Here is a 55248-nt window from a genome sequence, read left to right as displayed (position 1 = left end):
GGTGCTCAGCTACTACAGCAGCGACGACCCGGCACACGGCTACACCGGGCTGCTGCCCTATCTCGCCCGCCGGCAGAAGCTCGCCGACGTCGTCTACCTGGCGGTCAACATGCCGGTCGACGACGGAAAGGTCAGCAGTCGCTTCGTCACCGCCCAATACCCGGACGGCCGCAAGAACCCGCGATGGGCGACCAGCCAGCCACCGTACGCGGATCGCCTGCTCGCCGGCCTGCGCGCCGTGACCGGCTGCACCAAGCTGTACCTCAGCGTCTTCTACGGCTGGGACCAGTCCTACCCGACGCCCTCCTACGCCGGCATCGCGCACCCCGCGGACGGCTACTTCCTGAACAACTACTCGTACCCGATCTCCGGCACGCCCCCCGACGAGAACGCCTCCACCGCGGACCGGCTCAACGAGCCGCGCCTGCGCAGCGCCCTGGACCGGATGATCGGCCAGTACGGCACCGCGCCCAAGGTGATCGAGTACGGCTTCCACACGCTCGACTTCAACAACGGGGTGCTGCCGAACCAGACCGCCGGCCTGGTGAGCACGGTCGCCGCGAAGCGGAAGGCGCTCACCGAGACCACGGCCTACTACAAGGACCCGGCCTTCGGCGTACGCGGCACGCTCTACTTCGCCGAGAACCTGTTCAAGCCGGAGGGCAACCCACCGGCCACCATGGACTGGGCGCTCGGCACGCCGGTCGCCGAGGCGCAGGCCGAGGACACCACCGACGTGCAGTACTACGCCGGCGGCAGCCCCGCCGACACGACGACGGTCGCCGACCCGACCGCCTGGGGCGGCGAGGCCGTCACGCTGAGCTCCCCGGGGGCGGCCCTGGTCTTCTACAACCTCACCGCCGCCTCCGTGGTGCAGCTGCGGTACCGCGCCGCGCAGGCCACCGACCTGCTGATGTCGATGAACGGCGCCACGCCGCGCACGCTGCACCTGCCGGCCGCCACCGACTGGAGCACCTACACCGCCGATTTGGCCGTGCCGCTGCAAGGTGGGGTGACCCTGCAACGGCCCGCGTCCGGGGCCGCGGTCACCATCGACTGGCTCGGCGGCAAGGCCGACAACGAGGCCGAGCTGGCCGAGCGCACCGACGCCACGCTGGTTCCCGCGTCCGGCGCGTCCCGGGGCGAGGCCCTGAGCATGCCGGCCGGCCGGCCGGGTGCGTTCACCGTCGACCCGGCGCCCGGCGGCACCCGCATCCAGATCCGGTACGCGGCGACCGAGGCGGCGACCGTCCGGCTCACCGGCGCGGCGACGGCCACGGTCGGCCTGCCCGCAACCGGCGGCGCCTTCACGACCGTCACCGTCGAGACCACGGTCACCAGCGGTGCGGCCCTGGTCGTCACCCGGGACAGCGCGGGCGGCGACCTGCTGCTCGACTATCTGCGGATCGACGGGCAGTACGAGGCCGAGTCGTCCGGCGGGCTCTACAACGGAGCGCACGCGGTGCCCAAGCCGGACGCGTCCGAGGGTGCGATGGCCACCTCGTTCGACGTGGTCGGGGCGTCGGTGGTCTTCTCCGGGGTGCGCGCCGGGAGCAAGCTCACCTTCCGCTACCGGGCCGCCCAGGCCGCCAGCATGACCGTCATCCTCAACGACGTGAACCACCGGATCGCGTTCCCCGGCAGCCAGGGCAGTCCCGCCACGGCCACGATGGCCCTGTCCGTCCCGGCGAACGCCGTGGTGATCGTGCAACGCAACGCGGACAACGCCGCGACCGGCCTGTCCATCGACTGGATGTCGGTGAGCTGAGTTCGGGGGGCTCCTCCCGCGCGAGGGGGAGCCCCTCCCGGTCCGGTGTCGGTGGACGGTACCGTACCGGGTCGTGAACGCCCTGCTACGACAGTTCGTCGAGCCCGTCGAGGCCGACCTGAGAGCCGCCGGGTTCGTCCGCCGGGGGCCGGTCTTCCGGTATTTCGACGCCGACGGCAACGGCATCGCGATCGCCGTCCAGCGCACCACCGCGCTGTGGGGGCAGGTCGAGTTCTTCGTCAACGTCGGCGTACTGATCGCCCCGTACCTGCGCCACCACCTCGGCAACGGCGATCCGCGCCGCGACGCCATGCCGTACCACGGCGTCTGGGACCACCGCCTGGTCGCGACCGACGACACCGCCGAGCTGCCCGACCACACGTTCTCGCTGTCCACGGACGCCGATGCCGATCGTGCCGCCACGATGGTGCGGACCTGGCTCGCGCGGAACCTGCCCCGCATGAAGAGCTGGCTCGGCAACTACGACGCGATGCTTGCCACCATCGAATCCGACCGCGAGCAGTCGGAGCGGGCGAGTGCCGAGCAACTCGCCTCCGGCCGGTGGAAGGCCGGCGCCTGGCCGGACGGCGGCTGGGCCGAAAGCATCATCCGGGCGTACGCGTACGCCGACCGCGGCGACGTCGACGCCCTCACCGCCGAGATCGCCGACCGGGGCGACCCGGACCCCGACGACTGGACTGCCGATGTCCTGGCCATCGCCGCCCGGCGCCGCACCGAACAGCAGGGATGATCGTGGGTTACAGCGGATTCGTCATCATCGCGCGCACCGGCGACACCCGGCTCGACGACCTGGCCTGCGTCGACGACCTGTTCGTAGCGGTCACCGACACCGTGTACGCCGCGGGCTGGCGCATCGGGTCCCTCGGCCCGGTCGACGACACCACACCCGGCCGGCTCGCCCGCACCCTCGCCCAGGAGACCGGCGCGTCGGCCATCGCCCTGGACGTCTTCGACAGCGACTGCGCCTTCGCCGTCGCCGCCGACCCCGGCGGCGGCACCGTGAGGTTCCACCTCAACGAGCAACTCATCCGCGCCATGTCCGACGACACCTTCGAACCACTCAACACCCACGCCACCCCGGGCCTGCTGGCCTGGGCCGGCACGGCCGGTCTCACCGCCGGTCCGGACCGGCTCGCGGCCGCGCTCGACGAGCGGCCCGGCCCGTTCGGCGAGGGCATCCACCACCTCGCCCGGGCCCTCGGCATCACCGAGCTCACCGAGTAGCGCCTGCTTGCGGCTTGAGCGGGTTCAGCCGACGTTACGGTCGCGGTAGAAACGGGGTCGCTGTTCCGGCGGCGTACCCGCGACGACGCGGTCGCGTCCGCCGTGCTTCGCGGCGTAGAGGTTGCGGTCGGCGATGGCCAGCGCGGTGACCTGGTTGGGCGGCGCCGCCTCGCCGACTCCGGCCACTCCGATGCTGATCGTGACGGGCAGGTCGCCGGTGAGGTCGTGCCAGTGGTGTGTGCCGATGGCCTGCCGGATGCGATCGAGCACGGCGGCCGCGTCGGCAACCGGCGTCGCGGGCAACGCGAGCAGGAACTCCTCGCCGCCGAGGCGGGCGACGAAACCCCGCGGTACCGCGGCGGCCAGGCCGGTCTCCAGCAGTCTCGCGACCTGTACGAGCACCTGGTCGCCGGTCTCGTGGGAGAGCCGGTCGTTGATCCGCTTGAAGTGGTCGATGTCGGCGATCGCCAGGCACAGGCCGGGATCGTCGGCGACGAGGGCAGGCATCTCCTCGTCGACGAAGCGGCGATTGCGCAGCCCGGTCAGCGGGTCGCGGCGGGCCTGCTCGCGGAACCGCTCGGCCTGCTCGCGGGCCTCGGCGGTCTCGAACGTCGCCTGCCGGGCCTGGGCCTGGGCCTCCCGTTCCTGCGACCGCCGGCGCTCGCGTGCGGCGATGAACACCTTCAGCTCGGCGAACGCGGCGGCGTGGTCACCGCGAGCGGCGTGCAGTTCGGCCTGCTCCTCGTGCAACTCCGCGAGGATGGCGTCCAGTCCGAGCTCGGCGCAGAGCGCACGGCAGGCGTCCAGGCTTTCCTGCGCTCGGACGACGTCGCCGAGGCCACGCCGGGCGCGGGCCAGGGTGAGCCGGTAGTAGACCAGATCGGCGACCGCCTCGAACTGGCCGGCCTCGTACCGGGCGATGCAGGTCAGCATCGTCCGTTCGGCCTCGGCATAGTCGCCGCCGGCGGCCTGGACCTCACCGACCGTGTGCAGGGTGGGAGGATCCAGCTCCAGGCCGTGGGCCTCGGCGTGCTCGATCATCCGGCCGATGACCTCGACGGCCTGGACGACGTGGCCGTTCTCGTACTCGTAGTGCGCCCAGTTGTTGTGCACGATGTTCAGCAGGTCCCACCGCTGCGCCTGCTGGGCCAGGGTTTCGGCATGCCGATATTGCAGTCGTGCGGCCTCCATCGCGCCGGTGTCGGCCAGCGCGTCGGCCAGGCGGGTGCGGTGCCCGATCTGCAGGAACGCGGTGGCGGTCTCGTCCAGCAGCTCGACCGCGCTCAGCGAGTGCTCCAGGCGTTGAGCCGCGTCCCCGGAGAGCCTCTGGACCAGCGCGCACAGCGCGTGGGCGCGAGACTCCAGCAGGCGGTCGCCGTGCCGGGCGGCCCACTGCTGGATGCCGTAGCTCTCCCGGGCGGCCGCCGCGATCTCGCCGGTCCGCACGCCCAAGCTTGCCCGGCAGAGACGGGCACGCATGCGGAGACCCTCGTCGCCCAGCTCGGCGGCCCGCCGTTCCAGCACGGCCGCGGCGGCAAGGCCGGCCGCGGGGTCCGGGACGAACTGGTCCTCGATCGCCAGCAGGGCAGCCGACAACTCTTCCGCACCCAGCACGCTACCGTCCATCGGCCCACCCCCCCTTTCCCTGCCACCTCACATCGGCTCGGCGGGCAGCACGTTTAGGGCCAGCGGTTCCCGCCTCGGGCAAGCGGGCGAAAGGGGTCGGACGCGAAGGATTGGACGATAAGCGCGGCCCGCGCCGACTTGGTGGTCGGCGGGCGCACCATCGTCGCGCAGGTGCCGGTGACCTACCTGCTGTTCCTGGAGAAGCAGCTCTGCCCAGGCCTCGCCAGCTCTTGACCGCCGATTCCCTCGACGTCTACGGCTGATCGGCGACCTCGGCGACCTCGGCGACCTCGGCGACCTCGGCGACCTCGGCGACCTCGGCGACCTCGGCGACCTCGGCGCGGAGCGCGGACAGGAACGCCTCCGTCGGCGCTGACCTGGTCCGCCCGGCCGGTGTCGCGGCGTAGATCTTGCGTGGGGGCATCTCGTCGAGGTCCACGCGGAGCAGCGCAAGATCTCCAGGTGCCGCGCGGGCGGCCAGCGCGGGCAACAGGGTGATACCGAAGCCCGCCGCGACGAGGCCGAGTTTGCCCAGCCATTCATGGGCCACGAAGTCGATCCGCGGGGCGAAGCCGTGCCGCATGCCGACGGCGAGCAGGGACTCCTGCGGCCGGATGCCACCGGCGATCCAGGACTGGTCGGCGAGCGCGGCGAGCCCCACGGTCCCGGTGCCGCCGGCGAGTGGGTGTCCGCGCGGGACCGCGACGAGCATCGGCTCGTCGAGCAGGTGGTGCAGTTCCAGGCGGGAGTCGTCGATGGGTTGGTCGGCCGCGCAGCTGATCACGGCGACGTCAGCTTCGTCGGCCACCAACTGCTCGATCAGCCGTGGGCTCAGGCCCTCGACCAGGGTCAGCTCGACGCCCGGGAACGCGGTCCTGATCCGGGCGAGAGCTCGCGGCACGAGTGTCACCACGGCAGTCGCGAACGCCGCCACCCGAAGCCGGCCGATCTCGGCGTCGCCGATGGCCCGCACGTCCCGGTGCGCGTCGTCGATCCGGGTGAGGATCGCCTCGGCGTGACCGAGCAGCACGCGTCCCTGCTCGGTCACCACGATGCCGCGGGGCATCCGGTCGAGCAGCCGTGCGCCGAACTCCGCCTCGAGCGCGGCTATCTGCCGCGACACGGCCGATTGGGTGTACCTCAGGGCCTGGGCGGCCGCGGTGATCGACTGGCGGCAGGCGACCTCGCGGAAGACGCGGAGCAGCTCGGTTTGCACGGCTGCGATATTCGCACGAGGAATGGTCACCATGCGAGACATTCGTTGGTGACATGAGTCCTGGCCTGCCTAGCCTCGTCGCATGGCGAATATCGCGGTGCTCGGGCTCGGGCAGATGGGGGCCGCCGTGGCCGGGCGGCTGGTGGAGCGGGGTCATGCGGTGCGGACGTGGAACCGCAGCCCCGGCAGACAGGTGCCGGGTGCGGTGCGTGCGGTGTCGCCGTCGCAGGCGTGCGCGGGCGCTCCGGTGGTGATCACCATGCTCACCGACGTGGACGCGGTGCTGTCGGTCGTCGCCGCGGCGAACCTGGGCCCGGGCACGACGCTGGTCGACATGTCCACGATCGGCCCGGAAGGGACCGGGAAGGTCGCTGACTCGCTGCCCGCGGGGGTGGCCATGGTCGACGCGCCGGTGGCGGGAAGCATCGGTGCCGCGGCCTCGGGCACGCTCGGCATCCTGGCCGGCGGGGACCCGGCCGTGGTCGACGGGGTGGAACCGGTCCTCGCCGCGCTGGGCACGGTGCGCCGATGCGGTCCGCTCGGGCGGGGAGCGGCGGTCAAGCTGGTCCTCAACACCGCAGTGATCACCGGCTTGGCGGCGCTGGCGGACGCGGTCGCCGTGGGCGAGGCGGTGGGAGTGTCGCGGGCGGACACCATCGACATGCTCCGATCGGGCCCGCTCGCCGGACTTGCCGGCCGGGCCGCCGGCGGCCCCGGCGCATCATTCGCCGTGCGGATGGCGGCCAAGGACCTCGACCTGGCACGCGCCGCCACGACGACGTCGCTGCCGGCCGCCGACGGAGCCGCCGAACTGCTCCGCCGGGCGGTGGCCTCCGGTCAGGGTGCCGCCGACGTCTCCGTCCTCACCGCGGGCGCCTACCCCCCTCCACCGGCCTCGACGCCCGGACAAGCGCCGACATCGGCCGGGTAGTCTCGCCACGTGAGTCTGAAGGTGATCGAGGGCCGGCTGACCGAGACCCAGGTCGGAGCGGGTGTGGAGCGGCGCGCTTTCGGCGAGTTCGTCTCGCCGCGTGGCGAGCTCGCGTCGTATGCGTTCGGCTGGACGACCAGGTCCGAGCAGCACGTCGCCCGGCTCACCGTGGGGATCGGGGCGGGGAATCCGGGCGGCGCCAGCTTCCATGCGATCGTCTTCGAGAACGAGGGCAGCTATGCCTGCTCGCTCGTCGACGAGCCGTTCGAGCGCGTACCCGAAGGCGGCCCCGACCTCACCGCGCTCGAGGCCCGCGCGCACGAGTGTCTGCCGTTCATCTGGTGGGTGTTCGACTGCGTCATGGAGCGTGACCGCCGCGCGCGGTGGATGAAGCACTGGCTGCTCGGCACCACCAGCATCCAGACCGGCGAGGTCTTCGATCGTAAAGAGCCGATTCTGTACGTCAGCCACGAAGCCGACGACGGGCTCTGGCAACTCATCGGCGCGAGCGACGCGGACCCTGCGACGGGCAAGCTCAGCCACCTTCACCACGCCGTGGAACACGATCTCACCCTGCTCGACGTGCTCGATCTCGAACCCGGCGAGCGCGCCTACCGGACCGGCCCGGACGCTCCCTGGACCGGTGAGCCGTCCTGACGCGCGGCGGACGGGCGGGACTCGTTATTGTCGGCCCATGTCGGGCCCTGGAGACGTGCCACCGGAGATCCTCGACCAGCTGCGACCGATCTGCCGGCGGCTGCCCGAGGCGTACGAGGAACCGGCCTGGATCGGCGTCCGGTGGCGGATCCGCAAGCGGACATTCGCCCATGTGTGCGAGCCGCGCCCGGAACGGTACTCGGCGTACCCCCGGCATCTGATCGCCGACGAGGCGCTGGTCGTGATGACGTTTCGGGTGCCCGCCGACGACCTGGCCGGCCTGACCGCCGACGGGTTCCCGTTCTTCCGCGCCGAGTGGGGCCACAACGTTGCCGGCGCCGTCCTCGGTGACCACACCGACTGGACCGAGATCGCCGAACTGATCACCGACAGCTACGGCGAGATGGCCCCGAAGTTTCTTGTCGCTCGGGTTGCAGACAGCGGCCCGGGCGGGCGGGGACCCGGCAGAGCCCCGTACGGTAAATGAATCAATACGAACCGTGGCCGGCGGCGAAGAGCGGGTCGGCCGAATCGCCCGGGATGTCCTCGCGGGACGCCTCCACCGCTGCCATCGAGGACGGTAGCTCCATCGGCAGCCGGCCCTGCGGGGTGACCTCGCCGAACAGGACCGGGAGCAGGGCCTCGTCGGTCGCGCCGAACTCGGCCACGGTGGCCGCGCTCGCGGCGATCACCTCGGGGAGCACTGCCGCCCGATCGAGGTGGACCACCAGCACGGTCGGCACCTCGCCGAACCGGTGGACCAGCTCCGCGACCCGATCGGGCGGCAGATCCAGGCGGCCCTGGTGGAAGCCGGCCTCGTAGTCGACGCCGGTCTCCCGCCGCTCGTACGGCGCGGGCAGCCGGACGAGGGCGACGTCGGCATCCGCCGGCCTTTCGACCACCTGGCCGTACCGGGCGGCCACCGCCGGATCGACGCCGTCCAGGACCATCCGTACGCCGCGGGACAACGGCAGCGGGCCCCGCTCGAGCAGCGTGACCGCCCGCTGCTGGGCGGACACCCCGGCGGCGGCAAATGAAGCGTTGCCCACCACGCGTTCGGCCTCGTCCGGGTCGACGTAGGGGTTGTCGAACAGGCCCAGCTCGAACTTGACCCGCAGGATCCGGCGGGCGGAGGCGTCGATCCGCTCGACCGGCACCGCGCCGGACGACACCAGCTCGACCACCAGCTCCGGGCAGGACTCGCCGCCCAGCTGGTCGACGCCGGCGTCCAGGATGCGGCGCACCCGCTCGATCCGGGACAGGCGCTCGACGCCCCAGCAGCGGGCCGGCCAGCGCACGCCCTCGACCCGGACGTCGGTCACCAGCCCCCAGTCGGAGCACACCACCCCGTCGTAGCCGAACCGGCCGCGCAGCCAGCCGGTGATCACCTCCCGGTTGAAGCCGAAGCCGACCTCCTCGACGCCGAGGCCGACCGGGATGGCGTAGTACGGCATGACGGCGGCCGTGCCCGCGTCGAACGCCGCCGCGAACGGCCGCAGGTGATACTCCAGGTTCCGGCCGGGATAGACCTGCTCCCGCCCGTACGGGAAATGCGCGTCCTCGCCGCGCAGCTGCGGTCCCGCCCCCGGGAAATGCTTGGTCATGCAGGCCACGCTGTGCGGGCCGAGCCGCTCGCCCTGCAGGCCTCGCACGTACGCGGCGACCAGGGTGGACGCCAGCTCGGCGTCGGCGCCGAACGTGCCGGGCAGCCGGGACCAGCGCGGTTCGGTGGCGAGATCGGCCTGCGGGCCGAGGCTCATCCGGATGCCGACGGCGCGGAACTCGCGGCGCACGACCTCGGCGAACTCGGCGACCAGCTTCTCGTCACCCACGGCGGCCAGCCCCAACGGCTCCGGCCAGCGGGAGAACGTGGTGCTCGCCATCGAGGTCGCCGGGTTGTCGGTGAAGCCGTGCACGGGATCGCTGGACAGCGTCACCGGGATGCCGAGGCGGGTTCCGGCGGCCATCTCCTGCACCCGGTTCTGCCACTCGGCGTATCGGCGGGGCGGGATGCGCGGGGCGGCGTTGAAGTGGGTGATGTGCGCGTCCCGGATCAGCCGGCTGGTGGACAACACATCGGGCGGGATGTCGTCGCCGTCCGGCCCCGGCTCGTACACGCCGTCCTCGTCGGCGCGCAGCATGGTGTGGAACATCAGGCCGGCCTTCTCCGGCAGCGTCATGCGGTCGAGCAGCTCTTCGACCCGATCCTCGACGGTCGTCATAGCGCGTTCGCCCGGGCCACCTCGCCGAGCCACTTGGCGCTCGGCTTCACCGTGCGCTGGAAGGTGGCGCGGTCGACCGCGATGAGCCCGAACGTGGGGGACCAGCGGCCCCACTCGTAGTTGTCCAGGGCGCTCCAGTGGTAGTAACCGCGCACGTCGACGCCCTCGGCGATGGTGTCGTGCAGCCCGGCGAGCGCGTCGCGGGTGTAGTCGATGCGGCGCGGGTCGTCGGCGGTCGCGATGCCGTTCTCGGTGACCACGACGGGCGTACCGGCGGTCACCTTCCAGGCGTTGCGCACCCCGATCGCGAGGGCCTGAGGGAAGTATTCCCAGCCGGTCAGGGTGGTCTCCGCGCCGGCCGGCGGGGGCAGGGCGCCGGTCCGGTCCACGAAGGTGCGGGTGTACGCCTGGACGCCGACGAAGTCGTCGCCGCGGGCGGCCTCCAGGAAATACTCCTCCAGCGGGTAGCTGTACTCGGCGGCCTGCTCCTCGCAGCCGGGCACGGCGTGGATCGCCTGCGTCGCCACCGTCCAGCCGGAGCGCACGCCCGGCACGGTGGCCAGGACCTCGCGCGCCATCCGGTGGGCCCGGGCCAGCTCGGCGGAGACCTTCCGGTGCGGGCGGGCCATCCCGTACGCGACCGGTTCGGCGCCCGGATCGGCGGCGCCCTCGCGGCAGGCGATGATGTTGGGCTCGTTGATCGTGCAGACCCACTCGACCCCGTCCCGCACGATCGGCAGGGCGCTCTCGGTGAAGCGGCCGAACAACTCGGCCGCATCGCGATGGTGCCAGCCGCCGAGCGCGTCCATCCAGCGCGGGACGGTGAAGTGATTGAGCGTGACCATCGGCGTGATCCCGTACGCCTGGCAGCACTCCACCATGCGCCGGTAGTGGTCGAGCATGGCAACCGACACGTGCCCGCGCTCGGGCTCGATCCGGCTCCACTCCACGCCGAACCGGTAGCTGGTCAGGCCGAGGCCGGCCAGCAGCTCGATGTCCTCGGGGTAGCGGTGGAAACTGTCGCACGCGTCGCCGCTGACCTCCGGGACCTCGCTGCCCGCGGCGTACTCGCGCTGCCAGTAGTCGCTGTTGACGTTGTTGCCCTCGATCTGGTGCCCCGAGGTGGCCGCACCCCACAGGAATCCGGGCGGGAAGGAACGCATGGGCATCTCCTTACTTGAGTCCGGTGCCTGCTTATTTGATTCCAGTGGTTGCCACGCCTTGGACGAACCAGCGTTGAAGGGCGATGAAGGCGGCGACGATCGGGGCGATGACCATGACCGACCCGGCCAGCAGCAGCCCGTAGTTGGTGGCCTGCTCGCCGGTGGAGTACAGCGACAGGGCGACCGGCAGCGTGTACCGGTCCTGGTTCTGCGCCACGACCAGCGGCCACAGGAAGTTGTTCCACGACGCCAGGAAGGTCAGGATGCCCAGCGTCGCAAGTGGCGGGCCGCTCAGCGGCAGCACGATCCGTGCGAAGATCCGGAACTCGCCGGCGCCGTCGATCCGGGCCGCCTCGATCAGCGAGTCGGGGATCGATCGGATGAACTGCCGCATGAGGAACACCCCGATCGGCGCGGTCAGAAACGGCAAGATCAGGCCGGCGTACGTGTTGATCAGGTGCAGTTTCGCGACCACCACGAACAGCGGCACGAAGGTCACCACCCCGGGCACCATGAGGGTGACCATGACCAGGGCAAACAACGTCCGCTTGCCGGGAAAGTCGAGCTTCGCCATCGCGTAGCCGACCATCGAGCAGAACAGCAGATTCCCCAGGACGGTGACGACCGCGACGATCGCGCTGTTGCGGAAGTACGTCCCGATGTGCAGGTCCACGAACCACTGCCGGTAGTTGCCGAAGGTGGGCGAGTGCGGCAGCCAGCCGCCCGGATCGTTCAGGATCTCGCCCTCCGGCTTGACCGAGCCGAGCAGCATCCAGACGAACGGCATGACGGTCAGCACCCCGGCCACCACCAGGGCCGCGTAGACGAGGTACCGCCGGTTGCGGCGTCGCCGCCGGGCCGGTGCGGCCGGGGCCGGTCTGGTCACCGGGCGTTCCAGGGTCACGGTCATGGCGTTCAGTCCTTCGCCCGCAGGAGCCGGAACTGCAGGATGCTCACCGCCGCGATGACCAGGAACAGGACGTAGCTGGCGGCGGATGCGGCGCCGTACCGGCCGAACCCGAACTGGTTGTAGGTGAAGTACGTAGCCGACAGCGTCGAGTTGAGCGGGCCGCCCTCGGTCATCACGAACGGCTCCTCGAAGAACTGCAGGTAGCCGACCGAGATCAGGACCGCGCCGAGCAGCAGCGTCGGCCGCAGCAGCGGCAGCGTGACGTGCCGGAACCGCTGCCACGCGGTGGCCCCGTCGGCGGTGGCCGCCTCGCCGACCTCGGCCGGCAGCGCCTGCAACCCGGCCAGGAAGATGACCATCAGCGTGCCCATGTTCCGCCAGGCCGCCATCACGATCAGCGACGGCATCGCCCAGGTCGAGCTGTGCAGCCAGTCCGGCCCGGCGATGCCCAGGCCGGCCAGCAGCCGGTTGACCAGGCCGTCCGGCTGCAGGATGAACCGCCACACCACCGCCACGGCGACCACGCTGGTCACCACCGGCGTGTAGAAGCCGACCCGGAACACCGTGCGGAACCGATTGATGCCGGTGTTGAGCGCCATCGCGAGCACGAGCGCCACCGCCATCGTCAGCGGGATGCCGACCAGCACGAAGTACCCGGTGTTGACCAGGGCCCGCCGGAACACCGGGTCGGCGAACAGGTGGGTGTACTGGCGTACGCCCACGAAGTTCACCGCCCACGGTGTCGCGACGTCGCTGCTGCGGAAGTCGGTGAACGACATCACCACCGAGCTGAGCAGCGGTACGAGCATGAACACGCCGAATACGGCGACGAACGGCAGCACGAACAGGTACGCGACGGTCGCCTGCCGGCGCCGGATCGCCGTGGTCACGCGCCGGTCCCGATCGACGCGGCGGTGGCCTGCAAGGACTTCATGGCGGCCGCCGGGTCCTCGCCGGAGACGTTGACCTTCTCCATCTGGGTGTCGCCGGCCTTCTGCACCTCGGTCCACTCCGCCGTGGCCGGTGGGGCGTTCACGTCCTTCAGCTGCTGGCCGAAGACGGCCAGTTTCGGATCGCCGGCCAGGGTCGGATCGGTCCACGCGGCCTGTGCGGACGGCAGATCGCCGGTTGTCTTGTACCAGGCGACCTGGGTCGCCGGGTCGGCCAGGAAGCGGATCAGCTTCCAGGCGGCGTCGGAGTTGGCGGACTTCTTGAACACCACCAGGTTCGACCCGCCGACGAAGGAGGTGGCGGTCTTCTGCTTGGGCACCACCGCGGTGGCGTACTTGGCGGTGAAGTCCTTGCCGCCGGCCTTGGCCAGCTCACTGACCTCGAACGGGCCGCCGATGAACATCGGCACCGAGCCGTTCACGAAGGCCGCCTCGTGCGCGCCCGGGTCGTTGCTGGGCGACTTGTCGGCGATGCCCTCGGTGAAGAAGCTCTGGAAGTAGCGGACCGCGTCGATCATCGCGGGGTCGTCGAGAGTCCAGCTCTTGCCGTCGGCCGAGGTGAGGTTGGCCCCGTTCGACCAGGCGAACGGCAGGAAGCCCTGGAAGTCCTTGGCGCCGAGCGAGACGCCGAACTTGGCGCCCGCCTTCGCCTGCAACGCCTTGGCCAGCGCCTTGAACTGGTCCCAGGTGACCGGCGGGCCGGCGAAACCGGCCTTGGCGGCCAGGTCGGTGCGGTAGTAGAGCACCGGGGTGTCGACGTACCACGGTATGGCGTATGTGCCGTCGCCCACCTGCGTGGACTTCACCGCGCCGGGGTAGAAGGCGGCGGCGTTCAGGTCGGCGGGCACCGGCGCGAGCGCGTTCGCGGCGCCGAACTCGCCCATCCAGGTGGTGCCGAGCTGGCCGATGTCCGGCGTGGTGCCGCCGGCGATGGCGGTCTGGTACTTGTTGTGCGCAGCGTCCCAGGGGATCGGGGTGACGTTGACGTGGACGCCGGGGTTCTGGGCCTCGAAGGTCTTGAGCAGGGTGGGTAGCTTTTCGGCCTCCGCGCCCTGGGCCCACATGGTGATGGTGCCGGTGGCCGCGCCGGTGCCGATGGCGGCGCCGGCGGCGGGGTTGTCGTCCGAGGTGGAGCGGCCGCATGCCGTGACGCAGAGGGCACCGGCAAGAAGTACGACCAGCCCGTTCCGTATGCGTGACATCGCATCTCCTTCGCGATCTAAGCGCTTAGATAAGTTAAGCGCTTAGATCCAGGCTTGGCAATGCATCTGGCTCAGCGGGGCGGGCAGCCGCAGCTTTCGCGGAGTACGACCTGCACCGGGAGCTCGCAGAACTCCGGCGGCCGGGCCGGGTCGGCGATGTGCCGCAGCAGCACGTCCACCACCAGCCGGCCCATTTCCGGCATCGGCTGGCGGACCGTGGTCAGCGCCGGCCGCGCGACCCGGCCGGCCACGATGCCGTCGAAGCCGGTGACCGCGACCTGCTCCGGCACCCGCACGCCGCGGGCGGCGAGTATGTCCAGAATGTCCAGGGCGACGTCGTCGGTGGCGCAGACGAATGCCTCGGGCAGGGTCAGGTCGTCGGGGAGCGTGACCGCCGCCCGCCCGCTCGGCGTGACCCGTGTCTGCGGCACCAGCGGCTTGCGCGGGACGCGCAGACCGGCGGCGCGCACCGCGTCCCGGAAGCCGGCGAACCGGGCGCGGCCCTCGGCCGGGTTCAGCCCGCCGACGAACAGCAGGTCACGACGGCCGTGGTCGCGGATCAGATGCTCGGTGACGGCGCGCGTGCCGCCGCGGTTGTCCACCGTGACGTGACTGAGCCGGTCGTCCTGCGGCGGCTCCGAGACGGCCACCACCGGGATCCGGCCGGCGATGCGCTCGAGGGCGTCGGCCGGCAGTGTCTGCGGGAAGACGGCGAGCCCGTCCACGTGGCCCGCGATGTCGGTGACCGTGTCGGTGCCGCCGGCCCGGCTCGGGCCGCCGATCATCAGCGCGTAGTCGTGCTGCCAGCAGGCCAGCTCCATGCCGCGCTGGATCTCGTCCACGTAGAGCGGGAACTCGCGGCACCACTCGTCCGGGTACTCCCGGACGAAAGTGATCGGCCCGCCGGGCTCGGCGCCGGCCGTCGCGGCAGCGGCCGGGAGCAGGTAGTCGAAGGAGAACAGGCCGAGCACGCCGGTGCGGCCGTCGGCCAGGCCACGGGCGCTCGCCGACGGGACGTAGTGCAGCGCCTGGGCGGAGGCGAACACCAGGTCACGGGTGGACTGCTTGACCCGGTCGGGGCGGCGGAACGCCATGGACACCGTCGCGATCGAGACGCCCGCGTGCCGGGCCACGTCGTAGACGGTCGCTGCCTTCGCCACGAGTGTCCCCCGGGTCGCACGAGACCTGCGCTGCTGGCCTCACGGTACACGGGACGCGGCCGGTCGACCGATTACCGGGGACTCCGCGCCTCCGGCATCATCGGTCGATGAGCGCCGTGGCCATGATCGGTCGTGGACCTCCCGGCCATGATCGGTCGTGGAGCCTAGCGGCCATGATCGGTCGTGGAACCTAGCGGCCATGATCGGTCGTGGAGCCTAGCGGCCATGATCGGTCGTGGAACCTAGCGGCCGTGACCGGTCGTGGAACCTTTCGGCCGGATCGGTCGTGAACCTTTCGGCCGTGGTCGGCCGGGGGAGCGGGGAGTTGGCAGTGGGATGCCTGGCGTGGCTGCTGGCGATCGCCGGCGTCGCGGGCGCGTCGCTCGCGTTCGCGGTGTCCGCGCCGGAACAGGCCTGGTGGGTGCTCGGGTTGATCGTCGCCGCGCTGCTGGCCGGGCCGCACGTCGTCCAGTGGTGGCTGAGCCGGGCCGGCCGCACCGAGCGGCTGGCGGCGCGCTGGTGGGACGCCGGTCCCGGCCCGGCCGAGGTGGCGTTCCTGTGCGGCGGCCCCGATCGCGTCGTCGACCTGGTGCTCACCGATCTCGTGGCCGACCGCCGGGTGACACTCGGCGACGACGGCCGCCTCACCCTGCCCGCCACCGGCGACAACGACAACCCCGCTCCGGACGGCACTGACGACGACAAGTCCGTCCCGGCCGGCGCCGACGACGGCGACTTCCGCCGGCAGATCGTCAACCGGCTCGGCTACGGTCCCGCCGACGTGCCGACGCTGCGCTTCTCGGTCCGGTCGGTCACCGCGACGCCGGCGCTGTGGCGCCGGGCCGTGCGGCAGCGGCTGGTGCTGCCGGCCTGGCGGCGCGAGTACACGCACTGGTACCTGGCCGGCGCGCTGGTCGCCATCGGGTACGCGGTCGCCGTCGCGATCGGCGGCTTCCGGCCCGAGGACGGCCCCACCTTCCTGGCCGCCGTGGGCGCGATCGGACTCGGCGGGATCGCCCTGTGGCGCCCCCGCTTCCTGGTGGGGTACGAGTTCGACCCGCGCACGGCGGCCGGACTGCGCGCCGCCGAGGTCGCCTTCCTCGCCGACCGGCCGGACGACCGGCGCCACCGGATCGCGGTCCAGGGCATCCGCTCCGCGAACGACCTCGGCGCCCGCGGGCCGAACCCCGTCCGCGTGCCCCCCAGCCAGTGGCATGTCCCGTGGTACGCCCGGCGCGTGCGGGAGGGCTCCGCGCCGTGGTGGCACGAGGTGGCCCAGTCGACCACCGACTACGCCGAAACGCTGGGCGATCCCGGCGGCGCGCACGACTCCGACCCCGGCCCAGGCTGAACCCGGCGGCGCCGTACCCGGAGCGGCACGACGGCGCCGGCCGCGGCGAGCACCACCAGCCCGGCGACCAGCCCGATGATCCGCCACGGCCGGCCGGTCCGGTCCGGTAGCGCCGGGACCGGGTATTCGAGATATTTCGCGGCGGTCGCGGCCACGGCGCGTCCGTCGGCGGCCGCGATGTCCCGCAGCACCGGGTCGAACGCCGAGTCGCCGGGGCGAGCCTCGGCCTGTGGCAGCCAGGTCGGCACGCCGCCGGCCGCGAGGGTGGTTTCCCGGACGCCGGGCACCACCAGCCGATCCAGCGCCGGCGCCCGGCCGATCGGCGTGGCCAGCAGTCGCAGGCCGTGCGCGGTGGTGACGATCGGCTGCGGCGCCACCGGGACGACGTGCGCGGTGAAGGCGACCGCGCCGTACAGCTCGGCCACCGCCGCGACGTCGATCTCGTCGACTCCCTCGGTCAGCCCGAGGCCGTAGGTCGGCTGGAACCACGGCAGGGTGGCATGCAGCGCGTACGGGTAGTCGGCCGCCGACACCTGCCGTGCCGGGATGGCCGGCGCCGTCGTCGTCGACGGGTCCCACCCCGGGTAGTGGAGCCGCGCACCGATGCGGCGGGCCTCGTCCGCGCCGGCGAACTGCTGGACCAGGTGCAGCGAGCCGATGATGCCCGAGCTGACGCCCGCCGTGGTCATGACATTGCCGTCCTGCACCCAGCGCACGCCCGCGACCCACGTCGTCCGGGGGTGCGACCGGCGCAGGCCGGGGAGGTCGGACCAGAACGAGGTGGCGCGCCGGCCGTCGAGCACGTTCGTCTGCGCCAGCACGCGCGCGCCGGCGCACACGCTCACCACGAGGCCGCCGGTGTCGTGCACCCGTTCGACGAGGTCGCGCAGCGGCGCCTCGTCCGTGCCGGCCGGGTCGGTGAACGCCGGCACGACCACGATGCGCGGCAGCGGAGCCCGGCCGTTGCGTACGTCGTCGGTGGTGTGATCCGGCACGGCGGTGAGGCCGCCGGAGAGCGCGACCGGTTCGGCGTGCACCGAGACCGTGTACACGTCGAACCGGGCCGAGTCGGCCAGGACGTCGTAGGGGCCGAGCACGTCGGTGGCCACCGAGCCGTTCGCGCCGAGCAGCACGGCGACCGGGATCCGGCCCGAACCGCCCGCCGGAGCGGCCGGCTCGCGGGCAGCAGCGCTCGCGGCCTCCGCGCTCTCCGCGGATCCGTTGTGGACGGTGAAGTCGCGGCCCATGGTGACCACGAATCCGGCACCGAGAACGGCCGCCGGGATGGCGAGCCCGAGAACGACGCTCAGCAGAATTCGGACGAGGCGACGCACGATGAAGCTCCTCAGATGTCGGCCGCGCGGAACGCTCGGGGTGAGAGACCGTGCCGGTGCGTGAAGAGCCGGCGGAAGTGCCGCGCGTCGGCGTATCCGCAGTCCCGGGCGATCCGCTCGACCGGGCGGTCGGTCGTCGCGAGCAGCGTCTCCGCGTGGCTCAGGCGCAGGTCCTGCTGGTACTGCAGCGGCGTCATCCCGGTCGCGGCGACGAACGCGCCGGTGAGCGCTCGCACCGAGACATGCACCGCCCGCGCCAGGTCGGTGAGCGTGTGCGGCGCGGCGAAGTCGTCGGCGAGCAGCTGCTGCACGCGGTGCACGACGGGATCGAGGTGATCGCGGCGGTCGAGGAACGGGCTCAGCGGCGCCGCCGACCCGTTGCGCCGCACGTAGACGACCAGTTCCCGGGCCACCGCCGCGGCCACGGCCGGCCCGAGGTCCGCCTCGACCATGGCCAGCGCGAGGTCGATCCCGGAGGCGACGCCGGCACTGGTCGCCACCGGCCCGTCCCGGACGAACAGGACCGAGTCGTCGACCCGGGCCGCCGGGTAGCGCGCCCGCATCGGCTCGATCACGCTCCAGTGGCTGGTGCACCGCCGCCCGTCGAGCAGCCCGGCGTCGCCCAGCACGAGCGCGCCCGTACAGATCGACACGAACGACGCCCCGGCCGCCTCGGCCCGCCGCACCCACTCGATCGTCGCCGGGTCGACGTCGAGCCGCTGGGTGAGATCGGGCCCCGGGATCAGCACGACGTCGCCCGCCGCAGCCCGGGGGAGCGGCGCGAGGGCGGCGAGGGCCAGCCCCTGCGCCGATCGCTCCTGCGGATCCGCGGCCACGAACCCGATCTCGTACGCCCCGCCGTAGTAGTTGGCGGTATGCAGCACCTGAACCGGCCCGGACAGATCCAGCAGATTGACGGCGGGAAGGACGAGCACATGCACCCGGCTGACTGGCATACCAGCAGCCTAGAAGCGCCGCCCCAGCCCGACGAGAACCGATCGAGCACCATTACCGGACGGATCCGGCAACTTTCCGGCTCGGGAAACGGTCATGAGCCCGGGCGTGGCGGCCCGGCGAGGCGATGAGCGCGCGGGAAGATGGGCGCGGCCCTCTCGCCGGTCGCGCGGAGTCGACGGCGATGGGCTGTCCACCAGCCGAGGCCCACCACCGCGCCGGTCGGAATGGCGGCTACCAGGACGAACGCGCGGAACAGCAGGACGCCGGCGAGCGCGCCGGTCGGGTCGACGCCCAGGCCGATCAGGACCGTCACCGCGCCCGCCTCGGCCGGTCCGGTGCCGCCCGGGGTGACCGCCACCAGCGTCAGCGCCCGCTCGGCGACCAGGCCGGCCAGGACCACCGCGGCCGGCAGCGGCCGCCGTCCCACCGCCAGCAGGCAGCACCACATCAGCGCCGCGTGCGCCAGCCAGTACCCGGCCGTGCCCAGCGCCAGCGCCGCCCGCCGGCGCCGCACCAGCACGTCGGCGCCGGTGAGCAGCTCGGACACGGTCGCCGGCCAGGTCGTGCCGACCGGTCGCCCGGCCGGCCGGGAGGCGGCCCGCGCCGCCAGGCCGACGAGCCGCAGCAGCGGAGTCGCCCGCCCGCACAGCGCCCACAGCAGGAGCGCGGCGGCCAGGAAGGCCACGGCGACCGGCGGCGCCCACGCGCCGGCGGCCGACGGGGCGAGGACGCCCGTGGCGAGCAGGGCGGCGAGCGCCACCGCGGGCATCACCAGCTTGCCGATGACGTCGCAGGTCTTCGCGACCACGACGAAGCGGGCGAAGTCCAGCCGGCGGTGTCCCCAGGACCGGGCCATCGCGAGGTTCAGCGCGACCCCGGCCAGCCCGCCCAGGGGCAGGACGGCCGACACGGCGCAGCCGGCCAGGTTCAGCGACATGGCGCGGCGGTGTCGCAGCCCCGGCAGGGCCGCGGAGAGGGCGACCGAGTGCAGGGCGACCGCCGTGATCCACAGTAGGCCGAGCCCCAGCAGCTCGAACCATGGGAGATCACTGATCAGGTCCAGCGCGGCCGGCAGCGAGGCGCCGGACGCCGAGGCCCGGCCGACGGCCCAGGCGGCCAGCGCGAGGAGCAGCACCGCCAGGGCGGTGCGCCGGATCCGCGAGCCGGCGGTGGTCGGGGGAGCAGGGCGGTCGAGCACGGCTCCGGTCGTGATCGGCACGAGAGCCTCCATCACTCGGCCGGATCGGACCCGGTCACGATCACAGCCGTCGACTGAGGGAACGCTGAAGGGGAACGTCGGGGTGGTCTCGACATCATCCGACGAGACCGGCCGGGCCGGCGACGGTTGATGGACCGAATGGTCGCAACGAAGGAATACCGGTACGCGATCAGCGCGGGTCCGGCCGGTGAACGCGCCGAGTCCGCCGGGAGCGACGGGCCCCGCGACGACAGCGCGGCTCAGGGCACCACCACGACCGGCCAGCGGCCGACCCGGATCAGACCGGCGGCGACCGACACGCCGCACCGCCGCCGCCAGCCGCGGGACACCCCGACCACGACCATGTCGGCCCGGACCTCGTCGGCGATCGCGGACAGGCAGTCGGTGGGCCGGCCGACGCGGCTGACGAACGTGACCGTGCCGGGGCAGTCCTCGACCAGCGCGCGGACCTCGGCCTCCACGGTCCGGCTCAGCTCCGCGCGCAACTGCGCCAGCAGGCCACCGCCGCCCATCACCGCCCACTCGAACGGACCGGGCGCGATCACGTAGGCGACGACCAGCCGGCAGCGCTCGCGGCGGGCGATGCCGGCGGCGTACATCGCGGCGCGCAGGGACGTGGTCGAGCCGTCGACCCCGCACAGCACCACGCGTGACGAGATCATGTGCCCGAGCCGGTGTCGATGCTGGCGGCCGGAATGCGCACCTCCACGGTCGAGGCCTGGATCAGGCTCGGCGACCGGATCGTACCGCGGAACTCGGTGCACCAACGGGTCGACGCCGAGGGTGGCCCGGGTCCGGTAGCCTTGCCGGGCCTGTCGCCGAGACCCGGACCGAGGATGACGTCGAACCTGAACACGGCCCCGCCCGGGCAGGAGATCGTCGTCGATCTCGGCCGGCTCCGGCCGCAGCTCGTCCGGGGCGTCCGCGTCTTCGTCGAGACGATCGCCGTTCCCACCCTGCTGCTGTACGTGCTGCTGCAAACCGCCGGCCTCGCGTGGGCCCTGTCCGCGGTGATCGGCTGGTGCGCCCTCGTGCTGGCCCTGCGCCGCGTGCTGGGCCATCCGCTGCCGAGCACGCTGCTGCTGAGCGCGGGCATGCTGTGCGGGCGGGCGGCGCTGGCTCTGGTGCTGTCCAGCGCGCTGGTCTACGTGCTGCAGCCGGTGGTCGGCTCCGCCCTGCTCGGGGTCCTCTTCCTGGCTAGCGCCGCGATCGGCCGGCCGGTCACCGTCCGGCTGGCCCGGGATTTCGTGTCGCTGCCCGCCCACCTGTTCCAGCACGACGGCATCCGCCGGCTGTTCACCCGGGTGACCGTCGCCTGGGGCGTGTCCCGCCTGCTCGACGCCGCGATGAGCCTGGGCCTGCTGCACTGGGGCGTCGGCTTCGGCCTGGTCTCCCGCCCGTTCTTCAGCGGCCTGCTCAGCGCGCTGACGATCGGGCTGTGCGCCATCTGGGCCCTGCGCGCGCTGCGCCGGATGGGCGTCACCCTGCGCCTGAGGTCCTCTGAGAAGGAGGCTCAGGAACGGTACGCGGGCACGCCCAGCAACTCGTCCACGGTCACGAAGCGGTAGCCGCGCTCGATCAGCCCGTCCACGGTGAGCCGTACCGCCTTGACCGTCTGGGTGCGATCGCCGACCCGCCCGTCGAAGCCGTCGTGGAAGATCAGAATGGTGCCGGGGCGGGTCTGCGCGATCGCTCGCCGGGCCATCGCCGCGCCGTCGCGGTGGAACACTTCCAGAGGGTGGCAGAACACGCCGGCCACCGGCTCGAGCCGCCGCTGCCGCAGCATGCGCAGCAGCGCGGGCTGGCGCCACAACCACGGCGTACGGGCCAGGGCCGGGGTGCGCCCGAGCCGCTCGGTCAGCACGTCCTGGGTCCGGTCGACCTCGCGGCGGAAGGCGCCCGGCCGCAGGTACGTGGTGAAGCGATGGGTCAGCGAGTGATTGCCGATCACGTGACCGCCGGCGGCGATCCGATCGGTGGCCGCCGGATACCGCTGCACGCAGCGACCCACCTGGAAGAACGTGCCCCGGATGCCGCGGCTCTCCAGAAAATCGGCGATCTGCGAGGTGTACGGCTCGTTGGGCCCGTCGTCGAAGGTCAGTGCCACCACCCGGTCCCGCGGGTGCGAACGGTACGGATAGCGGCCGAACACCTGCGACTGCGGCAACATGAACAGCGCGTACGCCAGCACCAGCGCCGCGACCAACCCCAGGGCTACCACCGGATGTCGTCCAGGTCGGTGTGCTGCTGCACGTAGCTGACCGCGTTGCCGGCCTTCTCGGCGAGGTACGCCCGCGGCTGCTGGAACGCGAACAGCACCAGCGTGGCGACCAGTCCCGCGGCGGCGAGCCGGAGCCGGCCCGAGGGCCGCCGGCGGCGACTGTCCCGGAAGGCCGGGGCCGAGCCGATGACGCGGCGGCCGGTGACCCGGTTGAGCGCGTACGCGGAAAGGTAGAAGACGAACAGGCAGACCACGACGTTGTAGAAGAACCCGCGGGTGAACCGCCGCCCCGAGGTGAAGGTCGGGTTGGTGTGGTCGTAGACGACCCGCCCCTCGTGGCGCATCCGGCGCAGCAGGTCCAGCTCGTCGCCGCCCTGCGTCAGGTGGACGTCGTAGCCGGTCCAGCGGTCGCGGCGGAAGGCGATGTTGGTGGCGGTCACGTAGAGGGTGCGACCGGTCGCGCGGTAGATGCCGTGCACGGCGCCGAACAGGGACCGGGCGAAGATCCGACCCCAGCGCGGGCCGTCGGCGTACCGGCAGGGACCGACGACCAGCACGACATCGTCACCCGACCGGAAGCCACGATCGATCTTCGAAAGCCAGTCCGGCGGGTACGTGGTGTCCGCGTCCGCGGAGATCACGATCTCGCCGCGGCTGGCCACGGTGCCGGCCTCGCGCGCGTTGCACACCCCGGGCGCGGCCTCGGTGACCACCCGGACGCCGAGGTCGCGGGCGATCTGCGCGGTGTCGTCCGTGCAGTTGTTGTCGACCACCACGATCTCGTACGCGCCGTCGAAGTCCTGCCGCTGCAGGGACCGAATCGCCTCGCCGACGTAGCCCGCCTCGTTGTAGCAGGGGATGACCACGCTGAACCGCAATGTCATGGCCATCACTGTGCAGCCGTGACGCCGCCGGAGCCATAGATGATCACCCCGATTTCCACCCCGAGATTTAGGCCGGGTAGGCGGCGCCGTTGACGTTCAGCCGTATCGCGTAAACGGAGGTCGTTGCCGTGATGAACAGGTGGTTGCGCCGGGCTCCGCCGAAGACGAGGTTCGAGGTGATCTCGGGGACCTGGAGCTTGCCCAGCAGGGTGCCGTCCGGCGCGAAGCAGTGCAGCCCGTCATGGGCCGCCGCCCAGATCCGGCCCTCGGCGTCCAGGCGCAGACCGTCGAACGTGCCCGCGTCGCCGGCGGCGAAGACCTCGCCGCCGGCGAGCGTCGCACCGTCCGCGACGGCGAACTTGCGGATGTGCCTGCGGCGCGAGTCTCCGATGTAGAGGGTGCTCTCGTCGGCGCTGAAGGCCAGTCCGTTCGGGCGGTCGAAGTCGTCGGCGACGCGGTGGACTGCGCCTCGGGGGTCGATCCGGTAGACGTGGCAGCCGTCGAGCTCCGCGGTGGCGCGGATCCCTTCGTAGTCGCTGTCGATGCCGTAGCTCGGATCGGTGAACCAGATGCCGCCGTCCGAGTGTTCGACCACGTCGTTCGGGCTGTTGAACCGCTTGCCCCGGTACCGATCGGCCAGCACGGTGAGCGATCCGTCGTGCTCGACCCGGGTCACCCGGCGGGTGCCCTGCTCGCAGCTCACCAGCCGGCCCTGCCGGTCGAGCGTGCGGCCGTTCGCGTAGTCGGCCGGCTCGCGCAGGACACCGACGGCACCGGTCGTCTCGTCCCAGCGCAGGACGCGATCGTTGGGGATGTCGCTGAAGACCAGATATCGGCCCGCCGGGACGTACGCGGGGCCCTCTGTCCACCGGCCCGCGTCGAAGATGCGCTCCATCCAGGCGTCCCCGCTGACGGGCCGGAAGCGCTCGTCCAGAACCTCGAACCGCGCCCTGATCTTCTCCACCATGGGCTTCTTTGTACTCCCGTGGCGGCTCCCGTGGCGGCGGGAACCCCCACGGGCCGGTCAGGTCAGGGCGGCCGTGTAGACGTTGGTGTGGCCGTCGGTGTTGTCGGTGGAGGCCATGAAGATCTTGTGGTCGGCCACCGCCAGCGGGCCACCCAGGTAGCCCATCTGCTCACCCAGCTGGAGCAGGGCGATCGGCTGGCAGACGGTCGCGCCGCAGCCCCGCAGGGGATAGGAGAAGAACCCCGAGTCGACCGGGAACCCGGAGGCCGGGCCCTTGCCGACGAGCACCACGTCGCCGACCACGACCGGCGGGGAGGACGGCGCGGTGGCAAAGCTCAGGCCCATCCAGGTGGGTTGGCACTGGGCCTGGCCGCAGCCGGCCAGCGGGTAGGCGAAGACGCCGCCGATGAACTGCGGGTCGATGGTGTCGTTGTCGCTGGCCAGCAGGGTGTTGCCGGCGATCGCCAGACCGCCCTCGACGCCGAAGCCGCCGGTGAAGTAGCTGCGCAGCGGCTTGCAGACGGCGTGCCCACAGCCGCCGCCGGCGAACGCCATCAGGTGGTAGTCGGTGTTCACGCCGTCGCCGAAGAGCGTCGACGAGCCGGCAAAGACGGTGCTGCCGGAGATCGCGACGCCGGTGCCGGGTCCGCCGAGGTCGGCGGTCCAGGTCGGCTTGCAGGTGGCCGAGCCGCAGCCGGCGGCCGGGAAGGCCAGCAGGCGGCCGGTGAAGAGTTCGGGCGTCGACTGGAACGAGTCGACGTACACGTAGCCGTTGCCGGCCGCGGCCGTGTGCAGGTTCTCGTTCGTCGCGCCGGCCCCGGTCCACAGTGGCGCGCAGCTGGCCCGGCCGCAGCCGGTGGCCCGGAACGCGTACAGGTGGCCGGTGAAGTCGCCCACGTAGGCAATGCCGTCCGCGACGGTGACCGAGCCGGTCGCGCCGTCGAGCATCCGGCCGGTCCAGAGCGGCCGGCAGGTCGCCGCGCCGCAGCCGGCGGCCGGGAACGCGAACAGCGCATGGACGTTGGTGGACGCGACGAACACCACACCGCCGGCGACGGCCGGGCTGGAGTCGATGCTGCCGTCGATGTGCGCCGTCCAGAGCGGCTCGCAGGAGTCGGCGCCGCAGCCCGCGCTTGCGAACACCGACAGGTCGCCGTCGAAGTCGGTGATGTAGAGGCGGCCACCGACCACCACCGGACCGCCGTGGTTCTGGCCGTTGTCGTCGAAGTGGGCCTTGGACACCACTTTCACGTTCGCGATGTTCTGCGAGGTGAAGGCGGTCTCGGCCGGGTTGGTGCTGGTGTGCAGGGCGTTCTGCCCGTACTGCGGCCATTCGTTGACCGGGGCCGCCGTCGCCGCGGCCGGTACGGCCAGGCCGGCGATGACGAGAGCCAGCATCGTCAGATATCGAAAAGCACGCAAAGTTCCCCCAAACTTCGTGCCGTCAATGACGACCGTCAGTGTCCGGCCGCCGCTGAAACGCGCCTGGAACGAAGCTGAAAGGGAGTCAGAGAACCCGGCCGAACAGGCGGCGGGCCTGATCGGCGCGGAGGCCGACGAAGGTGCCGACGGCGGAGACCAGGATCGTGCCGGGGTCGGCCTCGGTGGCGATGTAGCCGGTGGCGGTCACCCGGCGCCCGGCCACCTCGTCCACCGCCGCGGTGAGCCGCAACGGCGTCCGCAGCGGCACCGGCGCCCGGTAGGTCGTGTCCAGCCGCACGGTCATGCCCGGGTTGCCGGCGGCGGCCACCGCGTGCCCGAGGATCTGGTCGAGCAGCATCGCGCTCACCCCGCCGTGCGCGTACGTCGGCGGCCCCTCGAAGGCCAGCCCGAGCGTGCAGCGGCCGATCGCCATCCCGGCCACCACCTCGATGCGCAGCGGCGGGGCCAGGGCGCTGCCGTGGCCGATCACCGGGTTGTACATGCGCACGCCGCGCGCCGGGTCGTCGGCGGCGGGCACGGCGGCGTCGCGGGCCGAGTCGCCCAGCCGCGCGGCGATCTCGCGGGCCTCGGCGGCGGCCCGCAACAGATCGGCGGCGGGGGCCTCGGTCCAGGTGGCGTGCTCGACCAGCGTCCGCAGCGCGTCGCCCAGATCGGTGATGGCCTCGCGCCGGGAGGCCTGAGTGTCGTCCACCCGCTCAGCATCGCTGCCCACCGGCGGCTCGAGCTAGTGAATCAAGTCACACTGCTATAACCTGTTCTAGTTGCTCTATCGAGGGAGGGACGCGATGACCAAGGTGACCGTCGAGGCCGATGCCAAGGCAGATCCGCAGCGGGTCTGGGAAGTGGTGGCGACCCCGTCACGGGTTCAGGAATGGAACACGATGCACGAGGGATTCACCGGCGAGGTTCCCGCGACCCTCGGCGAGGGCGACACGTACAAGCAGCGGGTGAAGCTGATGGGCATGCCCGCCGAGATGGCCTGGCGGGTCACCACGGCGGCCGCGCCGGGGCGGCTCGAGCAGGCCGGCGACGGGCCGATGGGGGTCAAGGCGAAGAACGTCTTCGTGATCGAGCCGACCGACGCGGGCTCGCACATCACGTACGAGATGGAGTTCGTCGGCCCGGCCCTCAAGGGCCCGATGGCCGGCATGCTGGAGAAGCAGGCCGGCGCCGCGGGCAAGCAGGCCCTGGAGAAGCTGGTCGCGCTGCTCGGTTAGGGCGGTTCGGGGCCGGCCGGGTGGCCGGCCCCGGGGCACACGACTACTGGTTGAGGTCGACGACCTCGGCGTCGGCCGGCTTCTTCAGGTCGGTGAAGGTCTTGCCGAAGTCGCTGAACGCGAAGCTGCCGTCGGCGCCGCCGTCGATCCGGATCGGGTACGGCGCGCCCGTGGTCGCCACGTACAGCGTGCCGCCCTTCGAGTCCTTCACCCCGACGGTCGGGTAGTCACCGATCTGCTTGCCCGCAACCTTGGTCACCGTGCCGGCGGGCTTGAGGATCTCGTCGACCTTGACCGACTCGAAGAAGGAGCTCAGGTCGCCGCCCTTCTTCTTGACGATCAGCCACCGGTTGCCCATCAGCGCGATGACCGTCTTCGCCTCGGCGGCCTTGAGGCCGCCCAGCGTGGTCCAGAACGCCGCGTTCGGCTTCATGTACTGCTTGCCGCCGACCGAGAGCAGCTCGACGGTGGCGGTGCCGACGCTGAGCCTGCCCAGGGCGTCGGTGCCGCGGACCTCCATGTCGAGGTTGAGCTTCTGCCCGTCCTCGGTGGTGGTGCCCTTGGCCCGGAACGACTTGGCGTCCTTGAGCGCGGCCTTCGCCTTCGTCACGATCTCGGCGGCGGTCAGCCCGGCGACCCCGTTGCCGGCCGCCGCGCTCGCGGTGCCCGTAGCGGTCGCCGTCGCGCTTTCCGTCGGCGCCGCGGCCGCCGAGGTGGCCTGCGTGGCGGTCGGTGCGGCGGCGTCACTGCCGGAGTCCTTGCAGCCGGCGAGCGCTCCGCCGAGCGTGAGCAGGGCGACTCCGCTCACCGCGAATGACTTGATCCTCATTTGTGTGTTGCTCCCGGGGGGTCAGGTGGCACGTAGATCGCGCGACCGGCACCGTACCCACCCCGGGTTGCAGATTCGGTGCTAACGCAGGAGCAGCCGGCTTGCCAGTTCGAGGTGGTTGGCGACGTCGTTCGCCGAGGCGCGGCGGGTCACCCAGGCCACCAGGTTCGACAGCCAGACGTCGCCGATGACCCGGGCGATGGCCCGGTCGTCGGCGGTCGGCTCGCCGTCGTGCATGGCACGGGTGAACATCTCCTCCATCAGGCGGGCCACCGCGTTCACCTCGGCGCTCGCCGACGGGTCGGCGAACATGAACGCCCGGGTCATCGCCTCGGCGAGCAGTGGCTCGCGCTGCATCGCCCGGGTCACCCGGGCGAGCACGAACTGCATGCGCTCGTGCGGGGTGTCGCCGGGGATCGGCTTGCGCTCCAGCTTCTCCTGGATCCCTTCCAGCTCCAGCGCGAGCGCGGAGACCAGCAGATGGATCTTCGAGGGGAAGTAGCGGTACAGCGTGCCGAGGGCGACCTCGGCGCGTTCCGCGACGGTGCGCATCTGCACCGCCTCGTAGCCGCCCTTGGAGGCGAGCTGCAGCGTCGCCTCGAGGATCCGGCGACGCCGGTCGCGCTGGGCGGCGGAGCCCTGCTCGCCGTCGAGCGTGCTGCGTGCGGCGCCAACACTAGTATTCGTTCTCGGTGCTGCCATCGTTACCTCTCGCGGCGGCCTGGGTCCTCTCATCAGCGTAGCAACGCAATGTTTCGTCAACCGAACTGGAACGTGTTCTAATGGCGGAATGGGTCCGGACTTCGCGCTCGACGAAGCTCAGGAGGCGATCGTGCGCCTCGCCGGCGAGGTGCTGAGCGACAACGCCGACACGCCGGAACGCCTCTGGAAATCGCTCGCCCAGGCCGGCCTGCTCGGTCTCGCGGTGCCGGCCGAACTGGGCGGCGCCGGGCTCGGCCCGGTGGAGACGGGCCTGCTGCTCACCGAGATCGGGCGGCGCGCGGCCCCGGTGCCGGCCTGGTCCACGCTCAGCCTCGGCGTGCTGCCGCTCGCCCGCTGGGGCGGCGCCGAGCAGCAGCGCGACCTGCTTCCGGCCGTGCTCGAGGGCCGGGTGCTGACCGCCGCGCTCGGCCCACCGGGAACCGGGACGGACCGGGTCACCGGACAGTGGAGCGTGGCGCCCGACGCCGACCGCGCCCATCGCGTCATCGTTCCGACCGAGTCCGGTCTGGCGCTGGTCGATCCGGCCGGACCGGGCGTGACCGTCCGGCCGGTGCTGCGCCTCGAGGACGCCCCCGCCGAGCCGATCGGCGGCAATTACCAAGACCTTTCCGCGTACGCGGTGGCGGGGGCCTGCGCGCTCGGCGACGGGGCGCTCGCCGGTGCGCTAGCGATGACCGCCGGCCACCTCCGCGACCGGCATCAGTTCGGCCGCCCGCTCGCCACCTTCCAGGCCGTCGCCCAGCAGATCGCCGACGTCTACATCGCCTCCCGCACGATGCACCTGATCTCGCTCACGGCCGGCTGGACCCTCGACGAACGGGACCTGGCCATCGCCGCGGCCTGGCTGGCCGGCGAGGCGTTGCCGGCCCTGCGCACCTGCCACCACCTGCACGGCGGTCTCGGGCTGGACGTCGAGTACCCGCTGCACCGGCACACCGCCCTGGTCCGCGATCTGGTCCGCGACTTGGACCGGCTGGGAGCCGATGGTGTTCATCGACCTGTCTGAGGAGCAACACGATCTGCGGGCGCGCCTGCGGGCGTACCTCCGCAAGGTTTTGTCGCCCGAGGAGCGCGCCGTGCTGCTGCGGGAGAGGCACGGCCGGGTTTACCGCGAGCTGGTGCGGCGACTCGGCAGCGACGGGTGGCTGGGCCTGGCCTTCCCGGCCGAGTACGGCGGGGGCGGGCTCGGGCCGATGGAGCAGCAGATCTTCGTGAACGAGGCGGCCCGCGCGGACGTGCCGCTGCCCGCGGTGACGCTGCAGACCGTGGCGCCGACGCTGCTCGCGCACGGCTCGGCCGAGCAGAAGCGGTTCTTCCTGCCGCCGATCCTGGCCGGGGAACTGCATTTCGCGATCGGTTACACCGAGCCGGAGGCGGGCACCGACCTCGCCGCGCTGCGCACCCGGGCGGTGCGCGACGGCGACGAGTACGTGGTGAACGGCCAGAAGACGTTCACCACCGGCGCGCACGACGCCGACTACCTGTGGCTGGCCTGCCGCACCGATCCGGACGCGCCACGCCACAAAGGACTGTCGATCCTGATCGTCGACACCGGCGATCCGGGCTACTCCTGGACGCCGATCATCACCTGCGACGGTGCGCACCACGTCAACTCCGTCTACCTCAACGACGTGCGGGTGCCGGTCGCCCGCCGGGTCGGCGCCGAGAACGGCGGCTGGCGCCTGCTGACCACCCAGCTCAACCACGAGCGCGTGATGCTCGGCCCGGCCGGCCGGCTCGCCGCCATCGTCGATCGGGTTTCGTCCTGGTCGAAAGATCAAGACCATGCCGACGTACGCCGTGCGCTGGCTCGCGCTCGCGCCACCCTGCGGGTGAACGAACTGCTCAACTGGCAGGTGGCCGGCGCCGAGCCGAACGCCGCGGACGCCTCGGCCACCAAGGTCTTCTCGTCCGAGCGCCTGCTGCGTCACGCCCAGGAGCTGGAGGAGGCGGTCTGGCGGCACGGCGATCCGGGCGACCCGGCCACCGCCGAGCTGCTGACCTGGCTGGACGTGCAGGCCAAGCGCAACCTCGTGCTGACCTTCGGCGGCGGGATCAACGAGATCCAGCGGGAGATCATCGCGGCGGCGGGCCTCGGGCTGCCCCGGGTGCCGAGGTAGGGGGCGGGCATGGGCATCGAGGACGCCGCGCGACGGATCGCCGCGGCCGGGCCGTCGCCGGCTCGGGTGGCCCGCGACCCGGTGAACCGCCCGGCGATCCGGGACTGGCTGGCCGCGATCGGCGACGACAACCCGGTGTACGAGCGGGACGGCGTGGCGCCGCCCGCGATGATCCAGGTGTGGACGATGCCGGGCCTGCCGGGACTCCACGATCCCGCCGATCCGCTGCGGGCCATGTCGGGCGTGCTCGACGAGGCCGGCTTCACCTCGGTGGTGGCGACCGACTGCGCCCAGACGTACCACCGCTATCTGCGCGAGGGCGAGACGGTCGCGGTGCGCGGCCGGCTCACCGACGTGACCGGGCCGAAACGGACCGCGCTGGGCGAGGGCTGGTTCGTCACCACCGACAGCACCTGGACGGTGGACGGCGAACCGGTGGCCGAGATGCGGTTCCGGGTCCTCAAGTTCCGGCCGGGCACCGCGCGGCCGGCGCCGCCGCCGAGCGCGCCGATCCGGCCGGTGACGAGCCCGGACACGGCGTTCTTCTGGGACGGCGTGGCGGCGGGCGAACTGCGCGTGCAGCGGTGCGGGGACTGCGGGGCGCTGCGTCATCCGCCGGGGCCGGCCTGCCCGTGGTGCGGTGCGCTCAAGCCGGAGTACGCCGTCGCGTCCGGCGGCGGGCGGATTCACAGCTACGTGGTGCACCACCATCCGCCGCTGCCCGGGCGGCGGTCGCCCGTCGTGGTCGCGCTGGTCGACCTGGACGAGGGGGTGCGGATGGTGGGGGAGTTGCTGGGCGTACGACCGGACGACGTGCGGATCGGGGCGCAGGTGCGGGCCGAGTTCGCGGCCGGGCTGCCGGCGTGGCGCCCGGCCGGGCAGCGGGTGCTGCCGGCGTGGGAGCTGGCGGTGACGCCGACCGTGGTGGTCAGCACGGCGCTCGCCACCCGCGACTTCCAGGACGTGCACCACGACCGGGACGCGGCCGTGCGGCGCGGCGGCAAGGACATCTTCCTCAACATCCTGACCACGACCGGGCTGGTGCAGCGGTACGTGACCGACTGGGCCGGCCCGTCGGCGGTACTGGGCGGCATCGCGATCCGGCTCGGGGCGCCCTGCTATCCGGGCGACACGCTGACCTTCACCGGGTCGGCGTGCGGTGGCGAGGTCTCGGTCAGCGGGCGGACGGCGGCGGGGGAGCACGTCGCCGGGACCGTGCGGGTGGCGTCGTGATCGCGCGGGCGGCGGCGATCGCCGGTATCGGGGCCACCGAGTTCTCCAAGGACTCCGGGCGCAGCGAGCTGCGGCTGGCGGTCGAGGCGGTGCGCGCCGCGCTGGACGACGCCGGGCTCCAGCCGTCCGACGTGGACGGTCTGGTCACCTTCATGATGGACGACAACGCCGAGATCGCGGTGGCCCGGGAGATCGGGGCCGGCGAGCTCACCTTCCTGAGCCGGATCGGGTACGGCGGCGGGGCCGCGTGCGCCGTCGTCCAGCAGGCGGTGCTCGCGGTGGCGACCGGCATCGCGCGGACGGTGGTCTGCTATCGGGCGCTCAACGAGCGCTCCGGCCGCCGGTTCGGGCAGGCCACGACGGCGCCCGGCGTGGACGCGAGCTGGCACTACCCGATGGGGCTGGCCACCCCGGCCGCGATGGTGGCGATGGTGGCGATGCGCTACCTGCACGACTACGGCGCCACCACCGACGACTTCGGCCGGGTCACCGTGGCGGCCCGGCGGTACGCGGCGACCAACCCGGCCGCGTGGTTCTACGGCCGCCCGATCACCCTGGAGGAGCACCGGGCGTCGCGCTGGATCGCCGAGCCGCTGCGGCTGCTGGACTGCTGCCAGGAGAGCGACGGTGCGGTGGCGCTGGTGGTGACCTCGGTGGCGCGGGCGCGGGACCTGCGCCGCCCACCGGCCGTGATCGCGGCGGCGGCGCAGGGGAGTGGGCCCGACCAGTTCACGATGACCAGCTACTACCGCGACGAGATGGCGGCGCTGCCGGAGATGGGCGTGGTCGGGCGGCAACTGTGGGGGCAGTCCGGGCTCACGCCGCGGGACGTGCGCGCGGCGGTGCTCTACGACCACTTCACGCCGTACGTGCTGCTGCAGTTGGAGGAACTGGGGTTCTGCGGTCGCGGCGAGGCGCGCCATCTGATCGCCGAGGGGCGGCTGCCGATCAACCCGAACGGCGGGCAGCTGGGCGAGGCGTACATCCACGGCATGAACGGCATTGCCGAGGCCGTGCGGCAGATCCGCGGCACCGCGGCCAACCAGGTCGCGGGGGACGGCCCGGTGCTGGTCACGGCCGGCACCGGGGTTCCGACGAGCGGGTTGATCCTCAGCGCGGCGTGATGACGGCGTCGGCCAGCGCCGGGGCGTCGTCGCGGTCGGCGACCGTGGTGAGCAGGACGAGGCGGCCGTCCTCGCGCCAGATCCGGGTGCGCAGCGTCTCGCCCGGGAAGACCACGCCGGCGAACCGGGCCGAGAAACCGCCGAGCCGGTCCGGGTCACCGTCGAGCACGGCGTCGACCACCGCCTTCGCCGCGATGCCGTACGTGCACAGGCCGTGCAGGATCGGCCGGGGGAAGCCGGCCAGCCGGGCGAACGCGGGATCCACGTGCAGCGGGTTCCGGTCGCCGAGCAGCCGGTACCAGAGCGCCTGCCGCGGATCGGTCGGGGACAGGACCTCGGCGTCCGGCCCGCGCTCGGGCGGCGGCACCTTGGTGGACGGGCCGCGGTCGCCGCCGAAGCCGCCCTCGCCCCTCGCGAAGATGCTGATCCGGCTGGTGAACAGCTCGGTGGCGGTCTCGGTGACGACCACCGCGGCGCTGCCCTTGTCGTGGACGGCGGCGATCCGGGCGCGCGTGCGGGTGCGGCCCTTCACCGGGATCGGGCGGTGCAGCTCGAGCTCCTGCCGGCCGTGGACGACGCGGGCCAGGTCGATGTCGATGCCCGGCATCGTCACCGTGGGCGGCTCGGTGTCCCGCAGCGTGGTGGCGACCGTGGCGAAGGTGGGCAGCACGCCGCGGAGGGCGCCCTCGTAGACGTAGGAGAGGTCGTCCGGGCCGGCCCCGACGGCCAGGTGGTACTGCAGGACGTCGGTGCTGTCCCAGGCGAGATCGCGGCCGGGCAGCTCGGCGCCGACGGCGACGGCGGGGTCGATCGGCATCAGTGCTCCTTGGCGAGGTCGTGGGCGGCCTGGTCGTGGGCGGCCTGGTCGTGGGCGGCCAGGTCGAGGGCGGCCAGGTAACCGAAGGTCAGCGCCGGGCCGAGGGTCGCGCCCGCGCCGGCGTAGCTGCGGCCCATCACCGCGGCGCCGGCGTTGCCGGCCGCGTACAGGCCGGCGATGACCGTGCCGTCCGGGCGCAGCACCCGGGCCCGCTCGTCGGTGCGCAGGCCGCCCTTGGTGCCCAGGTCGCCGGGGACCATCCGGAACGCGTAGAACGGCGGTTTGGCCAGGGCACCCAGGCAGGGGTTCGGCCGTTGCCGGGGGTCGCCGTAGTAGCGGTCGTAGGCCGAGTCGCCGCGATGGAAGTCGTCGTCCCGGCCGCTCGCCGCGAACCCGTTGAACCGCCCGACGGTTTCGCCCAGCGCCTCGGCCGGAACGCCGATCGCCGCGGCCAGCTCGCCGAGCGTTGCCGCCTTGTGTGCCACCCCGGCGGCGAACCAGCGGCGAGGCAGCGGCGTGCGCGGCCCTCGCCCGGCGAACAGATACCGGTCACGGTAGGTCTGGTCGGCGATCAGCCAGGCGGGCAGGGTCACCGAGGACGCCAGCATGGCGTGCACGGCATCCACGTACGGCGCGGCCTCGTTGACGAATCGCCTCCCGGTGCTGTCCACCATCAGGCAGCCGGGCTGGTTGCGCTCGGCCAGGCAGAAGTACGGGCCGCCGGTGAGCGGGATCGACGGCCCCCACCAGGCCTCGTCCATCAGGTCGAGCGCGGCGCCCAGCTGTGCGCCCGCCTCGATGCCGTCGCCGGTGTTGCCGGTCGCGCCCACCGTCCACTCGGTGCCGATATCCTGATATTTCCGGCGCATCGCCTCGTTGTGCTCGAAGCCGCCGCTGGCCAGCAGTACGCCCCGCCGCGCGCGGAACAATCGCTCGCCCGAGCGCACGCCGACGACCCGGACCGGCCCACCGCGCGGCCCGCCACCCGGCACGGCCCCGCCGTAATCCGGCTCGGCCCGGCCGTCCGCCGGCACCGCCCGGCCGTCACCCGCGGCCGGGTCGCCGCCTCCGACGATCAGCGCGGTCATCGGAGTCTCCAGCAGCACCGGAACGCCCGCCTCGCGCAGCCCCGCCCGCAGCCCCGCCGCCAGGGCCTGTCCCATGGTGAGCCGCCGCCGCCCCAGCAGCCGCGCGGCCAGTCCACGCCCGGCCAGCCGGGCCACGGTGACCACCGACCGGGGGTGCCTGGTCCCGAGCGCCAGCCACCGGTAGTCGACCTGGGTGACCGCCACGCCGTCCGGCGCCGCCTGGTAGGGCGGGGCGAGACCGGGCTCGGCCAGCCGGGCGTCCAGCGGCTTCGGCTCGATGCTGCGGCCGCCGGCCATGCCGCCCGGCGCCTCCGGGTAGTAGTCCGGATAGCCCGGCACCCACGCGAAGTCGAGCGGGGTGTGCGCGCGGACGAACGCCAGCACCTCCGGCGCCGCGGACAGGAACGCGTTCTGCCGTTCCGGGTCGGCGTCGGGCCCCGCGACGTGTGCGAGATAGACCGCGGCGTCCCCGTGCACCCCGGCCCGCTCGAGCACCTCGTTGCCCGGCATCCACAGTCCGCCGCCGGAACGTGCCGTCGATCCCCCGTAGGAAGAAGTCTTTTCCAGCACCACCACGCGCAACCCGTGGTGCGCCGCGGCCAGTGCCGCGACCATGCCCGCGCCGCCGCTGCCGACCACGACAACGTCGTATTCCTCTTCCGCCACCGTCACTAGAACAGGTTATAGTTTTTCCGTGGACGCCACCACCGCGCCTTGGGACGAGACGGCCGACGTCATCGTGGTCGGCTTCGGCGCGGCCGGGGCGTGCGCCGCGATCGAGGCCGCCGACGCGGGCGCGCGGGTGCTCGTGCTCGACCGGTTCGGCGGCGGCGGCGCGACCGCGATCTCCGGCGGCGTGGTCTACGCCGGCGGCGGCACCGCGCAGCAGCGGGCGGCCGGCGTCACCGACACCCCGCAGGCGATGTACGACTACCTGCGCGAGGAGGCCGGCGACGCGGTCTCGGCCGAGACCCTGCGCCGGTTCTGCGACGAGAGCGTGGCGATGGTCGACTGGCTGGCCGGGCTGGGCGTGCCGTTCGACGCGCGGTTGTGTCCGTACAAGACCTCGTACCCGACGAACCGGCACTACCTCTACTTCTCCGGCAGCGAGACGGCGTTCGCGCAGGTCGCGCCGCCCGCGCCGCGCGGCCACCGGGTCTACGCGCGCGGCACCTCCGGCCGGGTGTTCGCGGCCCGCCTCGCCGCCGCCGCGCGGGACCGCGGCGTCGAACGGCGCGACCAGACCCGGGCCGAGCGGCTGGTCACCGGGGCGGACGGCCGGGTGACCGGGGTCGAGTGCCGCACCCTGCGGGCCGCACCGGCCTGGGCCCGGCTCGCCCATCGGGTGCTGCACCGCTGGTCGGTCAAGCCCGGCGTCTACCTGCCCGGCCTGGGCAAGGCGCTGAACCGCCCGGTCGCCGGGATCGAACGCCGGTACGGCCGCCCGCTGCGGATCGGCGCCGCCCGGGGCGTGGTGCTGGCCGCCGGCGGGTTCGTCTTCGACCGGCAGATGATGCGCGAGCACGCCCCGGACTACCGCGGCGGCCTGCGGCTGGGCACGCCCGGCGACGACGGCTCGGGCATCCGGCTGGGCGTCGCGGCCGGCGCGAGCACCGCCCACCTCGACCGGGTCAGCATCTGGCGGTTCCTCACCCCGCCCTCGGGCATGCTCGGCGGCCGGCTGGTCGACCGGGACGGCCGGCGCATCTGCGACGAGACCCGGTACGGCGCAGCGATCGGCGAGGCGGTGCTGCGCTCGCCCGGCGGCCGCGCCTGGCTGCTGCTCGACGCGCCCACCCTGAAGCGGTGCCGCCGCCAGGTGTGGGAGCAGACCCTGTGGTTCCAGCGCTGGCAGGCGTTCTGGTTGCTCACCGTCGGCCGGGTCAGCGGGCCGACGCTCGCGGCGGTCGCCCGACGGGCCGGCGTGGACCCGGCGGGATTGGCGGACTACCAGGGTGTACCGCCGTACTCGATGATCGATTTTTCGGTCCGGAAGCGGACCGCCGTGCCGGCGCCGATGCTCACCCTCGGCGGCCTGCGGGTCGACGAGAACAACGGGCAGGCGCTCGGCGTCCCCGGCCTGTACGCGGCCGGCCGCACCGCCGTCGGCATCTGCTCGCGCAGCTACGTCAGCGGGCTGTCGCTGGCCGACTGTGTCTTCTCCGGGCGCCGGGCGGGCCGGAGCGTCGCATCGGAGGACCGGGGAGGTCTGCATGCTCACCGAGGCTGACTGTCGCGCCCTCGCCGACCGGCTGCGCGACGCCGAGCGCGACCGCGCGCCGATCCCGCCGCTGGTGCACGACCGGCCGGAGCTGACGGCGGCCGACGCGTACGCGATCCAGCTCTTCAACATCCATCGCCGCGGTGGCGAGGTGGTGGGGCACAAGGTGGGGCTGTCGTCGGCGGCGATGCAGCAGATGATGGGCGTCGACGAGCCCGACTACGGGCACCTCCTGGCCGACATGCGACTGTCCGAAAAGGAGCCGGTCGATGCGGCGCGGTACTGCTACCCGCGGGTCGAGATCGAGGTGGCCTTCCTGCTCGGCGCCGACCTGCCCGGCTTCGGCTGCACCGAGGCCGACGTGCTGGCCGCCACCGAGGCGTTCGCGCCGTCGATTGAGCTGATCGACAGCCGGATTCGGGACTGGAAGATCAGCCTGCCGGACACGATCGCGGACAACGCCTCCTCGGCCGGCTTCGTGGTCGGCGCCGGCCGGGTGCCGCCGGGCCGGATCGACCCGCGCGGCATCGACGCGGTGCTTTACAAGGGCGGCGCGGTGGTGGCGCAGGGCCGGTCGGACGCGGTGCTCGGCAATCCGGTGACCGCGGTGGCCTGGCTCGCCCGTACCGTCGCGGGTTTCGGGGTCCACCTGCGCGCCGGTCACCTGATCATGCCGGGCGCCTGCTGCCGGGCGGTGGACGTGCTGCCCGGCGACGAGTTCCATGCCGTCTTCACCGGCCTCGGCGAGGTCCGGCTGTCCTTCGCGGAGGTGTCCCGGTGACCGTCACGGCCGCCATCGTCGGATCCGGCAACATCGGCACCGACCTGCTGTACAAACTGCGGCGATCGAACCTGATCGAGCCACAGTGGATGGTCGGCATCGACCCGGAGAGCCCGGGATTGCGCCGCGCGGCAAAGGAAGGGCTCGCCGTGAGCGCGCACGGCGTCGACTGGCTGCTCGCCCAGGACCCGCTGCCCGACCTGGTCTTCGAGGCCACCTCGGCGGCCGTGCACCGGGCCGCCGCGCCGCGCTACGCCGAGGCCGGCATCCGCGCGATCGACCTGACCCCGGCCGCGGTCGGGCCGCTCGTGGTGCCCGAGGTCAACCTGGGCGAGCACCTCGACGCGCCGAACCTGAACCTCATCACCTGCGGCGGGCAGGCGACCATCCCGATGGTGCACGCGGTCTCCCGGTGCACGCCGGTGAGCTACGCCGAGATCGTGGCGACCGTGGCGTCCCGCTCGGCCGGGCCGGGCACCCGGGCGAACATCGACGAGTTCACCCGCACCACCGGCCGGGCGCTCGAAGTGGTCGGCGGCGCCGGGCGGGGCAAGGCGATCGTCGTACTCAACCCGGCCGATCCGCCGCTCATCATGCGCGACACCGTGTTCTGCGCGATCGGGCCGGACGCCGACCTCGTCAAGGTGGCCGAGTCGGTGCACGCGATGGCCGCCGAGGTGGCCCGCTACGTGCCCGGCTACCGGCTGCTCAACGAGCCCCAGTTCCACGACGGCCGGGTCGCGATCTTCGTGGAGATTCGCGGCGCCGGGGACTTCCTTCCGCCGTACGCCGGAAATCTGGACATCATGACCGCGGCCGCCTGCCGGGTCGGGGAGGAGCTCGCCACATGACCGCCGACATCAGGATCACCGACTCGTCGCTGCGCGACGGCTCGCACGCCAAGCGCCATCAGTTCATCGTGGACGAGGTGACCGCGGTGGTCGCGGCCCTGGACGCGGCCGGCGTGCCGGTGATCGAGGTGACCCACGGGGACGGTCTGGGCGGGTCGTCGTTCACGTACGGTCTCAGCCGCACGCCCGAACAGGAGCTCATCAAGGCGGCCGTGCGCACCGCGACCCGCGCGAAGATCGCCTTCCTGATGCTGCCGGGCATCGGCCTGTTCGACGACATCCGCGAGGCGGCCGGCAACGGCGCCACGGTCTGCCGGATCGCCAGCCACTGCACCGAGGCGGACATCACCGAGCAGCACTTCGGCCTGGCCCGCGAGCTCGGGCTGGAGACGGTCGGCTTCCTGATGATGGCGCACTCCCAGCCGCCCGAGGCCCTCGCCAAGCAGGCCCGCATCATGGCCGACGCCGGCTGCCAGTGCGTCTACGTGGTCGACTCGGCCGGCGCGCTGGTGCTCGACCAGACCGCCGACCGGGTGGCCGCGCTTGTCGCCGAGCTGGGCGGCGACGCGCAGGTGGGCTTCCACGGGCATGAGAACCTCGGCCTCGGCGTGGCCAACTCGGTGCTGGCCGTGCGGGCCGGCGCCAAGCAGATCGACGGCAGCACCCGCCGGTTCGGCGCGGGCGCCGGAAACACACCGGTCGAAGCCTTCGTCGGCGTCTGCGACAAGCTCGGCATCGAGACCGGCGTGGACTTCTTCGCCATTGTCGATGCGGCCGAGGACGTGGTGCGACCGGTGATGGCCGACGAGTGCAAGCTCGACCGGATGGCCCTGATCATGGGGTACGCCGGGGTCTACTCCAGCTTCCTGGGGCACGCCTTCACGCTCGCTTCCCGGTACGGCGTGTCCGGCGCCGAGATTCTTGTGCAGGCGGGTGCCCGCGGGCTGGTCGGCGGCCAGGAGGACCAGCTGATCGACATCGCCGTACAGCTCAGTAGTAGGTGACCGACACCGTCTCGGTGCGGGCCACCGCCTGGCAGGCGAGGATGTAGCCGTCGTCGAAGTCCTCCTGTTCGAGCACCTCGTTGTGCACCAGGTCGACTTCGCCGCCGAGCAGCCGCAGCGCGCACGAGCCGCAATGCCCCTGCCGGCAGGAGAACGGCGGGTTCAGCCCGGCCCCGATCACCACGTCGAGCATCCGCTGCCCGGCCGGCCACGGCAGGCGGTGCGTTTGCCCGTCGATCTCCACCTGGAGGGTGGCGTCCACCCCCGCCGACGGCTCGATCTCGAACCGCTCCACGCGGATCCTTTCCTCCGGCACTCCGGCTTTCTGCAACGCCTTCCGGCTCACTGCGACAAAAGGTTCCGGACCGCAGACGTACGCCTCCCGGCCGCTCACCGGCGCGATCAGGTCAGCCAGTGCGGCCGCGTCCGGGGCGCCGCGCTCGCTGTCCAGCCAGTGCGTGACGGTCAGCCGGTTGCCGTGCCGTTCGCGCAGCGCGTCGAGCTCGGCGGCGAAGATGACCGAGCGCTCGTCCCGGTTCGCGTAGATCAGGGTCAGCCGGCCGCGGCCGGTGGCGAGCACCGACTTGATGATGCCGATCACCGGCGTGATGCCGCTGCCGCCGGCCAGCAGCAGCAGATCGTCGTCGAGCGAGGCCGGGGTGAACTCGCCGGCCGGTGGCAGCAGTTCGAGGGTGCCGCCGGCCCGGACGTGGTCGCAGATCCAGTTCGACGCCTGCCCGTCGCGCACCCGCTTCACCGTGATCTTCAGGTCGGCGTCGGTGTGCGGCGAGCTGGAGAGCGAGTAGCAGCGGGCCACGTTGCCGCCGTTCTGCGGCACCAGGACGGTCAGGTACTGCCCAGGTCGGTAGGCGAACGCCGCCGCCAGCGCCGGCGGCACCGCCAGGACCAGCGAGTGCGCGTCCGGCGTCTCCGCGATGACCTCGGCGACCCGCAGCCGGTGCGCCATCAGGTCACCTCCAGCTTGCCGGCGCGGACCGCATCCTCGATGCTGGCCCGCAGGTCGGGGCAGGTCGGCACGAGCGCGCTGAGCCGGGTGGAGCAGATGCTCTCGGCCGCCCTCGTCCACTGCACACTGGTCTGCTGGGGGCTCGACTTGCGCACCCGGACCAGCGCGGCGCAGCGGGCGCAGGAGAGCTCCGCGTACCCGCCTTCGAGGTACTCCTGCCGCTCGGTGCAGGCGGTCATGCCGTCTTCTTCATGTTGGCCTCGACCTCGGCCGTCCACGTCTCGACGGCGCGGGTGGTGTCGACCTCGAACTCGTACCGGGCCACCATGTCCTCGGTGATGTCCTCGACGTCCACATAGAACTGTTCGTACCAGCGGCGCAGTTGGTAGACCGGGCCGTCCTCGGCGCACAGCAGCGGGTTGTCGATCCGGCTCTTGTGCTTCCAGATCTCCACGTCCTGCTCGAAGCCGATCCCGATGCTCTTCGCGAACTTCGCCGCCGCCCGTTCCGCCTGCTCGGTGGTGAGGCCGGGCAGGCGCTTGACGATCACGCCCCACTGGAGCACGAACGAGTCCGCGGAGACCGGGTAGTGACAGTTGATCAGCACCGATTCGACGTCGATGCCTTTGTAGTTGTTGTAGAGATAATCGATCATGTACGAGGGGCCGTAGTACGCGGCCTCCGAGCGCAGCGTCGCGTCCCCGGACTGCTTGGCCGTGATCGGCACGTCCGGCCGCGGCCGGGTCTGCAGGAACTGCGCCGCCACGTGGCCCTCGAGGACGTTCTTGAAGAACGTCGGGAAGGCGAAGTGGATGTAGAAGAAGTGCGCCATGTCGACGACGTTGTCGATGATCTCCCGGCAGTTGGCGCCGTCGATCCGGATCGAGTCCCAGGTCCAGGCGCTCCACTCGGCGGAGAAGGCGGCCTCGATCCGCGGGATCGCCAGCTCCGGCGGCGGCGTCGAGCCCTGCGGATCGTTCCAGACGAACAACTGCCGATTCTCTTCCAGAACCTGCCATGACCTCGTCCGGGCGCGGGGCGGCACGCGATGCGCGTACGGTACCGCGGCGCATCGGCCGTCGCCGCGCCAGCGCCAGTCGTGGAACGGGCAGGCCACCTCGTCGCCCTTGATGGTGCCCATGGTCAGGTCGCCGCCCATGTGCCGGCAGTAGCCGTCGAGCACGTGCAGCGCCCCGGCCGAGTCGGCGAAGACCACGAGCTTGGTGCCGAACGCCTCGATCGCGTGCGGCTTGCCGTCCCGGAACGAGTCGGCCAGGCCCAGGCAGTGCCAGCCCCGGGCGAACCTGGTCGGCAGCGCCCCCGTGTCGATCGTGCGTGCCTCCGCGCCGTCGCTCATGTGTCGCTCCCAGGTTCGGCGGTAGCCCGTCAGGTAGAACGTGTTCTAGTATAGGGACCGTTGAGTTCGCCAGCCAAGCCAGCGGAGGGTTCTCATGGAAGGCGCCGCAGCGGTCGCGTCGGGCGTGCAGGAACTGCTACCTGTTCTGCGGGACAGGGCGCAGGAGACGGAGGACCGCCGGCAGCTGTCCGCCGAGACGGTCAAGTCGCTCGCCGCGACCGGCTTCTTCCGGCTGCTGCAGCCGGCCCGGTTCGGCGGGTTCGAAGCCGATCCGATCACCTTCCTGAGCTGCGTGCGCGACATCGCGAGCGCCTGCGGGTCGACCGGCTGGGTGGCCTCGGTGATCGGGGTGCACAACTGGCAGATGGGCCTCTTCCCCGACCAGGCCCAGCAGGACGTCTGGGGCGACGACCCGGGCACGCTGATGTCCTCGTCGTACGCGCCGACCGGCAAGATCAAGCAGGTCGAGGGCGGCTATCAGGTCAGCGGGCGGTGGAGCTTCTCGTCCGGCTCCGAGCACGCCACCTGGGTGCTGCTCGGCGGCATCGTCCCGCCGGGCGAGGACGGCGCACCGGCCGACTTCCGCACGTTCCTGATCCCCGCCGCGGACTACACGGTCGAGGACGTCTGGCAGACCATCGGGCTGCGCGGCACCGGCAGCAACGACATCGTGGTCGCCGGCGCGTTCGTCCCGGCGTACCGGTCGCTCAGCTTCGGCGACACGGCCCGCTGCTTCGGCCCCGGCCAGGAGCAGAACACCGCGCCGCTGTACCGGATCCCGTACGGTTCGATCTTCCCGTACTCGATCACCACCCCGATCATCGGGATGGCGACCGGGGCGTACGACGCGCACGTCTCCTACATGCGCGAGCGGGTCCGCGCCGCGTACGCCGGGGTGCGCGCCGCCGAGGACCCGTATTCGCAGGTCCGGGTGGCCCGGGCGGCCGGCGACATCGACGCCGCCTGGAACGCGCTGACGGTGAACATGACCGAGCTGATGACCCTCGCCAGGGCGGGGGAGAAGCTGCCGATGCGGCTGCGCCTGCGGGTGCGCCGCGACCAGGTCCGCGGCACCGAGCTGGCGATCCAGGCGGTGGACCGGCTCTTCGAGAACTCCGGCGGCCGATCCATCTACACCAGCCACCCGATCCAGCGGTACTGGCGGGACGCGCACGCCGGCCGGGTGCACGCGATCAACGACCCCGAACGGGCCCTTTCCATGTACGGGCGGGGCGAGTTCGGCCTGTCCGTCGCCGACGCAATGGTGTGAGGTCCTCGATGACACTGCATTTCCACCGGACCGGGCCGGTCGGCACGACCCCGGTCGTCCTGCTGCACGGCGGCGGCCCGGGTGCATCGGCGTGGAGCAACTTCGGCCGTACGATTCCGGTCTTCGCCAAACGCTTCGACACGATCGCACCCGATCAGCCCGGATACGGCAGCTCAGAACTTGGTGACATCAAGGAGCAGTACTTCACCCACTCCGCCGACGCTCTGGCCGGGCTGCTCGACGAGCTCGGCCTGGACCGGGTCGACCTGATCGGCAACTCGCTCGGCGGCGGCACCGCGGTCCGGTTCGCGCTGCGCCACCCGGCCCGCGCCGGCAAGCTGCTGCTGATGGGCCCCGGCGGGCTCAGCCTCAACGTGTTCGCCGCCGACCCGACCGAGGGCGTCAAGCGGCTGGGCGCGTTCGGGGCCGGGCCGAGCCGGGAACGGATGGCCGCGTTCCTGCGTACGCTCGTGTTCGATCCCGCCCTGGTCACCGACGAGCTGATCGATGAGCGGCTCGCCGCCGCCGCCACCCCGGCCGCGCTGCGCGCCCTGCGCGAGATGGGCGCCTCGTTCACCGACCCCGCGCGCTATGAGGACGGCATGCTCTGGCGCGAGGCGCACCGGCTGCGCAACGAGGTCCTGCTGGTCTGGGGCCGGGAGGACCGGGTCAACCCGCTCGACGGCGCGCTGGTCGCGCTGAAGGTGATCCGCCGCTGCCGGCTGCACGTCTTCGGCGGCTGCGGGCACTGGGCGCACCTGGAGAAGTTCGACGAGTTCAACCGCCTGGCGTTCGACTTCCTGGAAGGGGACAGGTCGTGAGTCTCATCCGATCCCTCGGCTACCTGCGGGTCGAGGCCACCGACGTCGCCGCCTGGCGGGCGTTCGGGGTCAAGGTGCTCGGCATGGTCGAGGGCCGCGGCCCCGACCCGTCGGCCGTCTACCTGCGCATGGACGACCTGCCGGCGCGCATCGTGGTGCTGCCGGGGGACCGCGACCGGCTGGCCGCCAGCGGCTGGGAGGTGGCCGACCCGTCGGCGTTCGCCCGGCTGCTTCTTTCGCTGGAGGAGGCCGGGGTCGCGGCCAAGACCGCCGGGGGCGACGAGCTCGCCGATCGGCGGGTCGCGCAGATGGTCAGCGTGGACGACCCGTCCGGGAACCGGCTCGAGTTCTTCTGCGGCGCCGCCCTCGACACCCGGCCTGCCCTCGGCGCGTACGGGACCAGGTTCGTCACCGGCGACCAGGGGATGGGGCACGTGGTGCTGCCCGCCTTCGACGACGCCGCGTCGCTGCGGTTCTGGACCGACGTGCTCGGCTTCCGGCTGCGCGACTCGATGCGGCTGGTGCCGGAGCACCTCGGCCTGCCGCCCAGCGACCGGCCACTGTGGATGCGCTTCCTCGGCTGCGGCCCGCGGCACCACAGCGTCGCGCTGGCCCCGATCCCCGCGCCCAGCGGCCTGATCCATCTGATGACCGAGGCCGAGACGATCGACGACGTGGGCCTGGCGATGGACCGCTGCGCCAAGAACAAGGCGCCGATGATCTCCACGCTCGGCCGGCACGCCAACGACCACATGATCTCCTTCTACGTGCGTACGCCGAGTGGCTTCGACATCGAGTACGGCACCGGCGGCCTCACGGTGGACGACGCCACCTGGGTGGCCCGGCAGACCACCGCGCACAGCGTCTGGGGTCACCGGTTCGCGCCCGGCGCCGGGCACTGAGGCCGGTGTGAGCGTCATCCCGGCCGGCCTGGACTCGCGGGAGTTCCGCCGGGTCTTCGGCCACTTCGCCACCGGCGTCACGATCATCACGACGGCCGACGAGCGGGGGCCGGCCGGGTTCGCGTGTCAGGCCTTCGCGCCGCTGTCGCTGGACCCGCCGCTGGTGCTGTTCTGCCCGCAGGCGGGATCGCAGACGTGGCAACGGATCCGGCGTACCGGAATGTTCGGGGTGAATGTTCTGGCCGAAGGCCACGACGAGGTGTCGCGCGCGTTCGGGACCAGCGGACCGGACAAGTTCGCCGGCGTCGACTGGATTTCTTCCCCGGCCGGCGTGCCCCTGCTCGCGGGGGTGCTGACCTGGGCGGAATGCCGGGTGGAGGCGGTGCATCCGGGCGGCGACCACGCGATCGTCGTCGGCCGGGTGCTGACCCTCGGCGAGTGCCGCGGCGCCGGCCCACTGCTGTTCTTCAAGGGCCGCTACCACGCCGCCGCACCGGTCCCGGCGGCCGCCGAACCCGAGGTGGTGGACACGCTACTGGCCTGGCCCCGGCACACGGACTGGATTTAGTCGTACGGTGACGCGCAGCCCGCCGCCCGCGCGTGGCTGAAGGGCGAGGGTGCCGTCGTGCGCCTCGGCGACGCTCCGGACGATGGCCAGGCCGAGGCCGACACCGCCGTGGTCGGTGCGCACGCGCCCGGCGCCGCGCTCGAACGGCTCGACCATGCGGGCGACGTCGTGTGGGCTGAGCGTCTCGCCGGTGTTCTCGACGGTGAGCTGCCCGCCGCCGGTCGTCACCCACACGGTGCCGCCCTGCGGCAGATTGTGGACGATCGCGTTGTGCACGAGGTTCGTCGTCATCTGCAGCAGCAGCGCGGGTGAGCCGACGGCGGGAGTCAGCTCGCCGGTCGTCTCGATGGTCACGCCTCGCTTCTCGGCGAAGGGAAGGAGCGTCTCCGTGGCCTCCTCGGCGATCAGCGACAGGTCGACCCGCTCCGGCGTGAAGGCCCGCTGGTCGGCGCGGCTGAGCAGGAGCAGCGCCTCGGTGAGCTCGATCGCCCGGGCGTTGACCGCGTGCAGGCGGTCGACGACCTCGCCGCCGGCGCCGTCCGGATCCTGCCGGGCCACGTCGAGCAGGGCCTGCGTGATCGCCAGCGGGGTACGCAGCTCGTGCGAGGCGTTGGCGGCGAAACGCTGCTGCTCGGCGACCTGCGCCTCGAGCCGGGCGAGCATGGTGTCGAAGGCGTCGGCGAGCTCGCGGAACTCGTCCCACCTGCCCTCCAGCCGGATGCGGTGGGCGAGCGATCCGCTCGCGGCCGTGCGCGTGGCCTCGGTGATCCGGGTCAGCGGGGCGAGCATGCGGCCGGCCAGCAGCCACCCGCCCACGAGGCCGAACACCAGCAGGACCGCCATGACCGCGGCCGCCCTCGGCGCGAAGACGTGCAGCAGGGCGGACCGGACCGGAAAGACGCCGCCCTGCATGCCGGGGTCGGCCGAGATCAGCAGCGCCCGGTCCGGCACGTACCGCAGCAGGAACACCCACACGGCGGCCAGCAGCAGGGCGCCCGCGAGCAGCAGGAAACCGGTGTAGCTGAGGGTGAGCTTGAGGCGGACGCTCATTCCCGGGGCCCTACCCATGCGTGTCGATCCGGTAGCCCGCGCCGGGCACGGTGCCGATGATCCACGGCTCGCCGAGGCGCTTGCGCAGTCCCGACACGGTGATCCGGACGGCGTTGGTGAACGGGTCCGCGTTCTCGTCCCAGGCCCGCTCCAGCAGCTCCTCGGCGCTGACGACCCCGCCCTCGGCGGCGACCAGGACCTCGAGCACGGCGAACTGCTTGCGGGTGAGCGCGACGTAACGGCCGTCGCGGTAGACCTCCCGGCGGAACGGATCGAGCCGGAGACCGGCGATCTCGCGTACCGGTGGACGGTTGTGGCCGCGGCGGCGGTCGAGCGCGCGCAGCCGGAGCACGAGCTCGCGCAGCTCGAACGGCTTGGTGAGGTAGTCGTCGGCGCCGAGCTCGAAACCGGAGACCTTGTCGTCGAGCCGGTCGGCGGCGGTGAGCATGAGGATGGGCAGGCCGCTGCCCGAGGCGACGACGTGCTCGGCGACCTCGTCGCCGGACGGGCCCGGGATGTCGCGGTCGAGCACGGCGATGTCGTACGCGTTGACTGCCAGCAGCTCCAGCGCGGTGTCGCCGTCCCCGGCGACGTCGGCGGCGATCGCCTCCAGGCGCAGGCCGTCCCGGATGGCCTCGGCCAGGTAGGGCTCGTCCTCGACGATCAGCACACGCACGCCCGATTCTAACGAGCCGGGACCTATCGCCGGCGTATGGAAAACCGCATACGTGCTGGTAACGGCGCATCCGGTGTACTGCGGCAATGTCCAGGAGAATGCTCCGGCCGCTGGCCGCCCTCGCCCTCGCCGCCCTGATCGGCGCGGGATGCTCGAAGACCTCGACCGCCGGCGCCGGCGACAATGCGGCCGCCAACCACGACAAGGCGGTGAAATTCGCCGCGTGCATGCGCGACAACGGCGTCAAGGGGTTCCCGGACCCGGACGCGTCGGGCACCTTCACGGTCGACGGGGTGCTGAACGGCTCGTCGCTGAACCCGGACAGCGCCGAGTGGAAGAAGGCCCTCGACGCGTGCAAGGACCTCCAACCGGCCGGGTTCACCGGCGGCAAGCGGACCGCCGAGCAGCAGGCGCAGGTCCTGAAGTTCGCCGCGTGCATGCGCGACAACGGCGTGCGGGACTTTCCGGACCCCGGCCCGGCCGATCCCATCATCGACACCAATCGCATCCCGTCCCTCGCCGGGAAGGACGTCCGGAGCGATCCGGTGCTGCGCGCCGCGCAGGACAAGTGCGGCGATCTCGTGGCCGGGATCGTCCAGAAGGGCCGGCCGTGAAGCGGACAACCTGGGCGCTGGCCGGGGCGGCCGTCCTGGTCACCGCGACCGTCACCGGCGGGGTGGCCGCCGCGTCCGGTTCGACGGAGGCGGCGCCCGCCACGCAGGACCCGGCGAGCACGGCGACGGTGCAGAAGGGGAAGCTCGCGGCCACCGTCTCGCTGGACGGGATCCTGACCTATCGGAACCCGTACTCCGCGATCAATCACGCCGCCGGGACCTACACCGCACTGCCCGGCGGCGGCGACAAGATCGGCTGCGGCGACGTGTTCTACCGGGTGGACGACCGGCCGGTGCTGCTGCTGTGCGGCCCGGTCCCGGCCTACCGCGACCTGCGGGGCGGCGATACCGGCAACGACGTCCGGGAGCTCAACGAGAACCTGCGCCGGCTCGGCTACCCGGCCGCCACGGGCAGCAGCTTCACCGCGAGGACGCGGACCGGCCTTCGGGCGCTCCAGCACGACCGGGGCGCGGAGGTGACCGGCGAGCTCGGCCTCGACGATGCGGTCGTGCTGCCCGAGCCGGTGCGGATCGCCAAGGTGTCCGGCGTGCTCGGCGCGGCCGCCCAGCCGGGCGCGCCGGTCGTCCAGGCCACGTCCGACACGCTCGAGGTGCGGGTGACCCTCGACGCCCTGCAGCAGGGCCTGGTGAAGGCGGGCTGCCGGGCGCGGATCACGCTGCCCGGCAACCGGTCGGCGACCGGCCGGGTGGCCCGGCTGGGGCGGGTCGCCCAGGTCCCGGACGGGCAGCAGACCGGCGCCGGCGGCGCGACCGTCCCGGCGTACCTCGGCCTCGACGATCCGGCGCAGGCGCGCGGGCTCGACCAGGCCCCGGTGCAGGTGGAGATCACGACGGCGGGGGTGGACAGCGCCCTGAACGTCCCGGTCACCGCGCTCGTCGGGAAATCCGGCGGCGGGTTCGCGGTCGAGGTCGTCCGGGCCGGCGGCGCCCGCGCGCTGGTCGCGGTGGAGGTGGGCCTGTTCGACAGCTCCAGCGGGCAGGTCCAGGTCGAGGGCGACCTGCACGAGGGCGACCACGTGGTGGTGCCGGCCTCGTGAGCGGCGAAACGGTTCTGGACCTGGCCGGGGTGACCAAGGTCTACGGGGAGCAGCCGCCGGTGCCGGCCCTGCAGGGGGTGTCCCTCTCCGTCCGGCGGGGCGAGCTGGTGGCGGTCGTCGGGCCCAGCGGGTCGGGCAAGTCCACGCTGCTGCACATCATGGGGACGCTGGAGCGGCCCAGCGGCGGCGTGGTCCGGATCGGCGGGGTGGACGCGGCCGGGCTCAGCGACCGCGAGCTGTCCCGGCTGCGGGCCCGGGAGATCGGGTTCGTGTTCCAGCAGTTCTTCCTGGCCGAGCACGCCACGGTGCGGGAGAACGTCGCGGACGGGCTGCTCTACGCGGGCGTCCCCGCCGCCGAGCGGTACCGGCGCGCGGACGAGGCGCTCGACCGGGTCGGGCTGGCCGGCCGCGCCGGCTTCCGGCCCACCAAGCTCTCCGGCGGGGAGCGGCAGCGGCTGGCGATCGCCCGGGCCCTCGTCGGGCGGCCGGCGATCGTGCTCGCCGACGAGCCGACCGGGAACCTCGACAGCGCCACCGGGGCATCGATCATGCGGCTGATCCGCGAGCTGAACGCCGCGGGCGCCACCATCATCATGATCACGCACGACGCGGCGCTCGCCGATCAGCTGCCGCGCCGGATCCGGGTCCTGGACGGCCGGGTGGTCGAGGACACCTCCGGCACGGGGGAGGTGCGATGAGGACACGACTGCGGCCCAAGGACGGGCTGCGGGTGGCGAGTACCGGGCTGCGCGCCCGGCCGCTGCGCGCCGCGCTGTCCGCGCTCGGGATCGCGATCGGAACCGCGGCGATCGTGGCCGTTCTCGGGGTGTCCGCCTCCTCGCAGGCCGGGCTGCTCGCGGAGATCGCCCGGCTCGGCCCGAACATGCTGACCGCCGAGGCCGGGCAGAGCCTCACCGGGCAGCCGGCCTTGCTGCCCCGCGAGGCGCCGGCCCGGATCACCCACCTGGCCGGGGTCGAACAGGTGGCGCACACCGGCCTGCTGAAGGACGAGAAGGTCTACCGCAGCTCGATGATCCCGGCCGGCAACTCCGGTGGCCTCCAGGTGCGGGCCACCAGCCTGAACCTGCCGGCCGTGCTGCGCACCGCCGTCGCCCGCGGCGAGTGGCTCAACGAGGGCACCGCCCGCGAGCCGGTCGCGGTGCTCGGCTCGGTCGCCGCGCTGCGGCTGGGCATCGACCGGATCGAGAACAAGCGGATCTGGCTGGGCCACCAGTGGTTCACCGTGGCGGGCGTCCTGGCCCCGTCGCCGCTGGAGCCGGACATCGACAACAGCGCCCTGATCGGGTACCCGGCCGCCCAGCGGTATCTCGGCTACGTCAGCATGGCCGGCGGCGAGCCGACGGCCGGCCCGCCGAGCTCGATCTACGTGCGCGCCGACATCGACCGGGTGGCCGCGGTGCAGGCGCTGCTGGCGCCGACCGCCGACCCCGAGGCGCCGAACGAGGTGAACGTCAGCCAGCCGTCCGACGTGCTCACCGCCCGCGCCGCCGCGGCCGGGGCGTTCGACAGCCTCTTCCTCGGGCTCGGCGTGGTGGCGCTGATCGTGGGGGCCGTCGGCGTTGCCAACATCATGATCATCTCGGTCCTGGAGCGCCGCTCGGAGATCGGCCTGCGGCGCGCCCTCGGCGCGACCCAGGGCCAGATAAGGACGCAGTTCCTGGCCGAGGCCGTCCTGCTCGCCGCCCTCGGCGGGGTGGCCGGCGTGCTGGCCGGTGCCGCGGCGACGGCGGTGTACGCGACCGCGAAGAGCTGGGCGGTCGTGATCCCGGTCCAGGCCTGGTCCGGCGGCATCGGCGCGGCCGTCCTGATCGGCGCGGTCGCCGGCCTCCTACCGGCCGTCCGGGCGTCCCGGCTGCCACCGACCGTGGCCCTGCGCACGGCCTGAGACCTCGGGGCGGTTGTCCTTCGCCCAGACGGTTTATGTGGGTGGAAAAGCAGCATCGGCCGGAGCCCTGGCGGCGTTGAATGGGTATAAATCAACCCTTAAGGTGGGAAATGTTCCGGTCGCGTGCTACCACGCCCGTACTCGTCGCGCTGGCGGTAATCGTCGTGCAGGCGCCATTGTCGCTTGGCGGTGGTCCGGCGTTCGCTTCGGCCGCCGCCACGATGGATTCCCCACCCGCCGATCAAGCCCAGGACAGCGTCCTGGTCACCGGGACCGGCGAAGTCGGCGGTGAGCCCGACACGCTCACCGCCGACTTCGGGGTGGAGACCACCGCGTCCACGGTCGCCCAGGCTCTGCAAAGCGCCAACACGGCGGCCAACCGGATGCGCGACTCGCTCATCCACGCCGGGATCACCCGAGCCGACCTTCAGACGTCGAACCTCACCATCGGCACGAAGGTGGACGACAAGCAGGCGGTCATCGGGTACACCGTGAGCGAAGGGCTCACCGCGACGATCCGGAACTTGGGGCGCGCCGGCGAGCTCATGTCCGCCGCCATCGCCGCAGGGGGCGACGCGGCGCGGTTGAACGGCGTGTCGTTCGCCATCGAGAACGACACCGCACTGCTCACGAAAGCACGCAAGAAGGCGTTCGCCGACGCCCGGCGGAAAGCCACGCTGTATGCGGGCGAGGCAGGCCGATCGCTCGGCCGCGTCCTCAAGGTGAGCGAGGCGGCTCCCAGCGACGGGGGTCCCGTCACCCACTACTTCGGCCCGGCCGCCATGAGCGCACCGTTCCCGATCGACCCGGGCCGGCAGCAGCTTGCGGTGACTGTCACGGTGGAATGGGCCCTCGCCATGCGGAAAACCGGCCCGGCAACCGGGTGACGGGCCGGGCAGCGATCGGTGTCGGTCAGTCCGTCGGGCCGGTCGGCAGCTCGCGACGCAGCACCTTGCCGGTGGCATTGCGCGGCAGCGCGTCCACGAACACCACGTCGCGCGGCACCTGATACCGGGCAAGGCTCGCCTTCACGTAGTCCTTGATCACCTGAGGATCTCGGGCGGAGGAGTCGGTCGGGACGATGAAGGCGCGCAGCCGCTTGCCGAACTCCGGGTCGTCCACGCCGATCACCGCGGCCTCGACCACGTCGTCGCGCTCGGCGAGGAGGTTCTCCACGGCCACCGGATACACGTTCTCGCCGCCGGAGATGACCATGTCGTCGTCGCGGCCGTCGATGAAGAGCAGGCCCTCGTCGTCGAAGTGGCCCTGGTCGCCGGTGGCCATGTAGCCGTCGATGATCTGCTTCTGCTGTCCGTCGGTGTAGCCCTCGAACGGAATCCCGGTACGCACGAACACCCGCCCGTGCACCCCGGCCTCGGTGATCCGGCGGTCGTTCGCGTCGTAGAGGGCGACGTGCACGGTGACCGGCGGTTTGCCGACCGTCCCGGGCGCCCGGCGCGCCTCGGCCGGCTGGGCCACCGACGCGACGGCGACCTCGGTGGACCCGTACACGTTGTAGATCACCTCGCCGAACACGTCCTGGAACCGGTTCGTCAGCTCGGGCGCCAGGGCGGAACCGGCGACGAAGACGGTCCGCAGCGACGAGGTGTCGTACTTGCCGATGATCTCGGGCCCGAGAGCGAGGATCCGGGTGAGCATCGTCGGCACCGCGACCAGCATCTCGGCCCGGTGCTCGGCGATCGCCTCGAGGATGCGTTCGGCGTCGAAGCGGCGCAGCAGTACGGCGTGGTTGGCCAGCGACAGCCCGACGGTCCAGGCTCCGAAGCCGGTGCTGTGGAACAGCGGCGAAGCGAACACCGCGGCGCCCTGCCGCGGGAACGGGATCCGGTCCGCGATCAGGACGCTGGCCAGCGGCGACACCTTCGTGCGCGGCGCGCCCTTGGGCAGGCCGGTGGTGCCGCTGGTGAGGATGATGAAACCGGCCGGCCGCTCCGGCAGGGGCAGCGGGGTGACCGGGTGTGCCGCGATCAGCTCGTCGATGGGCGTGCCGGCGGAGGCCGCACCCCAGGTGAGATAGCGCGGGATGTCGTCCGGCAGGCCGTCGATCAGGTCGGCGAACTCGCTGTCGTACAACACCACCCGGATCTTCTCGCGGGCCACCACCTCGGCGAACTGCTGCCTTGCGAGACCGGTGTTCATCAGCGCCAGCCGTAACGAGGCCCGGGCGGTGCCGCTGATCGCCAGCAGCAGGCCGCGGTGGTCCCGGGCCAGGACACCGACCACCGACCGGGCCGGCAGGCCGAGCTCCTGCAGGGCGTGTGCCAGGGCATTGGACTGTTCGTCGAGCTCCCGGTAGGTCAGGGTGCCACGGTCGTCGGTCACCGCCGGAGCGTCCGGATGCTCGGCCGCCGCCTTCCTGATCAGAGCGGCCTGCGGGCCGAGCCGGGCGTTGTTGACCGCCGCACGCAGCAGCCGGTCCGGACGCAGCAAATTGACGATGCCGATCTGGTGCATGCGCAGGACGGCGTGCAACTGCTCGATCATGGTCGGAGCCCTTGTTCGAGGGACGGCGGTCGAGGCGAAGCGAGGTCCTCCACCAGTCTGGCGTGACCGTAAAGGAGTGAGCTGGGTCACGGCAAGGAGTTGCCGACCGGTTGCTGGGCTGCTACGGCGCCGCCGTCCGGCGCGTTGACCGGAGCCGCGAGCTGGTAGCCGGGGACGGCGAAGGCGACCACCACGACATGCATCACCATGAGCGCGGCGACGGCCGTCGCGGTGGTGTCCGGGATGAACTTCAGGGTCAGCAGCGCCACGTCGGGGAGGAACGACAGCACGGCCACGGTGGGGACGAGGACCTTCAGTACGCGGCGAGGCCGGGCCGACCGGCGCCGCACGAGCTGCCAGCCGGCCCACCCGGCGAGCACGCCGGCCGCGGTGAACGCGCCGTACACCGGAAGCTGCAGCGGCGGGAACGTCGCGCTCGCCCCGGCGTGCCGGGCGACCGCGGCGACCAGCGTGTTGACGGCGATGGCGCAGGCGATGACGGCCAGGAGGATGAGAGCGGTACGTCGGGACATGGCACACCCTTCTCCGGGGCTTACTTACGGGACTGATCGGTCCCGTAAATTACGGTACCACTCGGTCCCGTATACTTGCTGTGTGTCTTCACAGGGAGGCCGGCCGCGCGATCCGGCGCTCGAGGCGGCGATCCTCGACGCCACCCAGGACCTGCTCATCCAGCACGGGTTCGCCGCCACCACCGTGGAGGCCGTCGCCCGGGCGGCCGGTACCGGCAAGGCCGCCGTCTACCGGCGCTGGCCGTCCAAGATCGGCCTGGTGATCGCGGCCGTCCAGGCGCTGCAGAGCCCGCCGGCCGTGCCCGACACCGGCACGTTGCGCGGCGACCTGCTGGAATGCGCCATGCATTTCGTCCAGCCGCACCGGCGGCCCGCAATGGTGCTGGCCGGTGTGCTCGACGAGATCGGCCGCAACGACGAGCTGCGCGAGGCCGCGTACGCGGCGATCGGCAAGCCGCCCGCCATGGCCTTCGCGGCCGTGCTGCGGCGCTGGCAAGCCCGTGGCGAAGTCGCCTCGTCGGCCCCGGCCGACCTGCTGGCCGGAATCGTCCCGGCCGCCGCGTTCCGCAACGTGGTCTTCCGCCGCCGTGCCCTCGACCACCGGACCGCGGTGGACCTCGTCGACTTCGTGCTGCTACCGGCCCTCCGGCCCACCTCGTGACACCGGTAGTCAGGTCGGCTGGTACCAGGACTGGGCCTTGAGCCAGGTCAGGTAGTCGTCGTAGATGCGTACCAGGTCCGGCGGGCCCACCCGCAGGGCGAAGAACTCGTCCAGCAGGGCGAAGAGCGTGTCGATGACGGCCGGGTCGCGGTCGGCCGACTCGACCGCCGCGCGACCGCCGGCCGCGCCGTCCGGGCGGGCCAGGTGGATCACCAGGCCCTGCCAGGTCAGGTTGTTGCCGTCGCCCAGGCGGGTCACCAGCCACTCCCGGAAACCGGTCAGCAGGCGGCCGTCGTTACCCGCGTCGAGGCCCGCCAGATAGGCGCAGTACTGCCCGTACGACCCGTCCAGGCCGTACAGCTGGGGTCGCTTGTGAATGGCCTGGAACTGGGTGCGGTATTCCATGGCCATCAACCTACTGACGGCTTCACGTCGGGCCGAACCTGATGACGTCCCACCACTCGAACTGGCGCTCGTACTCCTGGAGAGGCTCGCCCATCTCCCCGGTCCACTGGTCGACGTGATAGCCGGCCGCGTCGCCGCAAAACGTGTTCAGCCGTCACTTTGACCACCCCGGTGTCAGGTCGGCAGCCCCGGGAGATAAGTGTGAAAAAAGCGCGCCTCGACCGGCCTCCGAGGGCGTTCTGCGTGCAACCGCGATGCACCCGGTACCGGCTCAGCGGCACCCGGGCCGGGTCGAACTGCATGGTGCGAGCACGGATTGCTCGGGCAAAACGCTAAGGATCGGCGCACGACGCATTTCGCAGCAATGACCGGCACGCCGCCCGCGATCAACTTCGGTAAGGATGCAGGCTGATATGACTGACCGTCTTCCCGCCCCGATTCGCCGGATCATCGGCGCCTTCAAGTCGTTCACGGCTGGTCAGAAGGCTGTCACGGTCGCGGCTGTGCTGGCTCTGGTTATT

Annotated in this window: 56 protein-coding genes (1 of these 56 only partly in view); 27 read left to right on the top strand and 29 right to left on the bottom strand. The window is 72.3% G+C overall.

The window, feature by feature from the left end; genetic code table 11:
- The 3 genes from ODJ79_RS11235 to ODJ79_RS11225 all read left to right on the top strand — a co-directional run.
- Positions 1-1768: the 3' portion of a hypothetical protein gene (locus ODJ79_RS11235; RefSeq protein WP_263023312.1), read on the top strand. The gene continues 398 nt to the left of window position 1, outside the view; 1768 of the gene's 2166 nt are visible here — the last part of the coding sequence; its start codon lies beyond the left edge, outside the window; it ends in the stop codon at positions 1766-1768.
- 73 nt (positions 1769-1841) lie between these two features.
- Entirely contained in the window at positions 1842-2519 is a 678-nt protein-coding gene (locus ODJ79_RS11230) for a DUF4304 domain-containing protein (RefSeq protein ID WP_263023311.1), read from the top strand.
- A gap of 2 nt (positions 2520-2521) precedes the next feature.
- Entirely contained in the window at positions 2522-3013 is a 492-nt protein-coding gene (locus tag ODJ79_RS11225) for a hypothetical protein (RefSeq protein ID WP_263023310.1), read from the top strand.
- Positions 3014-3037: 24 nt separating this feature from the next.
- Here ODJ79_RS11225 and ODJ79_RS11220 read toward each other — a convergent pair whose 3' ends face one another.
- On the bottom strand, positions 3038-4639 hold the full coding sequence (locus ODJ79_RS11220; protein WP_263023309.1) for a sensor domain-containing diguanylate cyclase: 1602 nt from the start codon (positions 4637-4639) through the stop codon (positions 3038-3040).
- Positions 4640-4892: 253 nt separating this feature from the next.
- Positions 4893-5855 carry a LysR family transcriptional regulator gene (locus ODJ79_RS11215; RefSeq protein WP_263023308.1) on the bottom strand — a complete coding sequence of 321 codons (963 nt, stop codon included), beginning with the start codon at positions 5853-5855 and terminating at the stop codon, positions 4893-4895.
- 82 nt (positions 5856-5937) lie between these two features.
- Here ODJ79_RS11215 and ODJ79_RS11210 point away from each other — a divergent pair, with 82 nt between their 5' ends.
- Genes ODJ79_RS11210 through ODJ79_RS11200 form a run of 3 tightly spaced genes read left to right on the top strand, consistent with a single transcriptional unit; the run spans position 5938 to position 7930 of the window.
- Positions 5938-6786 carry an NAD(P)-dependent oxidoreductase gene (locus ODJ79_RS11210; protein WP_263023307.1) on the top strand — a complete coding sequence of 283 codons (849 nt, stop codon included), beginning with the start codon at positions 5938-5940 and terminating at the stop codon, positions 6784-6786.
- Positions 6787-6795: 9 nt separating this feature from the next.
- Positions 6796-7443, top strand: a complete 648-nt coding sequence (locus ODJ79_RS11205; protein WP_263023306.1) for a hypothetical protein — start codon at positions 6796-6798, stop codon at positions 7441-7443.
- Positions 7444-7480: 37 nt separating this feature from the next.
- On the top strand, positions 7481-7930 hold the full coding sequence (locus tag ODJ79_RS11200) for an MmcQ/YjbR family DNA-binding protein (protein WP_263023305.1): 450 nt from the start codon (positions 7481-7483) through the stop codon (positions 7928-7930).
- Between the two features lies 1 nt (position 7931).
- On the opposite strand, the gene ODJ79_RS11195 is transcribed toward ODJ79_RS11200, so the two are convergent.
- The 6 genes from ODJ79_RS11195 to ODJ79_RS11170 all read right to left on the bottom strand — a co-directional run bounded on the left by ODJ79_RS11195 (position 7932) and on the right by ODJ79_RS11170 (position 15050).
- Positions 7932-9665: a glycoside hydrolase family 3 protein gene (locus ODJ79_RS11195; protein WP_263023304.1), complete on the bottom strand. Its 1734-nt coding sequence runs from the start codon at positions 9663-9665 to the stop codon at positions 7932-7934.
- Positions 9662-10828, bottom strand: coding sequence for a glycoside hydrolase family 1 protein (locus tag ODJ79_RS11190; RefSeq protein WP_263023303.1), 1167 nt, complete (start codon positions 10826-10828; stop codon positions 9662-9664). The genes ODJ79_RS11195 and ODJ79_RS11190 overlap by 4 nt, the downstream gene beginning before the upstream one ends.
- A gap of 31 nt (positions 10829-10859) precedes the next feature.
- Positions 10860-11738, bottom strand: coding sequence for a carbohydrate ABC transporter permease (locus ODJ79_RS11185; protein WP_263023302.1), 879 nt, complete (start codon positions 11736-11738; stop codon positions 10860-10862).
- Between the two features lie 5 nt (positions 11739-11743).
- A complete protein-coding gene (locus tag ODJ79_RS11180; RefSeq protein WP_263023301.1) occupies positions 11744-12628 on the bottom strand; it encodes a carbohydrate ABC transporter permease in 885 nt (294 codons plus the stop codon).
- Positions 12625-13890: a sugar ABC transporter substrate-binding protein gene (locus ODJ79_RS11175; protein WP_263023300.1), complete on the bottom strand. Its 1266-nt coding sequence runs from the start codon at positions 13888-13890 to the stop codon at positions 12625-12627. The genes ODJ79_RS11180 and ODJ79_RS11175 overlap by 4 nt, the downstream gene beginning before the upstream one ends.
- A 71-nt stretch (positions 13891-13961) precedes the next feature.
- A complete protein-coding gene (locus tag ODJ79_RS11170; protein ID WP_263023299.1) occupies positions 13962-15050 on the bottom strand; it encodes a LacI family DNA-binding transcriptional regulator in 1089 nt (362 codons plus the stop codon).
- Between the two features lie 331 nt (positions 15051-15381).
- Here ODJ79_RS11170 and ODJ79_RS11165 point away from each other — a divergent pair, with 331 nt between their 5' ends.
- Positions 15382-16401, top strand: coding sequence for a hypothetical protein (locus tag ODJ79_RS11165; protein ID WP_263023298.1), 1020 nt, complete (start codon positions 15382-15384; stop codon positions 16399-16401).
- Here ODJ79_RS11165 and ODJ79_RS11160 read toward each other — a convergent pair.
- From ODJ79_RS11160 to ODJ79_RS11145, 4 genes are all read right to left on the bottom strand, one after another.
- Positions 16341-17735 (bottom strand): DJ-1/PfpI family protein, encoded by a 1395-nt coding sequence (locus tag ODJ79_RS11160; RefSeq protein ID WP_263023297.1) that lies wholly within the window; start codon positions 17733-17735, stop codon positions 16341-16343. The genes ODJ79_RS11165 and ODJ79_RS11160 overlap by 61 nt on opposite strands.
- 11 nt (positions 17736-17746) lie before the next feature.
- Positions 17747-18691: a GlxA family transcriptional regulator gene (locus ODJ79_RS11155; protein ID WP_263023296.1), complete on the bottom strand. Its 945-nt coding sequence runs from the start codon at positions 18689-18691 to the stop codon at positions 17747-17749.
- A 92-nt stretch (positions 18692-18783) separates the two neighbouring features.
- A complete protein-coding gene (locus tag ODJ79_RS11150; RefSeq protein WP_263023295.1) occupies positions 18784-19911 on the bottom strand; it encodes a YbhN family protein in 1128 nt (375 codons plus the stop codon).
- A 239-nt stretch (positions 19912-20150) separates the two neighbouring features.
- The gene (locus tag ODJ79_RS11145; protein ID WP_263023294.1) at positions 20151-20573 is read right to left on the bottom strand and encodes a universal stress protein; all 423 of its coding nucleotides are present in this window, start codon (positions 20571-20573) and stop codon (positions 20151-20153) included.
- On the opposite strand from ODJ79_RS11145, the gene ODJ79_RS11140 reads away from it, so the two are divergent.
- Positions 20574-21479, top strand: a complete 906-nt coding sequence (locus ODJ79_RS11140) for a hypothetical protein (protein WP_263023293.1) — start codon at positions 20574-20576, stop codon at positions 21477-21479.
- Here the strand turns inward: ODJ79_RS11140 and ODJ79_RS11135 are convergent.
- The 5 genes from ODJ79_RS11135 to ODJ79_RS11115 all read right to left on the bottom strand — a co-directional run bounded on the left by ODJ79_RS11135 (position 21425) and on the right by ODJ79_RS11115 (position 26117).
- Positions 21425-22132 (bottom strand): polysaccharide deacetylase family protein, encoded by a 708-nt coding sequence (locus ODJ79_RS11135; protein ID WP_263023292.1) that lies wholly within the window; start codon positions 22130-22132, stop codon positions 21425-21427. The genes ODJ79_RS11140 and ODJ79_RS11135 overlap by 55 nt on opposite strands.
- Positions 22126-23016: a glycosyltransferase family 2 protein gene (locus ODJ79_RS11130; protein WP_263023291.1), complete on the bottom strand. Its 891-nt coding sequence runs from the start codon at positions 23014-23016 to the stop codon at positions 22126-22128. Before ODJ79_RS11130 ends, ODJ79_RS11135 begins: the two co-directional genes overlap by 7 nt.
- A gap of 67 nt (positions 23017-23083) precedes the next feature.
- The gene (locus ODJ79_RS11125) at positions 23084-23983 is read right to left on the bottom strand and encodes an SMP-30/gluconolactonase/LRE family protein (RefSeq protein WP_263023290.1); all 900 of its coding nucleotides are present in this window, start codon (positions 23981-23983) and stop codon (positions 23084-23086) included.
- A gap of 57 nt (positions 23984-24040) precedes the next feature.
- Positions 24041-25381 carry a PQQ-like beta-propeller repeat protein gene (locus ODJ79_RS11120; protein WP_263023289.1) on the bottom strand — a complete coding sequence of 447 codons (1341 nt, stop codon included), beginning with the start codon at positions 25379-25381 and terminating at the stop codon, positions 24041-24043.
- 109 nt (positions 25382-25490) lie between these two features.
- On the bottom strand, positions 25491-26117 hold the full coding sequence (locus tag ODJ79_RS11115; RefSeq protein ID WP_263023288.1) for a PaaI family thioesterase: 627 nt from the start codon (positions 26115-26117) through the stop codon (positions 25491-25493).
- A gap of 94 nt (positions 26118-26211) precedes the next feature.
- Here ODJ79_RS11115 and ODJ79_RS11110 point away from each other — a divergent pair, with 94 nt between their 5' ends.
- A complete protein-coding gene (locus tag ODJ79_RS11110; protein WP_263023287.1) occupies positions 26212-26643 on the top strand; it encodes an SRPBCC family protein in 432 nt (143 codons plus the stop codon).
- Positions 26644-26686: 43 nt separating this feature from the next.
- Here the strand turns inward: ODJ79_RS11110 and ODJ79_RS11105 are convergent, their stop codons facing one another.
- A complete protein-coding gene (locus ODJ79_RS11105; protein WP_263023286.1) occupies positions 26687-27472 on the bottom strand; it encodes a hypothetical protein in 786 nt (261 codons plus the stop codon).
- A gap of 81 nt (positions 27473-27553) precedes the next feature.
- Complete coding sequence (gene kstR / locus ODJ79_RS11100; RefSeq protein ID WP_263023285.1) at positions 27554-28174, bottom strand: cholesterol catabolism transcriptional regulator KstR; 621 nt, start codon at positions 28172-28174, stop codon at positions 27554-27556.
- An 88-nt stretch (positions 28175-28262) separates the two neighbouring features.
- On the opposite strand from kstR, the gene ODJ79_RS11095 reads away from it, so the two are divergent.
- The 4 genes from ODJ79_RS11095 to ODJ79_RS11075 are packed head-to-tail and all read left to right on the top strand — an operon-like array spanning position 28263 to position 32672.
- Positions 28263-29201, top strand: coding sequence for an acyl-CoA dehydrogenase family protein (locus ODJ79_RS11095; protein WP_263023284.1), 939 nt, complete (start codon positions 28263-28265; stop codon positions 29199-29201).
- On the top strand, positions 29182-30315 hold the full coding sequence (locus ODJ79_RS11090) for an acyl-CoA dehydrogenase family protein (protein ID WP_263023477.1): 1134 nt from the start codon (positions 29182-29184) through the stop codon (positions 30313-30315). Before ODJ79_RS11095 ends, ODJ79_RS11090 begins: the two co-directional genes overlap by 20 nt.
- Before the next feature lie 9 nt (positions 30316-30324).
- Positions 30325-31548, top strand: coding sequence for an OB-fold domain-containing protein (locus ODJ79_RS11085; protein ID WP_411267297.1), 1224 nt, complete (start codon positions 30325-30327; stop codon positions 31546-31548).
- Positions 31545-32672 carry a lipid-transfer protein gene (locus ODJ79_RS11075; protein ID WP_263023283.1) on the top strand — a complete coding sequence of 376 codons (1128 nt, stop codon included), beginning with the start codon at positions 31545-31547 and terminating at the stop codon, positions 32670-32672. The genes ODJ79_RS11085 and ODJ79_RS11075 overlap by 4 nt, the downstream gene beginning before the upstream one ends.
- On the opposite strand, the gene ODJ79_RS11070 is transcribed toward ODJ79_RS11075, so the two are convergent.
- Positions 32659-33489 (bottom strand): MaoC/PaaZ C-terminal domain-containing protein, encoded by an 831-nt coding sequence (locus ODJ79_RS11070; protein WP_263023282.1) that lies wholly within the window; start codon positions 33487-33489, stop codon positions 32659-32661. The genes ODJ79_RS11075 and ODJ79_RS11070 overlap by 14 nt on opposite strands.
- Complete coding sequence (locus ODJ79_RS11065; protein ID WP_411267301.1) at positions 33489-35192, bottom strand: FAD-binding protein; 1704 nt, start codon at positions 35190-35192, stop codon at positions 33489-33491. The genes ODJ79_RS11070 and ODJ79_RS11065 overlap by 1 nt, the downstream gene beginning before the upstream one ends.
- 79 nt (positions 35193-35271) lie before the next feature.
- Here ODJ79_RS11065 and ODJ79_RS11060 point away from each other — a divergent pair, with 79 nt between their 5' ends.
- Genes ODJ79_RS11060 through dmpG form a run of 4 tightly spaced genes read left to right on the top strand, consistent with a single transcriptional unit; the run spans position 35272 to position 39434 of the window.
- Positions 35272-36807, top strand: coding sequence for an FAD-binding protein (locus ODJ79_RS11060; protein ID WP_263023280.1), 1536 nt, complete (start codon positions 35272-35274; stop codon positions 36805-36807).
- Positions 36791-37579, top strand: coding sequence for a 2-keto-4-pentenoate hydratase (locus ODJ79_RS11055; RefSeq protein ID WP_263023279.1), 789 nt, complete (start codon positions 36791-36793; stop codon positions 37577-37579). The genes ODJ79_RS11060 and ODJ79_RS11055 overlap by 17 nt, the downstream gene beginning before the upstream one ends.
- Positions 37576-38430 carry an acetaldehyde dehydrogenase (acetylating) gene (locus ODJ79_RS11050; protein ID WP_263023278.1) on the top strand — a complete coding sequence of 285 codons (855 nt, stop codon included), beginning with the start codon at positions 37576-37578 and terminating at the stop codon, positions 38428-38430. The genes ODJ79_RS11055 and ODJ79_RS11050 overlap by 4 nt, the downstream gene beginning before the upstream one ends.
- Entirely contained in the window at positions 38427-39434 is a 1008-nt protein-coding gene (dmpG, locus tag ODJ79_RS11045; protein WP_263023277.1) for a 4-hydroxy-2-oxovalerate aldolase, read from the top strand. Before ODJ79_RS11050 ends, dmpG begins: the two co-directional genes overlap by 4 nt.
- On the opposite strand, the gene ODJ79_RS11040 is transcribed toward dmpG, so the two are convergent.
- Genes ODJ79_RS11040 through ODJ79_RS11030 form a run of 3 tightly spaced genes read right to left on the bottom strand, consistent with a single transcriptional unit; the run spans position 39421 to position 41758 of the window.
- Positions 39421-40401 (bottom strand): ferredoxin--NADP reductase, encoded by a 981-nt coding sequence (locus tag ODJ79_RS11040; protein ID WP_263023276.1) that lies wholly within the window; start codon positions 40399-40401, stop codon positions 39421-39423. The genes dmpG and ODJ79_RS11040 overlap by 14 nt on opposite strands.
- On the bottom strand, positions 40401-40640 hold the full coding sequence (locus ODJ79_RS11035; protein WP_263023275.1) for a hypothetical protein: 240 nt from the start codon (positions 40638-40640) through the stop codon (positions 40401-40403). Before ODJ79_RS11035 ends, ODJ79_RS11040 begins: the two co-directional genes overlap by 1 nt.
- Positions 40637-41758 carry a 3-ketosteroid-9-alpha-hydroxylase subunit A gene (locus ODJ79_RS11030; protein ID WP_263023274.1) on the bottom strand — a complete coding sequence of 374 codons (1122 nt, stop codon included), beginning with the start codon at positions 41756-41758 and terminating at the stop codon, positions 40637-40639. The genes ODJ79_RS11035 and ODJ79_RS11030 overlap by 4 nt, the downstream gene beginning before the upstream one ends.
- Positions 41759-41852: 94 nt before the next feature.
- Here ODJ79_RS11030 and hsaA point away from each other — a divergent pair, with 94 nt between their 5' ends.
- Genes hsaA through hsaB form a run of 4 tightly spaced genes read left to right on the top strand, consistent with a single transcriptional unit; the run spans position 41853 to position 45319 of the window.
- Positions 41853-43028, top strand: coding sequence for a 3-hydroxy-9,10-secoandrosta-1,3,5(10)-triene-9,17-dione monooxygenase oxygenase subunit (gene hsaA / locus ODJ79_RS11025; protein WP_263023273.1), 1176 nt, complete (start codon positions 41853-41855; stop codon positions 43026-43028).
- A gap of 8 nt (positions 43029-43036) precedes the next feature.
- A complete protein-coding gene (gene hsaD / locus ODJ79_RS11020; RefSeq protein WP_263023272.1) occupies positions 43037-43849 on the top strand; it encodes a 4,5:9,10-diseco-3-hydroxy-5,9,17-trioxoandrosta-1(10),2-diene-4-oate hydrolase in 813 nt (270 codons plus the stop codon).
- Positions 43846-44751 carry an iron-dependent extradiol dioxygenase HsaC gene (gene hsaC / locus ODJ79_RS11015; RefSeq protein WP_263023271.1) on the top strand — a complete coding sequence of 302 codons (906 nt, stop codon included), beginning with the start codon at positions 43846-43848 and terminating at the stop codon, positions 44749-44751. Before hsaD ends, hsaC begins: the two co-directional genes overlap by 4 nt.
- Before the next feature lie 16 nt (positions 44752-44767).
- Complete coding sequence (gene hsaB / locus ODJ79_RS11010) at positions 44768-45319, top strand: 3-hydroxy-9,10-secoandrosta-1,3,5(10)-triene-9,17-dione monooxygenase reductase subunit (RefSeq protein ID WP_411267300.1); 552 nt, start codon at positions 44768-44770, stop codon at positions 45317-45319.
- On the opposite strand, the gene ODJ79_RS11005 is transcribed toward hsaB, so the two are convergent.
- Positions 45284-46369 (bottom strand): HAMP domain-containing sensor histidine kinase, encoded by a 1086-nt coding sequence (locus ODJ79_RS11005; protein WP_317620654.1) that lies wholly within the window; start codon positions 46367-46369, stop codon positions 45284-45286. The two genes, hsaB and ODJ79_RS11005, sit on opposite strands and share 36 nt — an antisense overlap.
- 10 nt (positions 46370-46379) lie before the next feature.
- Positions 46380-47045: a response regulator transcription factor gene (locus ODJ79_RS11000; RefSeq protein WP_263023268.1), complete on the bottom strand. Its 666-nt coding sequence runs from the start codon at positions 47043-47045 to the stop codon at positions 46380-46382.
- A gap of 86 nt (positions 47046-47131) precedes the next feature.
- Here ODJ79_RS11000 and ODJ79_RS10995 point away from each other — a divergent pair, with 86 nt between their 5' ends.
- The 5 genes from ODJ79_RS10995 to ODJ79_RS10975 all read left to right on the top strand — a co-directional run bounded on the left by ODJ79_RS10995 (position 47132) and on the right by ODJ79_RS10975 (position 51510).
- Positions 47132-47659: a hypothetical protein gene (locus ODJ79_RS10995; RefSeq protein ID WP_263023267.1), complete on the top strand. Its 528-nt coding sequence runs from the start codon at positions 47132-47134 to the stop codon at positions 47657-47659.
- Positions 47656-48717, top strand: coding sequence for a peptidoglycan-binding protein (locus ODJ79_RS10990; protein ID WP_263023266.1), 1062 nt, complete (start codon positions 47656-47658; stop codon positions 48715-48717). The genes ODJ79_RS10995 and ODJ79_RS10990 overlap by 4 nt, the downstream gene beginning before the upstream one ends.
- Positions 48714-49415 (top strand): ABC transporter ATP-binding protein, encoded by a 702-nt coding sequence (locus ODJ79_RS10985; RefSeq protein WP_263023265.1) that lies wholly within the window; start codon positions 48714-48716, stop codon positions 49413-49415. The genes ODJ79_RS10990 and ODJ79_RS10985 overlap by 4 nt, the downstream gene beginning before the upstream one ends.
- Positions 49412-50623 carry an ABC transporter permease gene (locus ODJ79_RS10980; RefSeq protein ID WP_263023264.1) on the top strand — a complete coding sequence of 404 codons (1212 nt, stop codon included), beginning with the start codon at positions 49412-49414 and terminating at the stop codon, positions 50621-50623. The genes ODJ79_RS10985 and ODJ79_RS10980 overlap by 4 nt, the downstream gene beginning before the upstream one ends.
- A gap of 80 nt (positions 50624-50703) precedes the next feature.
- Positions 50704-51510, top strand: a complete 807-nt coding sequence (locus ODJ79_RS10975; protein WP_263023263.1) for an SIMPL domain-containing protein — start codon at positions 50704-50706, stop codon at positions 51508-51510.
- Positions 51511-51535: 25 nt separating this feature from the next.
- On the opposite strand, the gene ODJ79_RS10970 is transcribed toward ODJ79_RS10975, so the two are convergent.
- Together ODJ79_RS10970 and ODJ79_RS10965 are read right to left on the bottom strand one after the other, a co-directional pair.
- Positions 51536-53128, bottom strand: a complete 1593-nt coding sequence (locus ODJ79_RS10970; protein ID WP_263023262.1) for an acyl-CoA synthetase — start codon at positions 53126-53128, stop codon at positions 51536-51538.
- Positions 53129-53214: 86 nt separating this feature from the next.
- A complete protein-coding gene (locus ODJ79_RS10965) occupies positions 53215-53661 on the bottom strand; it encodes a DUF6069 family protein (protein WP_263023261.1) in 447 nt (148 codons plus the stop codon).
- Between the two features lie 82 nt (positions 53662-53743).
- Between ODJ79_RS10965 and ODJ79_RS10960 the strand changes: the two genes are divergently transcribed.
- Entirely contained in the window at positions 53744-54322 is a 579-nt protein-coding gene (locus ODJ79_RS10960; protein WP_263023260.1) for a TetR/AcrR family transcriptional regulator, read from the top strand.
- A 9-nt stretch (positions 54323-54331) separates the two neighbouring features.
- On the opposite strand, the gene ODJ79_RS10955 is transcribed toward ODJ79_RS10960, so the two are convergent.
- Entirely contained in the window at positions 54332-54727 is a 396-nt protein-coding gene (locus ODJ79_RS10955) for a hypothetical protein (RefSeq protein ID WP_263023259.1), read from the bottom strand.
- Positions 54728-55248: the final 521 nt, after the last annotated feature.

It is taken from the genome of Actinoplanes sp. KI2 (assembly GCF_025630775.1).
Lineage (GTDB): Bacteria > Actinomycetota > Actinomycetes > Mycobacteriales > Micromonosporaceae > Actinoplanes.
Note: the sequence above shows the minus strand (reverse complement) of the source record. Positions and strands in the feature narration are given on the sequence as shown.

Bases quoted from the DNA above. Each gene is read 5' to 3' on its own strand.
- ODJ79_RS11220 (WP_263023309.1), bottom strand. From the start codon at position 4,639: ATGGACGGTAGCGTGCTGGGTGCGGAAGAGTTGTCGGCTGCCCTGCTG.
- ODJ79_RS11210 (WP_263023307.1), top strand. From the start codon at position 5,938: ATGGCGAATATCGCGGTGCTCGGGCTCGGGCAGATGGGGGCCGCCGTG.
- ODJ79_RS11200 (WP_263023305.1), top strand. From the start codon at position 7,481: ATGTCGGGCCCTGGAGACGTGCCACCGGAGATCCTCGACCAGCTGCGA.
- ODJ79_RS11195 (WP_263023304.1), bottom strand. From the start codon at position 9,665: ATGACGACCGTCGAGGATCGGGTCGAAGAGCTGCTCGACCGCATGACG.
- ODJ79_RS11190 (WP_263023303.1), bottom strand. From the start codon at position 10,828: ATGCGTTCCTTCCCGCCCGGATTCCTGTGGGGTGCGGCCACCTCGGGG.
- ODJ79_RS11185 (WP_263023302.1), bottom strand. From the start codon at position 11,738: ATGACCGTGACCCTGGAACGCCCGGTGACCAGACCGGCCCCGGCCGCA.
- ODJ79_RS11175 (WP_263023300.1), bottom strand. From the start codon at position 13,890: ATGTCACGCATACGGAACGGGCTGGTCGTACTTCTTGCCGGTGCCCTC.
- ODJ79_RS11155 (WP_263023296.1), bottom strand. From the start codon at position 18,691: ATGCCAGTCAGCCGGGTGCATGTGCTCGTCCTTCCCGCCGTCAATCTG.
- ODJ79_RS11145 (WP_263023294.1), bottom strand. From the start codon at position 20,573: ATGATCTCGTCACGCGTGGTGCTGTGCGGGGTCGACGGCTCGACCACG.
- ODJ79_RS11130 (WP_263023291.1), bottom strand. From the start codon at position 23,016: ATGACATTGCGGTTCAGCGTGGTCATCCCCTGCTACAACGAGGCGGGC.
- ODJ79_RS11125 (WP_263023290.1), bottom strand. From the start codon at position 23,983: ATGGTGGAGAAGATCAGGGCGCGGTTCGAGGTTCTGGACGAGCGCTTC.
- ODJ79_RS11120 (WP_263023289.1), bottom strand. From the start codon at position 25,381: ATGCTGGCTCTCGTCATCGCCGGCCTGGCCGTACCGGCCGCGGCGACG.
- ODJ79_RS11110 (WP_263023287.1), top strand. From the start codon at position 26,212: ATGACCAAGGTGACCGTCGAGGCCGATGCCAAGGCAGATCCGCAGCGG.
- ODJ79_RS11105 (WP_263023286.1), bottom strand. From the start codon at position 27,472: ATGAGGATCAAGTCATTCGCGGTGAGCGGAGTCGCCCTGCTCACGCTC.
- kstR (WP_263023285.1), bottom strand. From the start codon at position 28,174: ATGGCAGCACCGAGAACGAATACTAGTGTTGGCGCCGCACGCAGCACG.
- ODJ79_RS11095 (WP_263023284.1), top strand. From the start codon at position 28,263: ATGGGTCCGGACTTCGCGCTCGACGAAGCTCAGGAGGCGATCGTGCGC.
- ODJ79_RS11085 (WP_411267297.1), top strand. From the start codon at position 30,325: ATGGGCATCGAGGACGCCGCGCGACGGATCGCCGCGGCCGGGCCGTCG.
- ODJ79_RS11070 (WP_263023282.1), bottom strand. From the start codon at position 33,489: ATGCCGATCGACCCCGCCGTCGCCGTCGGCGCCGAGCTGCCCGGCCGC.
- ODJ79_RS11065 (WP_411267301.1), bottom strand. From the start codon at position 35,192: ATGGTCGCGGCACTGGCCGCGGCGCACCACGGGTTGCGCGTGGTGGTG.
- ODJ79_RS11055 (WP_263023279.1), top strand. From the start codon at position 36,791: ATGCTCACCGAGGCTGACTGTCGCGCCCTCGCCGACCGGCTGCGCGAC.
- dmpG (WP_263023277.1), top strand. From the start codon at position 38,427: ATGACCGCCGACATCAGGATCACCGACTCGTCGCTGCGCGACGGCTCG.
- ODJ79_RS11040 (WP_263023276.1), bottom strand. From the start codon at position 40,401: ATGGCGCACCGGCTGCGGGTCGCCGAGGTCATCGCGGAGACGCCGGAC.
- ODJ79_RS11035 (WP_263023275.1), bottom strand. From the start codon at position 40,640: ATGACCGCCTGCACCGAGCGGCAGGAGTACCTCGAAGGCGGGTACGCG.
- ODJ79_RS11030 (WP_263023274.1), bottom strand. From the start codon at position 41,758: ATGAGCGACGGCGCGGAGGCACGCACGATCGACACGGGGGCGCTGCCG.
- hsaA (WP_263023273.1), top strand. From the start codon at position 41,853: ATGGAAGGCGCCGCAGCGGTCGCGTCGGGCGTGCAGGAACTGCTACCT.
- hsaD (WP_263023272.1), top strand. From the start codon at position 43,037: ATGACACTGCATTTCCACCGGACCGGGCCGGTCGGCACGACCCCGGTC.
- ODJ79_RS11005 (WP_317620654.1), bottom strand. From the start codon at position 46,369: ATGAGCGTCCGCCTCAAGCTCACCCTCAGCTACACCGGTTTCCTGCTG.
- ODJ79_RS10995 (WP_263023267.1), top strand. From the start codon at position 47,132: ATGTCCAGGAGAATGCTCCGGCCGCTGGCCGCCCTCGCCCTCGCCGCC.
- ODJ79_RS10980 (WP_263023264.1), top strand. From the start codon at position 49,412: ATGAGGACACGACTGCGGCCCAAGGACGGGCTGCGGGTGGCGAGTACC.
- ODJ79_RS10975 (WP_263023263.1), top strand. From the start codon at position 50,704: ATGGGTATAAATCAACCCTTAAGGTGGGAAATGTTCCGGTCGCGTGCT.
- ODJ79_RS10970 (WP_263023262.1), bottom strand. From the start codon at position 53,128: ATGATCGAGCAGTTGCACGCCGTCCTGCGCATGCACCAGATCGGCATC.
- ODJ79_RS10965 (WP_263023261.1), bottom strand. From the start codon at position 53,661: ATGTCCCGACGTACCGCTCTCATCCTCCTGGCCGTCATCGCCTGCGCC.
- ODJ79_RS10955 (WP_263023259.1), bottom strand. From the start codon at position 54,727: ATGGAATACCGCACCCAGTTCCAGGCCATTCACAAGCGACCCCAGCTG.